Annotated in this window: 53 protein-coding genes (1 of these 53 cut by a window edge); 17 read left to right on the top strand and 36 right to left on the bottom strand. The window is 36.8% G+C overall.

The window, feature by feature from the left end; translation table 11 throughout:
• Positions 1-29, bottom strand: partial view of an ABC transporter ATP-binding protein gene (locus ACOH2D_RS03935; RefSeq protein ID WP_449534417.1) — the 5' portion only. The gene continues 868 nt to the left of window position 1, outside the view; only the first 29 of its 897 coding nucleotides appear in the window; its start codon is at positions 27-29; the stop codon falls past the left edge of the window.
• A gap of 100 nt (positions 30-129) precedes the next feature.
• On the opposite strand from ACOH2D_RS03935, the gene ACOH2D_RS03930 reads away from it, so the two are divergent.
• Positions 130-1,191: a hypothetical protein gene (locus ACOH2D_RS03930; RefSeq protein WP_449534416.1), complete on the top strand. Its 1,062-nt coding sequence runs from the start codon at positions 130-132 to the stop codon at positions 1,189-1,191.
• A 171-nt stretch (positions 1,192-1,362) separates the two neighbouring features.
• On the opposite strand, the gene ACOH2D_RS03925 is transcribed toward ACOH2D_RS03930, so the two are convergent.
• The 6 genes from ACOH2D_RS03925 to ACOH2D_RS03900 all read right to left on the bottom strand — a co-directional run bounded on the left by ACOH2D_RS03925 (position 1,363) and on the right by ACOH2D_RS03900 (position 6,865).
• Positions 1,363-1,881 carry an IS1096 element passenger TnpR family protein gene (locus ACOH2D_RS03925; RefSeq protein WP_449534415.1) on the bottom strand — a complete coding sequence of 173 codons (519 nt, stop codon included), beginning with the start codon at positions 1,879-1,881 and terminating at the stop codon, positions 1,363-1,365.
• A 36-nt stretch (positions 1,882-1,917) separates the two neighbouring features.
• Positions 1,918-2,937, bottom strand: coding sequence for a COX15/CtaA family protein (locus tag ACOH2D_RS03920; RefSeq protein ID WP_449534414.1), 1,020 nt, complete (start codon positions 2,935-2,937; stop codon positions 1,918-1,920).
• Between the two features lie 113 nt (positions 2,938-3,050).
• Entirely contained in the window at positions 3,051-4,460 is a 1,410-nt protein-coding gene (locus ACOH2D_RS03915; protein ID WP_449534413.1) for a CCA tRNA nucleotidyltransferase, read from the bottom strand.
• A 71-nt stretch (positions 4,461-4,531) separates the two neighbouring features.
• The gene (locus tag ACOH2D_RS03910; protein WP_449534412.1) at positions 4,532-5,089 is read right to left on the bottom strand and encodes an L-threonylcarbamoyladenylate synthase; all 558 of its coding nucleotides are present in this window, start codon (positions 5,087-5,089) and stop codon (positions 4,532-4,534) included.
• A gap of 168 nt (positions 5,090-5,257) precedes the next feature.
• Positions 5,258-6,028, bottom strand: coding sequence for a glycosyltransferase family 2 protein (locus ACOH2D_RS03905; RefSeq protein ID WP_348035235.1), 771 nt, complete (start codon positions 6,026-6,028; stop codon positions 5,258-5,260).
• 90 nt (positions 6,029-6,118) lie between these two features.
• Entirely contained in the window at positions 6,119-6,865 is a 747-nt protein-coding gene (locus ACOH2D_RS03900) for a glycosyltransferase family 2 protein (protein WP_348035236.1), read from the bottom strand.
• A 296-nt stretch (positions 6,866-7,161) separates the two neighbouring features.
• Here ACOH2D_RS03900 and ACOH2D_RS03895 point away from each other — a divergent pair, with 296 nt between their 5' ends.
• The gene (locus ACOH2D_RS03895; RefSeq protein WP_348035237.1) at positions 7,162-7,920 is read left to right on the top strand and encodes a glycosyltransferase family 2 protein; all 759 of its coding nucleotides are present in this window, start codon (positions 7,162-7,164) and stop codon (positions 7,918-7,920) included.
• On the opposite strand, the gene ACOH2D_RS03890 is transcribed toward ACOH2D_RS03895, so the two are convergent.
• The gene (locus ACOH2D_RS03890) at positions 7,909-9,777 is read right to left on the bottom strand and encodes an LTA synthase family protein (protein ID WP_348035238.1); all 1,869 of its coding nucleotides are present in this window, start codon (positions 9,775-9,777) and stop codon (positions 7,909-7,911) included. The genes ACOH2D_RS03895 and ACOH2D_RS03890 overlap by 12 nt on opposite strands.
• A gap of 10 nt (positions 9,778-9,787) precedes the next feature.
• Positions 9,788-10,603 (bottom strand): 2,3,4,5-tetrahydropyridine-2,6-dicarboxylate N-succinyltransferase, encoded by an 816-nt coding sequence (locus ACOH2D_RS03885; RefSeq protein ID WP_348035239.1) that lies wholly within the window; start codon positions 10,601-10,603, stop codon positions 9,788-9,790.
• Positions 10,604-10,911: 308 nt separating this feature from the next.
• On the opposite strand from ACOH2D_RS03885, the gene ruvX reads away from it, so the two are divergent.
• From ruvX to mazG, 4 genes are all read left to right on the top strand, one after another.
• Positions 10,912-11,322, top strand: coding sequence for a Holliday junction resolvase RuvX (gene ruvX / locus ACOH2D_RS03880; RefSeq protein WP_348035276.1), 411 nt, complete (start codon positions 10,912-10,914; stop codon positions 11,320-11,322).
• Positions 11,323-11,402: 80 nt separating this feature from the next.
• Positions 11,403-11,993: a peptide deformylase gene (def, locus tag ACOH2D_RS03875; protein WP_449534411.1), complete on the top strand. Its 591-nt coding sequence runs from the start codon at positions 11,403-11,405 to the stop codon at positions 11,991-11,993.
• Between the two features lie 66 nt (positions 11,994-12,059).
• Positions 12,060-12,605 carry a DUF5606 family protein gene (locus ACOH2D_RS03870; RefSeq protein WP_449534410.1) on the top strand — a complete coding sequence of 182 codons (546 nt, stop codon included), beginning with the start codon at positions 12,060-12,062 and terminating at the stop codon, positions 12,603-12,605.
• 246 nt (positions 12,606-12,851) lie between these two features.
• Complete coding sequence (gene mazG, locus ACOH2D_RS03865) at positions 12,852-13,628, top strand: nucleoside triphosphate pyrophosphohydrolase (protein ID WP_348035241.1); 777 nt, start codon at positions 12,852-12,854, stop codon at positions 13,626-13,628.
• Between the two features lie 292 nt (positions 13,629-13,920).
• Here the strand turns inward: mazG and ACOH2D_RS03860 are convergent, their stop codons facing one another.
• From ACOH2D_RS03860 to ACOH2D_RS03815, 10 genes are all read right to left on the bottom strand, one after another.
• Positions 13,921-16,008: a DUF349 domain-containing protein gene (locus ACOH2D_RS03860; RefSeq protein ID WP_449534409.1), complete on the bottom strand. Its 2,088-nt coding sequence runs from the start codon at positions 16,006-16,008 to the stop codon at positions 13,921-13,923.
• Between the two features lie 91 nt (positions 16,009-16,099).
• Positions 16,100-16,858: a shikimate dehydrogenase family protein gene (locus tag ACOH2D_RS03855; protein WP_348035243.1), complete on the bottom strand. Its 759-nt coding sequence runs from the start codon at positions 16,856-16,858 to the stop codon at positions 16,100-16,102.
• On the bottom strand, positions 16,827-17,846 hold the full coding sequence (locus tag ACOH2D_RS03850; protein ID WP_348035244.1) for a DUF368 domain-containing protein: 1,020 nt from the start codon (positions 17,844-17,846) through the stop codon (positions 16,827-16,829). The genes ACOH2D_RS03855 and ACOH2D_RS03850 overlap by 32 nt, the downstream gene beginning before the upstream one ends.
• Complete coding sequence (locus ACOH2D_RS03845) at positions 17,847-18,857, bottom strand: DUF368 domain-containing protein (protein WP_449534408.1); 1,011 nt, start codon at positions 18,855-18,857, stop codon at positions 17,847-17,849.
• 39 nt (positions 18,858-18,896) lie between these two features.
• Positions 18,897-20,252, bottom strand: a complete 1,356-nt coding sequence (locus ACOH2D_RS03840; RefSeq protein ID WP_449534407.1) for a tetratricopeptide repeat protein — start codon at positions 20,250-20,252, stop codon at positions 18,897-18,899.
• Positions 20,253-20,465: 213 nt separating this feature from the next.
• A complete protein-coding gene (locus ACOH2D_RS03835) occupies positions 20,466-21,647 on the bottom strand; it encodes an aspartate aminotransferase family protein (RefSeq protein WP_449534406.1) in 1,182 nt (393 codons plus the stop codon).
• A gap of 1 nt (position 21,648) precedes the next feature.
• Positions 21,649-23,436 (bottom strand): OstA-like protein, encoded by a 1,788-nt coding sequence (locus ACOH2D_RS03830; protein ID WP_348035248.1) that lies wholly within the window; start codon positions 23,434-23,436, stop codon positions 21,649-21,651.
• 223 nt (positions 23,437-23,659) lie between these two features.
• Positions 23,660-24,931 (bottom strand): adenylosuccinate synthase, encoded by a 1,272-nt coding sequence (locus ACOH2D_RS03825; protein ID WP_348035249.1) that lies wholly within the window; start codon positions 24,929-24,931, stop codon positions 23,660-23,662.
• Between the two features lies 1 nt (position 24,932).
• Complete coding sequence (locus tag ACOH2D_RS03820) at positions 24,933-25,394, bottom strand: Fur family transcriptional regulator (RefSeq protein ID WP_449534405.1); 462 nt, start codon at positions 25,392-25,394, stop codon at positions 24,933-24,935.
• A gap of 36 nt (positions 25,395-25,430) precedes the next feature.
• Positions 25,431-27,635 (bottom strand): RelA/SpoT family protein, encoded by a 2,205-nt coding sequence (locus tag ACOH2D_RS03815; RefSeq protein WP_348035251.1) that lies wholly within the window; start codon positions 27,633-27,635, stop codon positions 25,431-25,433.
• A gap of 623 nt (positions 27,636-28,258) precedes the next feature.
• Here ACOH2D_RS03815 and ACOH2D_RS03810 point away from each other — a divergent pair.
• Positions 28,259-29,233 carry a hypothetical protein gene (locus ACOH2D_RS03810; protein WP_449534404.1) on the top strand — a complete coding sequence of 325 codons (975 nt, stop codon included), beginning with the start codon at positions 28,259-28,261 and terminating at the stop codon, positions 29,231-29,233.
• Between the two features lie 203 nt (positions 29,234-29,436).
• On the opposite strand, the gene ACOH2D_RS03805 is transcribed toward ACOH2D_RS03810, so the two are convergent.
• The 3 genes from ACOH2D_RS03805 to ACOH2D_RS03795 form a co-directional block, all read right to left on the bottom strand.
• On the bottom strand, positions 29,437-29,895 hold the full coding sequence (locus tag ACOH2D_RS03805) for a hypothetical protein (RefSeq protein ID WP_449534403.1): 459 nt from the start codon (positions 29,893-29,895) through the stop codon (positions 29,437-29,439).
• 154 nt (positions 29,896-30,049) lie between these two features.
• Complete coding sequence (locus tag ACOH2D_RS03800) at positions 30,050-31,282, bottom strand: M48 family metallopeptidase (RefSeq protein WP_449534402.1); 1,233 nt, start codon at positions 31,280-31,282, stop codon at positions 30,050-30,052.
• An 89-nt stretch (positions 31,283-31,371) separates the two neighbouring features.
• Positions 31,372-32,169, bottom strand: coding sequence for a TrmH family RNA methyltransferase (locus tag ACOH2D_RS03795; protein ID WP_348035255.1), 798 nt, complete (start codon positions 32,167-32,169; stop codon positions 31,372-31,374).
• A gap of 612 nt (positions 32,170-32,781) precedes the next feature.
• Between ACOH2D_RS03795 and ACOH2D_RS03790 the strand changes: the two genes are divergently transcribed.
• On the top strand, positions 32,782-33,585 hold the full coding sequence (locus ACOH2D_RS03790) for a DUF6503 family protein (RefSeq protein WP_449534401.1): 804 nt from the start codon (positions 32,782-32,784) through the stop codon (positions 33,583-33,585).
• A 234-nt stretch (positions 33,586-33,819) separates the two neighbouring features.
• Here ACOH2D_RS03790 and ACOH2D_RS03785 read toward each other — a convergent pair whose 3' ends face one another.
• From ACOH2D_RS03785 to ACOH2D_RS03775, 3 genes are all read right to left on the bottom strand, one after another.
• The gene (locus ACOH2D_RS03785; RefSeq protein ID WP_449534400.1) at positions 33,820-35,118 is read right to left on the bottom strand and encodes an amidohydrolase family protein; all 1,299 of its coding nucleotides are present in this window, start codon (positions 35,116-35,118) and stop codon (positions 33,820-33,822) included.
• A 115-nt stretch (positions 35,119-35,233) separates the two neighbouring features.
• Positions 35,234-38,206 (bottom strand): amidohydrolase family protein, encoded by a 2,973-nt coding sequence (locus ACOH2D_RS03780; protein WP_449534399.1) that lies wholly within the window; start codon positions 38,204-38,206, stop codon positions 35,234-35,236.
• An 83-nt stretch (positions 38,207-38,289) separates the two neighbouring features.
• Positions 38,290-39,357, bottom strand: coding sequence for a DUF3810 domain-containing protein (locus tag ACOH2D_RS03775; protein ID WP_449534398.1), 1,068 nt, complete (start codon positions 39,355-39,357; stop codon positions 38,290-38,292).
• Between the two features lie 165 nt (positions 39,358-39,522).
• Here ACOH2D_RS03775 and ACOH2D_RS03770 point away from each other — a divergent pair, with 165 nt between their 5' ends.
• Entirely contained in the window at positions 39,523-40,983 is a 1,461-nt protein-coding gene (locus tag ACOH2D_RS03770; protein ID WP_449534397.1) for an aminoacyl-histidine dipeptidase, read from the top strand.
• Positions 40,984-41,202: 219 nt separating this feature from the next.
• Here the strand turns inward: ACOH2D_RS03770 and ACOH2D_RS03765 are convergent, their stop codons facing one another.
• Genes ACOH2D_RS03765 through ACOH2D_RS03755 form a run of 3 tightly spaced genes read right to left on the bottom strand, consistent with a single transcriptional unit; the run spans position 41,203 to position 43,931 of the window.
• Positions 41,203-42,360, bottom strand: a complete 1,158-nt coding sequence (locus ACOH2D_RS03765; RefSeq protein WP_449534396.1) for a peptidylprolyl isomerase — start codon at positions 42,358-42,360, stop codon at positions 41,203-41,205.
• 9 nt (positions 42,361-42,369) lie between these two features.
• Positions 42,370-42,918, bottom strand: coding sequence for a gliding motility-associated peptidyl-prolyl isomerase GldI (gene gldI, locus ACOH2D_RS03760; protein ID WP_348035262.1), 549 nt, complete (start codon positions 42,916-42,918; stop codon positions 42,370-42,372).
• Positions 42,915-43,931, bottom strand: coding sequence for a DHH family phosphoesterase (locus ACOH2D_RS03755; RefSeq protein ID WP_449534395.1), 1,017 nt, complete (start codon positions 43,929-43,931; stop codon positions 42,915-42,917). The genes gldI and ACOH2D_RS03755 overlap by 4 nt, the downstream gene beginning before the upstream one ends.
• Before the next feature lie 173 nt (positions 43,932-44,104).
• Between ACOH2D_RS03755 and ACOH2D_RS03750 the strand changes: the two genes are divergently transcribed.
• A complete protein-coding gene (locus ACOH2D_RS03750) occupies positions 44,105-44,524 on the top strand; it encodes a nucleoside-diphosphate kinase (RefSeq protein ID WP_348035264.1) in 420 nt (139 codons plus the stop codon).
• A 238-nt stretch (positions 44,525-44,762) separates the two neighbouring features.
• Here ACOH2D_RS03750 and ACOH2D_RS03745 read toward each other — a convergent pair whose 3' ends face one another.
• The 4 genes from ACOH2D_RS03745 to recF all read right to left on the bottom strand — a co-directional run bounded on the left by ACOH2D_RS03745 (position 44,763) and on the right by recF (position 47,360).
• A complete protein-coding gene (locus ACOH2D_RS03745) occupies positions 44,763-44,954 on the bottom strand; it encodes a cold-shock protein (protein ID WP_348035265.1) in 192 nt (63 codons plus the stop codon).
• Positions 44,955-45,410: 456 nt separating this feature from the next.
• Positions 45,411-45,707 carry a DciA family protein gene (locus ACOH2D_RS03740; protein ID WP_348035266.1) on the bottom strand — a complete coding sequence of 99 codons (297 nt, stop codon included), beginning with the start codon at positions 45,705-45,707 and terminating at the stop codon, positions 45,411-45,413.
• Positions 45,708-45,759: 52 nt separating this feature from the next.
• On the bottom strand, positions 45,760-46,179 hold the full coding sequence (locus tag ACOH2D_RS03735; RefSeq protein ID WP_348035267.1) for a lipocalin family protein: 420 nt from the start codon (positions 46,177-46,179) through the stop codon (positions 45,760-45,762).
• Between the two features lie 98 nt (positions 46,180-46,277).
• Entirely contained in the window at positions 46,278-47,360 is a 1,083-nt protein-coding gene (gene recF / locus ACOH2D_RS03730; protein ID WP_348035268.1) for a DNA replication/repair protein RecF, read from the bottom strand.
• Between the two features lie 132 nt (positions 47,361-47,492).
• Here recF and ACOH2D_RS03725 point away from each other — a divergent pair, with 132 nt between their 5' ends.
• The 7 genes from ACOH2D_RS03725 to ACOH2D_RS03695 all read left to right on the top strand — a co-directional run bounded on the left by ACOH2D_RS03725 (position 47,493) and on the right by ACOH2D_RS03695 (position 54,042).
• Positions 47,493-48,260, top strand: a complete 768-nt coding sequence (locus tag ACOH2D_RS03725) for a tetratricopeptide repeat protein (RefSeq protein WP_348035269.1) — start codon at positions 47,493-47,495, stop codon at positions 48,258-48,260.
• 4 nt (positions 48,261-48,264) lie between these two features.
• A complete protein-coding gene (gene ribH, locus ACOH2D_RS03720) occupies positions 48,265-48,750 on the top strand; it encodes a 6,7-dimethyl-8-ribityllumazine synthase (protein ID WP_348035270.1) in 486 nt (161 codons plus the stop codon).
• A 486-nt stretch (positions 48,751-49,236) separates the two neighbouring features.
• Complete coding sequence (locus ACOH2D_RS03715; RefSeq protein WP_348035271.1) at positions 49,237-49,518, top strand: riboflavin synthase subunit beta; 282 nt, start codon at positions 49,237-49,239, stop codon at positions 49,516-49,518.
• Between the two features lie 2 nt (positions 49,519-49,520).
• On the top strand, positions 49,521-51,371 hold the full coding sequence (mutL, locus tag ACOH2D_RS03710) for a DNA mismatch repair endonuclease MutL (RefSeq protein WP_449534394.1): 1,851 nt from the start codon (positions 49,521-49,523) through the stop codon (positions 51,369-51,371).
• A gap of 27 nt (positions 51,372-51,398) precedes the next feature.
• Entirely contained in the window at positions 51,399-52,148 is a 750-nt protein-coding gene (locus tag ACOH2D_RS03705) for a rhomboid family intramembrane serine protease (RefSeq protein ID WP_348035273.1), read from the top strand.
• Entirely contained in the window at positions 52,145-53,017 is an 873-nt protein-coding gene (locus tag ACOH2D_RS03700) for a rhomboid family intramembrane serine protease (RefSeq protein WP_449534393.1), read from the top strand. The genes ACOH2D_RS03705 and ACOH2D_RS03700 overlap by 4 nt, the downstream gene beginning before the upstream one ends.
• A 5-nt stretch (positions 53,018-53,022) precedes the next feature.
• Complete coding sequence (locus tag ACOH2D_RS03695) at positions 53,023-54,042, top strand: endonuclease/exonuclease/phosphatase family protein (RefSeq protein ID WP_449534392.1); 1,020 nt, start codon at positions 53,023-53,025, stop codon at positions 54,040-54,042.
• Positions 54,043-54,343: 301 nt separating this feature from the next.
• Here the strand turns inward: ACOH2D_RS03695 and ACOH2D_RS03690 are convergent, their stop codons facing one another.
• The 4 genes from ACOH2D_RS03690 to dapB form a co-directional block, all read right to left on the bottom strand.
• Positions 54,344-54,652, bottom strand: coding sequence for a DUF6122 family protein (locus ACOH2D_RS03690; RefSeq protein ID WP_449534391.1), 309 nt, complete (start codon positions 54,650-54,652; stop codon positions 54,344-54,346).
• A complete protein-coding gene (locus ACOH2D_RS03685; RefSeq protein WP_449534390.1) occupies positions 54,652-55,272 on the bottom strand; it encodes a WbqC family protein in 621 nt (206 codons plus the stop codon). The genes ACOH2D_RS03690 and ACOH2D_RS03685 overlap by 1 nt, the downstream gene beginning before the upstream one ends.
• A 24-nt stretch (positions 55,273-55,296) precedes the next feature.
• Positions 55,297-56,838 (bottom strand): signal peptidase I, encoded by a 1,542-nt coding sequence (gene lepB, locus ACOH2D_RS03680; RefSeq protein WP_449534389.1) that lies wholly within the window; start codon positions 56,836-56,838, stop codon positions 55,297-55,299.
• Between the two features lie 106 nt (positions 56,839-56,944).
• Positions 56,945-57,646, bottom strand: a complete 702-nt coding sequence (dapB, locus tag ACOH2D_RS03675) for a 4-hydroxy-tetrahydrodipicolinate reductase (protein WP_449534388.1) — start codon at positions 57,644-57,646, stop codon at positions 56,945-56,947.
• Positions 57,647-57,671 lie beyond the last annotated feature (25 nt).

Below are 57,671 nucleotides of genomic sequence, written 5' to 3'. Positions count from 1 at the left end.
AGGTTGCTGATGGTGAGGATCGTTTCCAAGATGTTTTTCTGATTGATTAGTTATACGTATGACGAGTGATGCTTAAATTTGTTACATAGGTAAATATAAAAACTTTACCTTTGAGTTAACTTTGACATCATGGAAGATCTTAAAATATCCCTGAGAAAACCTTCTTATCCGATAACGGAAAAGTTGCATGACTATCTTTCTGAATATAACAGAAACATAAAATTACCTATTTTTTATGATGATTTGTTGCGCTTTCAAGGTTCGATTGTTTTGTATGATAAGGATGATAATGACACACTTTGGGTACGGGTATATTTTAATGAATTTGAAAGACAGGAAATAGATTTAAGTCTGAAAAAAGTTTACACGCTCTTACATTCTGACGGAAATGAACGCACCATTCCGTTTTTAAATGTGGATGCCATCGACTATTGCACCTTTGGAAATTCAAAGCCGTTTCGGGTCAAGATTCGAAATATTCTTAATGATAATTACAGCTATTTATATGTAAAAAAAGCAGATGCTTCGCGTATTTACGGATTAGAATTGGAGCATATGCTTTCGCCCTATAACTTGAATTTCTTGGTCTATCAAGACACCTTGATTGAAGAACATATTGCAGGAATTCCCGGAGATGAATTTATAAAAAACATGTTGCCCAACTGTTCGACATCTGAAAAATCGCAGATTGCCAAAGAGTTTGTAAAGTTCAATGAACGCTGTATGATTCGACTTTTAGGAGATATGCGCTCCTATAATTATGTCATTGTCCCCACGCATGATTTTGACCATGTGGTCTATAAAATTAGAGCTATCGATTTTGACCAACAAAGTTTTGAGGGCAAATTCAATGTGTATCGTCCGCAGTTTTTTAAGGAAAATTTAGCGATGGTACAATTGGTACAAGGATTATTTCAGAAGGAATCCATTGACCAATATAAATTGGAAGAACGCTCCATTGTTGCCAAACGATTGATCAGCTATCATGAACGTATTAAGGAATTATTGGATTGTATGATTGCTGATACGATATCTAAACCAGAACATATCGAGCTTTTAAAAATGAAGATATTTGAATATACTCAGGATCTAGAATTCAAACGCAGTAAAAATATGGGGGAAATCGTAAAAAATGCCCTGGATTTTGTGCAGCGGAATTATGAGAATGTGAATATGCGGTCTTTGAAATAGAGGAAAATAGAAAATAGAATAAAGAAGCTAGAATATAGATAATAGACTTGCTTGGATAAAATTGAAAAACAAATAGATTTGAAAATCCTTGCCCTGATGTTCTAATAAAACATGTTAAGTTCTAATCAGACAAAAACAATAAATAATACCAACAAAAATAAGGAATGTCTTTTAATTCCAGTTTTCATCAAAATCTAGATTGTCGTAATCATCCACATCAAAATCGTCGTCAAACTCATCGTAGTCATCATATTCATTTTCAGCTTCAAATGACTTTTGAGGCGCTTCTGTAGGGATTTGACCATGTACGAACATAAGATTTGGGTAATCAGTACCTTGGGTTTCTTCAACGATTTCTGCTAATTCCACGTAAAAAGTCCACATGTTTAAGAAATCATACACATAAATCAATTTGGTTTTATTTTCATCAGACACATCGTTGATTGGTGTTTCTGACATCAACCTCATTTTGTCATAACCTTCGCTCGTATCAAACATGGAAATTTCCTCGCCTTGATTCCATTCGTCATCACTTAAATAAAAAGAGGCCATCTCAATACCATCAAAGCCAAAAGCTTGGGTGATACTATTATGAAGGTCTTCAAGTGAGTCTGTTTCGCGAATTTCAATATCCCTAAAAACATCATCCTCGGTGTCGTTATCAAGAACTATTCTGAATCTATAAACCATGTTTAAAATTTAATTTGCAAAGTTAAACCTTTTCTTTTATCTACTAAAGCGATGTAATGTAAATGTCATTGCTGACAGGAGGAAAAACGCCCCAATTTGATGTGCAACACCCAGCCAGAGTGGCACACCGTAAATAATGGTAAGTACACCTAATAAAAACTGAACGCCAACAAGAATGAGCAAGCTGTTAAGGCTTTGGTCTTGTAATTTCGTTATTGTCATTTGTTTGCCACGATACCAAATGATCGCGATCATAATGACAACCACATAAGCAAAGGTGCGGTGAAAAAATTGAATGCCACTTGGGTTTTCAAGAAAGTTTAAATAGAGCGGGTCAATGGCATACGCCGATTCATGCATGAATTTTCCTTCGTTCATAAATGGCCAATGGTTATGCAATAATCCAGCTTTTAATCCGGCCACAAAACCACCGTAAATAATTTGAATCAATAGAACAACGTATCCCACAATGATGAGGTTTCTAAAGTTTTTATCGACAGCTTTTTTATGAGGAAATTTTAAATCCAAAGCCACCCAAAGCGTTGCCGCAAAAGTCAAAAATGCCGTTGTTAAATGTGCCGCCAATCTGTAATGGCTCACGTTTGGCATATCCACTAAACCACTTTTGACCATATACCAGCCCAGAAAACCTTGAAAAGCACCTAGCGAAAGTAAAACCAGCGATTTTTTAATGGTTTTTGAAGTCAGTTGCTTGGTCGCCAAAAAGTAAATAAAAGGAAAAATAAAGACTAAACCGATGAGGCGTCCCATCACACGATGCAACCATTCCCAAAAGTAAATCCCCTTAAAATCGGATAAAGTAAAATGCGAATGCAACTTCTGGAATTCTGGATACTGTTGGTACAGATCAAAAGCTTTCTGCCATTCTACTTCATTGAGTGGTGGAATGGTACCTGTGATCAATTTGTAATCGGAGATGGACAAACCAGAATCCGTTAACCTCGTAATCGCACCAATAATTACCATGATAAAGAGTAGTGCACAACCCGTAAGAAGCCAATAAATGACTTTCTTATTATCTTTTTGTTTTGTCATTAAAAAATGAATTTAATACTTCGACTACGCTCAATAGCCAAGTTTAAAATAAAGTTGAAATTCAATTTCAATTTCAACTTCGATTTCAATTTGTTAAACTAATCCCTAATTCCTCAAACCTCGGTCAGCCCCAAACGTTTCCCTTCCGTCAACATCAATTCATAAGCTGCTGCATGTTCATTGGGAATATGACCTTCCAGAATCGCTTCCTTAATCGTTTCCTTGATCAGTCCGATTTCTCGTGAGGGTTTTATTCCAAAAGCTTCCATGATTTCTTCGCCCGAAATTGGGGGTTGGAAATTTCGAACTTGATCGCGCTCTTCAACTTCAACAATCTTATCTCTGACGAGTTTGAAATTATTATGATATTTTTTGAATTTCTTTGGATTTTTGGTCGTGATATCTGCTTCACACAGCATCATTAAATCATCTACATAATCACCAGCGTCAAAAACCAAGCGTCTCACGGCAGAATCAGTAACTTCTTGTGCCAACACAATTGGTCTGGAACTCATAAACACCATTTTTTGAACAAATTTCATTTTATCATTCAATGGCATTTTCAATCGTTTGAAAAGTCTATAGACCATTTTTGAGCCTTCAAATTCGTGGCCATGAAACGTCCAGCCAACTTTTTTACTGAATTTTTTTGTGGGTGCTTTACCGATATCATGCAGAAGTGCTGCCCATCGTAACCACACATCATTGGTGTGTAGAGCAATATTATCAACAACTTCTAAGGTGTGATAAAAATTATCCTTGTGTGTTTGTCCTTCTTTCTCATCAATACCTTTTAAGGCGCTCAATTCTGGAAGGATATAATTTAGTAAGCCAGTTTGTTCCAATAATAAAAAACCGATGGAGGGAATGTCACTTTCAATAATTTTATTGAGCTCAACCACAATCCGCTCGTTGGTAATTATTTTAATGCGTTCCTTGTTTTTTGAAATGGCGTCAAGCGATTTTTTTTCAATGGTAAAATTGAGCTGTGTCGCAAATCGGATGGCACGCATCATGCGCAACGGATCGTCGCTATAGGTAATGTCAGGATCTAATGGCGTTCTGATGATTTTCGCTTCCAAATCAGCAATGCCACCAAACGGATCGAGTAAATTACCGAAATGAGCTGAACTCAAATCAAGAGCCATCGCATTTATCGTAAAATCACGACGATTTTGGTCGTCTTCCAAAGTGCCATTTTCCACAATCGGATTTCTGCTTTCTTCCGTATAAGATTCTTTGCGGGCGCCTACAAATTCGATTTCAATGTCCTCATAACGTAACATAGCAGTGCCATAGGTTTTGAACACTTGAACTTTAGGACGGTTTGGAATGTTTTTGGCCACTTGCTTTGCCAAGGCAATACCACTGCCAATAGCGACAATATCAATGTCTTTATGTTGGCCGCGTTTTAGGATATAATCACGAACAAAGCCACCAATGACGTATGCATCAATTCCTAATTCTTCAGCAGATTGGGAGATGATTTTAAAAATTGGATGAGTTAAGGCTTGATATTTCATAATATTCAAATTTCAAGTACCAAATACCAAACAGATTATTGGAATTTGGAATTTGAATTTTGGAGTTTTTTTTATCTTATAATTTTCACCTTTCCATTCGCACTCAACTTAATGATTGACGAAGGTTTGGCGCAAACTTTTTCGCGATGCAAATTTACAACATAGTCCACACCTTTTAAAATGTGGGGTGCTATTTCTTTGAATGATTTTGGTGTGGGTTTGCCGCTGACATTAGCCGATGTTGAAACGATGGGTTTTCCAAAGCGCCTGAGCAACTGAAAACAAAAATCGTCATTCGGAATTCTGATGGCAATGGATTTGTCTTCTGCAATTAAATTTTCGGCCAAATTTTGAGCGTCATCATAAATAATTGTAATTGGCTCTTCAGCAACGTCAAAAATATCATACGCTACTTTTGGAATCTCTTTTACGTATTTACTCAACATGCGATCATCGGCTGCCAAACAAATCAGTGCTTTGTTGTCTGCGCGCTCTTTCAGTTGAAACACTTTTTCAACCGCCTCCGCATTGGTAGCATCACAGCCAATTCCCCAAACGGTATCGGTAGGATAGAGTATGAGTCCGCCAGCTTTTAAAACTTGAACTGCATTTGAAATTTCTTTGTGCATATATAAAAATGATTGTATTTATCTTTTTTTTCACTCATAGGACTGTTTTTCGGCTCGCTATGAAATCGGTTTTCCCAATGACTAAAGTTCTCATAAATTATTGGCGATTTGGATGGTTGAAGCCGAAGTTTTCAGTGATATTTTATAGGACAAAACCAAAGAAAAAAATTAATTTCCGGAATCAGTCACTAATTTTTCAAGTTCCTTATATCTATAATAAACGCCATAAGCATTTAAATAGCATATTTGAAGACCTGGTTTTCCATCTAAAAAACCCAGTCTAAAAAAATAGTTATTAATGAATTTATAAACGGGTCTAAAAATAAAATGGAAAGGTGTTGGTTTTTTTCCTTTTTTATATAGTTCTAAGGCTTTGAGGCTTGCATAATGTTCCATCTTCGCTTTATAATGAGGTGCATTGTCAATGCAATAGTGCAGCATATTGTTTTTTAAAATTTCACTTTTGCCATCTATCTGAGGCATTTCGTGTACTATTTTATCTTCAATATAGTTTGCGCGATCTTTTTTAAATAACCGATAGGTAGTATCGGTTTGAAAACCACTGAAAAAGATTCTTTTTTTATTAAAAAAATACAGACGTTTAACCATAAACGCAACAGCATCAGTTGGGGAATTAACTGTTGTGATAATTTCTGATTTTAACGCGTCAGTTATGCGTTCATCAGCGTCAATAAATAAAACCCAATCGTGAGTGGCTTGTTGCATGGCAAAGTTTCTTTGGTCTGCAAAATTATCAAATTTGCGTTGTATTGTTTTTACGTGCTTAAATTGAGCTAATTCCGAAACTGTACCATCGGTGCTAAAAGAATCGACAACAATAATTTCATCAGAAAAACTGATGTTAGTTATAACCTCTTGAATATGATTGACTTCATTATAAACAATTAATAACGCCGATATTTTTGTGGGGCTTTTCAATTTAAAAAGATATTTTTAGTTCTTACTAGTTGCGTTTTGGAGATGTTTATCTAAACCATTTTTACATCGCGTGAGGTTTTCATCTATGGTTTAAGAGAAAATTTCATGATTCTCGTTTAATTCGGAACGCGAACTAAAACTTTGATGTTGATGATTGTTAAGGGCTCCAAATTTGTTATTTTTTTTTCTTTTTTTGGCATGCGTTAATCTTGCCGATATCTCAGAATCTTCTCTTCCCCAGCCAATCATATCCTCATTATAACCGGTTATTTCTATCAAATCTCGCCACATTCCTGTATTACAACCTCTAATTTTCATGAGGTTATCATTATAGTACGAAAATAGTTTCATCAGGAAGGGATTGTAAAGTGCGTTGAGTCGGTTGTTGTTTCCTTTGGAAAAGAAACGGTAGGAAATGTTTTTGGTTTCCTGTGCTTTTTTTGAAGCCTCATCACTTAAAGAAACTCTTGAACCACAGGTGTAAACTCCTTTTTCACACATTTGTAGATGGTTTTTCACAAAATGACGGTGTAAAATAATGTCGCCATCAATTTTAATGATATATTCTGATGTGGCTCGTGCAATCACTTTATTTAAAATTTCAGTTTTTCGAAAGCCATCATCTTCATGCCAAACATGTATAATCGGAACTGAATAGTTGTTTTGATACTTTGTAATGACGGCCTTAGTTTCAGGCCCTGATCCATCATCGCCAATAATAATTTCATCAGGTAAAACACTTTGTTTGACGATGCTCAGTAAAACAAGCTCAAGCGCCTCTGGCCAATTATAGGTGGTTAAAATCAAAGAGGTTGTAGGAGTGTTTTTTATCGTCATGATTTAAATGAATTCATAATAGATTTGGGGCAATTGATAGATTTATAGAATTTAATTCGATGAAATGAGTTCGTATTTATATTTCCGAACAAATTTATAACCTTTTTTTTAAATATAATTCCTATTTCGGAATTGCTTACTACCTATGGGTTTTAGTTATTGTTTCGTTGCCGAGTTAATCTCTGTTAAATGAATTTTACTTTCAGCATCGATAGAACGGCATCAAGAAGGTTTAAATTTTATGTTGAGCATTACTTAAAGGAAAACTGTATTTTTGTCCTGTAAACATGTTATTTATGGACATTAGCGGATTGGTCATTACTTTTAATGAAGAGAAAAATATAGGAAAATGCATTGACGCCTTGTTTAAAGTTTGTAATGAGGTCATTATAGTTGACTCCATGAGTAGCGACAATACAGTGGCTATTGCGGAAAGCAAGGGCGCCAAAGTTATTTCTCAATCTTTTTTAGGTGATGGTCCACAGCGTGCGTACGGTTTGCCGTTCTGTAAAAATGATTGGATTTTAAATCTTGATGCCGACGAGATTTTAGATGCGGACGCAGAACAATTTATATTAGATAAAAAGTATGTGGAAGGTGGTTATGATGCCTTTTCTTTTAGGGTTAAAAACTTTCTAGATGATGAGTTAATTGATTTTTCTGGATGGTATCCCGATCACAAAGTGCGATTTTTCAATAAAAAGACAGCGGCGCCATCCTTTTCTAAAGTGCATCAAAAAATAGTGGCCACGAATGAGATGAAAGTAAATGTTCATATTTTACATTATGGCTGGGATACTTTTGAGCAAATTATCGCCAAAAAAAATCAATATTCTACTTGGCACGCCAGTCAACTTTTCAATCAAGGAAACCGTATAAATAGTTTTAAGCCCGTACTAAATGGAGCAGTTGCTTTTTTTCGATGCTATTTCTTTAAAAAAGGAATTTTTAATGGATTAGATGGGATTACAATTGCCTTAATACAAGCTTTTTTCTCCTATATGAAATATGCGAAACTTATAAAACTACAGCGCTTAGAAAAACTAAAGCGTTAAGTTATTCTCAATCATGCGTTCGTTAAACGATTGAATATAAGCCTTGATAAATTTTTCTAAGTTTTTCGCTTTTTCGGTTTCTGTCGAAAGTAAATTCTTTTTCAATAATGGATCTTCTTTAAAGTTGTAAAGTGCTAGAGCTTTCGTGCCATCAAATGCTAAATAATAATCGCCATCAATAAGATGATAGATATTATCTAAATAATAAACAACGAAGTCTTTATTAGATGTGTATGATTTCCCATAGCTGATGCTCGTTGTTGAAATCCCCAGATAGTCTAAAACAGAAGGCAAAATATCAATCTGTTGGAAGTTTTTCATATGTTTTCCTACGAAATTCTCGTTTGAAGGATCAAAAAATAGAATCGGAATTCTAAACTTTCCTACGTTTGTTTTATAGATTTCACTAGTAGGCTCCGACGAAGTATGGTCGGCCGTAATCACAAAAACGGTATTCTTGTACCAAGCTTCCTTTTTAGCGGCTTCAAAAAACTGTTTTAAAGCATAATCAGAATAAGCAACGCTTTCATAGATTTTCGTCTTTCCTTTTGGAAATTTGTCTTTATATCTTTCTGGAATGATATACGGGTTATGAGACGAAACCGTAAAAATGGTACTAAAAAAAGGCTGTTGGAATGTGGTTAATTTTTTATTAAAAAACTGAAGGAATTCTTCATCGAAAATTCCCCAGCGACCATCAAAAGCTTCAGGGCCTTCATACTGGTCCTTTCCGTAGTAATTTTCAAAACCGGCAACTATAGAATATTGATCAAAGTTTTGACTACCATTAAACGCACCATGAAAAAATGAAGTTTCATACCCATGATCCTTCAAAATCTTTGGCAAGCCATTCACTTTATTGACGGAGTAGCTAGAGGTTATTATGGATTGTTTTAATAAACTAGGAATGCTGGTTAAGGTAGAAGGTACGGCATCTATGGATAATTTTCCGTTAGCAAAACCGTTTTCAAAATAATAGGATTTTGTGATGAGCGAATCTAAAAATGGGGTAGCACCAATACCTAAATTTTCTCTTCCAAAACTTTCCAGTATTATGAGAACGACATTTTGTTTTGTCGGTTCTTTATCAGAGGTAATGCTGATAACCGGACTAAATATTTGGTCTAATTCCTCTTTTGAGAAGTACTCAGGACTGCGTAAAGTTTCTTTTTGATTCAAAGTTTTTAAGATGCAAAATGGCGTATTAAGCACCAATGCCGAATGGTTTAAGGCGCCATAACCACTCGAATCTATAATGCGAAGTGGCTTTTCCTGAAAACCACCTCTTCCGAAGATTATGGTCGTAATCATTATACCGATAAACAATACCGTTTGTTTGGCATAATCCATCTTGGAGGTTCTGACCGCTGGAATTGGACGTTTTAAAATAGGAATGGCTTTATAGAAAACTATCGCCAATACTATCGCAATGAGTAATAAATACCAAAACTCCATTAAAAAAGAGCCAATAAGACCACCGATTTCATGCTCCATGCCTTGGGCAGTTAACAATCCAAAAGTGCTACGTCTTCCTGTGAATTTATAATATTCAAAATCCACAAAATTGGTAAGTATAAATACAATGTTTACACAGTAAAAGCCAATCTTAAGCGCTTTTTGGTAAAGGGCGTTGTATTTGAATTTCCCAGGTACAGCATGTAAAAAGGCGAATAGCAAATTAATATAAGCAATAGCAGAAAGATCGAATCTCAGACCTCCAAAAAACGCACTCAAAAAGGGTTTATTAAATGCCCCAAAATTGAAAGCTAAAAATAAAATTCTACATAAGGTGTAAACAAGTAGAACCAGTAAAATGCGTTTTGCAAAAAGTGCTAAACTTTTATAGTAATTTGCCATTCTTTTCTAATTATACGGCCACATTATATTCCCGTAAAGCATCATTCAATGATGTTTTCTTGTCGGTGCTTTCTTTACGTTTTCCAATAATCAAGGCACAAGGGACGTTGTAGGTTCCTGATGGAAACTCTTTGGCGTAACTTCCTGGAATCACGACAGAACGTGCCGGCACAATGCCTTTCATTTCAACAGGTTCGTCGCCCGTCACATCAATAATTTTAGTAGAGGCGGTTAAGCAGACATTGGCGCCTAATACGGCTTCTTTTTCAACTCTTACACCTTCTACTACAATACATCTACTGCCAATAAAAGCGTTGTCTTCGATAATCACAGGAGCTGCTTGTAACGGCTCTAAAACACCACCGATACCAACACCGCCAGACAAGTGTACGTTTTTGCCAATCTGTGCGCAACTGCCTACTGTTGCCCATGTATCGACCATCGTACCTTCATCCACATAAGCGCCAATATTGACATAACTTGGCATCAAAATAGTGCCTTTTGCAATGAAAGCGCCATGTCTTGCCACTGCATTAGGAACCACACGTATGCCTTTTTCTGCATAGCCGCGTTTTAAAGGAATTTTATCATGATATTCGAAAATGCCGGCTTCAAGAGTTTCCATTTTTTGGATAGGGAAATAAAGAACGACTGCCTTTTTTACCCATTCGTTTACCTGCCAACCGTCGGCAGTTGGTTCGGCTACTCTTAAAGTGCCTTCATCTAATAAATCGATGACACTTCTGATGCTGTCAATGGTCACTTTATCTGAGAGTAATTCACGGTTTTCCCAGGCGTTTTCAATGTTTTGCTGTAGTTGTTTCATGGCTAAATTTAAATTCACGCAAAGATAAACCTAAAATTCAGTTGGGAAAAGAATGTGTCATATTTGATTTATTCTGAGACGAGTTTTTATGCAACGCTGATTTGATGGATTTGCATTAAATTTCTAATACAAGTATTTGAAAGATATTCGATAATTCTCCGTGTAACTCTGTGCTTCCTCTGCATTTCTCTGTGGAACAACCTCTTATGTTAATTTGCAAACAATCACTTCTGTCCCTAATTTAATTCCCGTAAATTTGCAGGTATTAACATTTTAAAATGAGATTCCCACTTTCGTGGGAACTAACGATGGCAAGAATTTTAGCAATTGATTATGGCACAAAACGCACTGGTATTGCGGTAACCGATGAACTTCAAATCATCGCTTCCGGATTGACTACTGTGGAGACGAAAGAATTATTGCCGTTTTTAAAGGATTATATTTCCAAAGAAAAAGTAGAATTGTTTCTAGTAGGCGAACCTAAGCAAATGAACAATGACGTATCTGAAAGTGAAGCATCTATTCAGTCCTTTTTAAAAAAACTTTCTACCGCCATTCCTGAAATGCCTGTTAAACGTGTGGATGAACGCTTTACTTCAAAAATGGCCGTTCAGACCATGATTGACAGTGGACTAAAAAAAGGGCAACGTAAAAATAAAGCCTTGGTAGACGAAATAAGCGCCACGATTATTCTTCAGAGTTATTTGTATAATCAATAAAGACTCCCTAACAATTTTATCCTATGTTTATTAATTCCTAAATAAGAATTGTACTTTTGCAGTCGTAAATTTAAAGAATAATGATTTTACCTATTATTGCTTATGGCGACCCCGTTTTAAGAAAGGAAGGCGAAGATATTTCTGCCGATTATCCTAATCTGAAAGCGCTTATTGCCAATATGTATGAGACGATGTATGATGCCTTTGGCGTTGGTTTGGCGGCACCGCAAGTTGGACTTGCAATCCGTTTGTTTGTTGTCGATACCACACCTTTTTCTGAAGATGAGGATTTGACTAAGGAAGAACAAGCGCAGTTACAGGGTTTTAAACGGACGTTTATAAATGCGAAAATCATTGAGGAAACTGGCGACGAATGGGCGTTTAATGAAGGCTGTTTAAGTATTCCAGACGTAAGGGAAGATGTGTTCAGAAAACCAAAAATCAAGATAGAATATCAGGATGAGGATTTTAATACACATGTTGAGGAATTTGACGGACTTGTGGCCAGAGTCATTCAACATGAATATGATCATATTGATGGTATTTTGTTTACAGATAAACTATCGACCTTAAAAAAACGTTTGATCAAAGGTAGGTTGACTAATATTTCTAAAGGAAATATTAGTGTCGATTATAAGATGCGTTTTCCTGCCCTGAAAAAGAAACGTTAATTTTTTAGAAATTAAAGGCAAAGGTATATATTTGTCAACTTCAAAAATAAAAAGCATTTAGAAAGTATGAGTTTAGATAAGATTTTATCCATTGCAGGTAAACCAGGGCTTTACAAAATTGTAACCCAAACAAGAAGCGGTTTTTTGGCAGAGTCCTTACTCGACAAAAAGCGCATCACTGTTAATGTTCACAGTAATGTGAGCGTTTTGAGCGAAATTGCCATGTACACACTTACTGAAGAAGTTCCACTACGTGAGGTTTTGAAAAAGGTGCGTGAAAAAGAAGATGGTAAACAAACGTCTATCAGTCATAAAGATTCTAAAGATGCCTTAGAAGAATATTTCTTTGCTGTGTTGCCAGATTATGATGAAGATCGTGTCTATCCAAGCGATATCAAAAAAGTTATCCAGTGGTACAATATTTTACAAGGGAATGATTTGTTAGCTTCATTAGATGAAGTAGTAGAAGATAAGCCTGCGACTGACAAAGTAGAAGTAGCACAGACTAAAACTACTGCTAACCCTTCTGCCATTAAAAGTGCAGCACCAAAAGCATCGGCTTCTAAAAAAGGAGGCTCAATTAAAAACACAAGTGCTAGAAAAGCCCAGTAAGAATTAAGTACAAAGTATTAAGAACAAAGTATCAAGAAGAAAGATTTGATACTTTATATATAAAACCCATGTTTTCATTTGAAAATCGTGGGTTTTTCTTTTGAATACTTTTAAGAAATTCCTTGAACGGGTTTTATGAACGAACTTTCTTAATTCTTAGTACTTAATACTAATTAAGATTCTACACATTAACCGCCATTACCTTTCCCAATTTCGTAATTTTGAATTTGATAAAAAACAACGTTTATGACACGAAGACAACAACAATTACAAGCCTTTGAACGACTATTGACCATTATGGATGAATTGCGTGAGCAATGTCCGTGGGATAAGAAACAGACGATGGAAACCCTCAGGCATTTGACGATTGAAGAAGTTTATGAACTGGGCGATGCGATTTTGGAGAAGGATTTGGACGAGGTGAAAAAGGAATTGGGCGATGTGTTATTGCATATTGTTTTCTATGCGCGCATTGGAAGTGAAACTAATGACTTTGATATTGCCGATGTTTGTAACAGTATCTGTGATAAGCTCATTGAACGTCATCCACATATTTATGGCGATGTCAAAGTGGAGAATGAAGAGGACGTGAAGCGCAATTGGGAACAGATTAAGTTAAAAGAGAAGGGCAAAACGAGCGTGCTGCAAGGTGTGCCAACAAGTTTGCCTGCCATGGTAAAAGCCAATAGGATACAAGATAAAGTGGCTGGTGTTGGATTTGATTGGGAACATCCTGAACAAGTTTATGAAAAGGTAGAGGAGGAGCTCAACGAGCTAAAAGTAGAGGTTACGAATGGCGATGCCGATAAAATGGAAAGTGAGCTTGGCGACGTTTTGTTTTCCATTATCAATTATGCGCGCTTTTTAAAAATAAATCCTGAAAATGCTCTAGAACGAACCAATAAAAAATTCATCAAAAGATTTCAATATTTGGAGGCTAAGTCTAAGGAAATAAATAAGCCATTGTCGGAAATGAGCTTGTCGGAAATGGATGTTTATTGGGAAGAAGCAAAAAAAATGTAATTTATTTTCACTCTCGTAATCCAAATACATTAGTTGTGACGTATATCTAATAGATTGGAACTTAATTTTAGTTTCATAATCATAAGTAGGTAATCTTAATTATATTTTAAGCGGTATTAATTAAGATTAAAAATTTAGTTTAGTTAGGGGTCAAAATCCTACCTGTTTTCACAGGTAGGATTTGATTTTTATAGCTATTTGGTTTCCTTAATATTTTTTAAACTGAGCAATAAAAAAAAAGTCTAATATTTCAAATTGAAACATTAGACTTTTATATTTTTAAAGTGAACTACTAATACAATTCTTTCAACTTTTTAAACTTCTCTTCCCAAACGGCTAGGTTTTCTTTATGATTTTCAATGTTTTTCAACACGTCTTTTACCAAAGGATTACTTTCATCTATATTAGAGAAAAATTGTAGGTTATTTTCAAGCTGATTGAGTTCGCCTCTAACTTCGTCGATTTTTTTACGGATAAAGTGATGCTCATTATCCAAAAGTCGCGTATCATCCGGTTGTGCAAGATGCTCGAGTTTGTTTTCAAACTTGATCATTTCAACCTCTGATTTGTCCAGTTTTAAGCTATTGAATAAGCCATCAAGAGTTTTATTGAATTTTCCCTCTATAAAGCGTTTGCTTTGTGGAACTTGTCCTAAAGCACCCCACTCTTCAGTTTTTTGCTTGATGGTCTCTAAATCCTGTTCTGGATTACCGCTTAATTGCAGATCTTTTAAGGAATCCAGCAGCTTTGTTTTATTTTCGAATGCCTCAACCTGTTCTTTGTCGGCGGCATTACGTTCAGCATTAACTTTGTCAAAATAGTGATTACAGGCCGCTTTAAAACGTTTCCAAATTTTATCACTGTCTTTTCTAGGAACGTGGCCAATATGTTTCCAATCATTTTGGATTTTCTTCATCAATGGACTGACTGTGGCAAGATCGTCATTGTCCTTATTGTCCTCTGCTATTTTAATCAGATCCAATTTCTTTTGTAAATTGGTGTATTGGTCTTTTTTTAAGTTTTTATAAAAAGAATTTTTCTTCTTGTTAAAAACTCTTACGGCCGCCTTAAACTTTGCCCACGTCGCTTCATTGACCTTGATAGGCACCTTTCCTGCGTTGAAAAAGTCGACGCGTAAACCTTCAATGACTTTTATTTTATTTTGCCAGGCTTGATGAGAACTCGAATCATCTTGAGCAACTTCTTCTATTTTAGTGATGATAGCTTGTTTTTTATCAAGATTGGCTTCGTGAGCTTTGTCAACATCGAGATAATAGGCTTGACGCTTTTCATGAATAGTTTTGGTGGCGTTACTAAAACGTTCCCAAATGGCTTCACGATGTTCTTTATCAACCGGTCCTAAATCTTCCTTCCACATTTTATGGAGGACCTGTAATTCTCTAAACGCTCGGTTTGAATTTTCGTCTTTTGCCAATTCTTCAGCACGGGCTATAATTTTTAGTTTCTGATCAAGATTATGCTTAAAGTCCATGTCGCGTAAATCGCGATTAAGATGCAAAAAGTCATAGAAAATTTCCACATGATGGTGGTAAGTATTCCATGCATTATTGTATTTGTCTCTTGGAATTGGACCAGCAGTACGCCATTCTTCCTGTAAATCCTTAAAGTGCTTATAGGTCGTGTTGATATTTTCTTCAACATTAATAAGGCCTTTGATATCCTCAATAATGCGTAACCTGTTATCTAAATTGGTTTTGAGATTGGTCTCTAAAGTCTTGTAATACGCATTCAGATTGGTTTTATAATCTTTATAAAGCGAATTGAAATGTTTTTTTAACGGACTGGAGTAAAAGAAATCAATTTCATTGCCACCTTCGCTTAAAAACTCCTCTTTCATTTCATCAAGAATTTCTGAGAATTTAGAGTTAAACTCCGTTTTGATCTCTTCCGCATGGGTTTTTATGGTTTGTACCTTTTTGGTTTTCAGCAAGTTTTCGAACTCATCCGACAATTGCTCCATACTCATGACAGAATAATCTTTTTCTTCTAGATTATGACGTTCCACATTACTTTCATCCTCAGCATCCTCAGCATTGGACTCCTCAATTTCATTCACAAAAGCATCTTTCTTTGGTGTAGTTGCTGCTTCTATACTTGGAGGGGCTGTTTCGTCTTCAGTGCCAGACGATTCTTCAGAAGTTGTATGTGCTACTTCTTTGTCTTCTGAAATTTCAGGAGTAGCATCTTCTGGATTATCATCTTTATTATCCGAGGAAATAGAGGTTTCAGTTGTTTCGTTTGAAGTGTTCTCTTCCGAATTTGAGTCTTGGGTTTCAGCTACTGTTTTTTCAGAAGTGATAGCCTCATCTTTTATATTCTCGTTTCCATCTGCTATATGCAGGTTATCTTTCTCTGACATTGTCATAAAATTAAAGTTCTTGCTTTTGTAAAGAAGTAAATATACTAACAACCCCTTAGATAACAAAGAGAAAGGTGGTTTTAGGTGATTTTTATTTGGTCCAGATGTCCCAGGCTTTTTCTGCTTGGTATTCCAACATTTTCGAACCATTGCATGTGGTGGCGCCTAATAGTTCGCCACACATTAAGAATTTGGTCTGAATAGGGTTATAGATCAAGTCGTATAGCAAATGTTCTTTGGTGATACCGTCGTACGGAATATCGGGGCATTCATTTACCTTGGGATGTGTGCCGATCGGTGTACAATTGATAATAATTTGATGTTTATTAATGATGTCCTCTGTCAAATCAGTATACAAATATTTTGCATCTGGATGGGCATTTCGAGATACATAATCAAAGCGAATTTTTAGCTTTTTCAGCGCATAGGCAATTGCTTTTGAAGCGCCACCTGTTCCCAAAATCAACGCCTTTTTATGATTTGACTTGAGGTACGGTTCAATGGATTTTTTAAATCCATAATAATCGGTGTTAAATCCTTCGGTTTTTCCTGATGGATGAAATTTTATGGTATTTACAGCACCTATTTTTGAGGCGGTTTTGTTGAGTTCATCTAAATAAGGAATGATTTGTTCTTTATAGGGAATGGTAACATTGAGACCTACTATAGTATCGTTCTGTTTTAAGATTTCAGGAAATTGATCAATCGTGTCGATATCAAAATTCTCGTAAGAATAGGGCAGATGTTCATTTTCAAACTTGGCCGTAAAATGAGCCTTTGAAAATGAATAGGCGATATTTTTTCCGATAAGGCCGAATTTAGACTTTGACTTTTCTGGTTCTTTGTGCATACCATTCTAGAGCTAAAACAATTGCTATTCCTATAACAATATACATAATTGCTATATAAGTTTCACTACCAAGATCAGGAATAAATCGTTCGTAATTCTCAACGACTTGCTTACCTGTTGAATCATAGATATGTAAGCCTTCTTCATTTAGTCTGTAAATTGTTTTTTTCCATGGCCAAACAACACCTAACGAACCGACAATAAAGCCAATTATAGAGGCGATGGTAATACTTTTGTAATGTTTGAGAATGTAACTTAAGATATGTGAAAAGGTAACAAGACCTACGACTGAGCCTACCGTGAATACCACCAATACTTGAAGCATCCGAATCCTTTCGGAATTATGGAAAACGCTAAAATCGCCTCTAAAAACCTCATAAAACGTATCAGAAAGTGCATTGACCGAATCCACTAATAACAAGACATAATTACCCAATAAGATCAGAATAAAAGATCCTGAAAAACCAGGTAAGGTCATCCCTGAAACGCTGATGATTCCGCAGAAAAACACAAAAAACAAATTGTCGTTTTCTTTTGCGGGGTCCAAGAAACTGATACCAATACCCAATATAATTCCTATGGAAAGCGAAAGTATGGTTTTAAAGTTCCAATCGTTAAAACCTTTGTTGATATAGTAAATTGAACCGATGATCATACCATAAAACAGGCACCATATATAGAGTTCATAATGAATGAGAAAGTAATCTAAGATTTTGGAAACACTGAAATAACTGACAATCATTCCAAAAAAAAGCATACTCAAAAAGCGTCCGTTGATATAACGGAAAAAACTCTTGAATCTTCCGTTTAATAGTAGCTTGAAGGCAGTTTTATTCACTTTTTGAAGCGAATAAATAAACTCTTCATAAAACCCAGCCACAAAAGCAACGACCCCACCAGAAACCCCAGGTACTTTATTTGCAGCACCCATCCCCAGGCCTTTTATGACGAGGAAAATTTTGTCAGTTAAGGTTCTGGTACTTTGCATTTATTCGATTTTGGATCCTATCTTTTCAAGGATAAATATAGTTAAAAATCCAATAATCATAAGGCCTATCGCAAATGCAATTTGTGGGTCGGTGGCGTTATTGATGTGAGAATAATGAAAGGGCATCACGCTTTTTTCCGAAACCATTTTTATAGTCTCGAAATCATTAATTTGTCTTTGATACACTTCAATTGTGCCTAGCTCGGTAAATTGAGAGACAGGATGCGTTTGTCCTGTTGATTTTTCCAAAACGGTCAGTGTTTCCTTCCAAGGCCATATTTTGTTGAGAGATCCAAAAATGAATCCTGTTAATACAGCTAAAGTGGTATTTTTATAATTTTTGAACAGCCATTTTAAAACATGGCTAAAACTCAAGAGTCCAATAAGAGCTCCTGCTGCAAAAATGAATACTCTTTTAAAGTCGAAAGCATGTAAGGCATCGCTTAGTGTCTTATAGGCGCCCAGAATTACTAATATGAAGGATCCTGAAATACCAGGTAAAATCATGGCGCAAATGGCTATGGCTCCTGCAAAAAACAAAAACACAGGGCTGTCATTATTGGCCAATGAAGGTAAGGTCGTGATGTAATAGGCGACAAGAGTTCCGAAAATCAGAGATATAATGGTTCCTAAATTCCATGTTTTGATTTGTTTGCCCACAAAGACAATACTGGCAATGATAAGCCCAAAAAAGAAAGACCAAATTAAGACCGGATGTTGCTCAATCAAATACTTGGCAAGTCTCATAAAAGACACAAAACTGATAATGATCCCAGTTAGAAGAGCTAATAAAAAGCTGCCATTGAGTTGTTTCCAAAAAGCGGCAAAACCATTCTTTCTGAGTGTGGTCAATAAACTTAAATTTACACCGCTAATGGTTGTAATTAATTCTTCGTAAATACCGGATATAAAAGCGATGGTACCGCCGGAAACTCCAGGGACAGCGTCGGCTGCTCCCATAGCAATCCCTTTAAGTGAAATGAATAGGTAATCTGATAAGCGTCTTTGCATTTTTTATTTTTCGTATAAGAAACGTAAAGATATAGAAATTTACTTGGAGGTTTTTTTTGGATTTGAAATAATATTAACCACCATTTGGTGTTCAGCAATTAATGGAAACAGTTCTTCGATGATAAAAGAAAATTCCGAATTGAGGAGCAGTCCGTTTTTAAGATGGTATTGTCCTTTTTCATTTTCCAATAATGTGAAATAGATGCCTGCCAAACGGTATTCAATTTCTGCAGTTTCGGGATAGAATTCTGAAGCTTGAATAAGATTAAGCGCTGAGGCTTCGTACTCGCCCAATTTAATGAGCACGTCCGATCGTTCCAGCCAAGTGTCCAATTCGTAGTTTCCTAAATCAAGAGCTTTTTTATAACCGCGTTCTGCTTCTTCAATAAAATTCAGACGATGGTTGATTTGCGCGTATAATTTCCAATACTTCACATTATCGCCATCAATATTAATGGCTTTATTGATATAGTAAAGTGCCTTTTGGTAGTCTTTCTTTCTGTTATAAAATCTGGTAATGGAAATCCAACCCTTGTCTAACAAAGGATCTTCATGGACCGTTTTAAAATAATATTGTGCAGCCAAATCGTCAGAACCTAATTTTTCATAACAGTTGCCAATTCTTAATAAGGCAAAAGAGGTCGGTTCATCAAGCGCTAAAGTCACGTTGTAATTTTCAATAGCATCTTCATACTTTTTCAATTTCTCCAAAACCTTTCCTTTTTCAAGATAAGCACCTACAAAAGTGTCATCAGAAATAATGGCAAATTCAAATGCTGCAAGGGCTTTTGTGTATTCTTCTAAAGTAAAATACTGTATTCCCAATTGATGCCAGGCTACTTCACAATAAGGGTTTTTGTCCAAATAGCGATTCAGGAAATCAATGGCTTCTTCATGTAAATCTAAAAACTCAAAGCAGTAAATAATGTTGTACAATGCTGAGTAATCTTCTATGTCCAAGTCCAAACACTTGATAAAATAGTTTTTGGCATTCTCAAACTGATCCATAAAGAGATATTCCATGCCAATTAAGGCAAATAAATCGGCATCGTCTTCATCTGAATCTGTCAGTGTTAAAGCGATCTTTAGCGTGTCAATAGCTTTTTCGTGTTCGTCGCGTTTCGATAAAATATTCGCTTTTTGAATATAGATTTCCTCATTTGAAGGCTCTAAAACATACAAGGTGTCCAGAAGTTTCTCGGCTTGTGACAATTTATCTTCTAAGACGTAGATTTCAACTTGAAAAAGTTTTAAAACTATAGATGAAGGGTGCTGCTCCAATCCTAATTTGATAGCTTTTTTTGCACGAGCAATTCTGCCATTTTCAAAATAGAACTGAATGATATTTTCAAACTCATTGGAATCAAAAAACAACACATCGTTTGTTTTTAACATTGATTCAAACTTTGTTAGCGAATAATTATTGTCGTCGTCATGTTGACTAAACTCCATAAGCACATTTTAGTGTTCGTTAAATTAAATGTAACGTTAACATTAGAGAAAAGAGATTTTAAACACGAATGTTTTCAACAAAATAGTTAACAGCGTCCGTAGGTCGTTATTACTTCCTGATATATAGTGGTTTAATGTGCGCGCGAAATTACGGAATTATGAGGAGATTTCGTCTAAAATATCGATAATCAACTTACAGCCCTTAATAATTTCATCATTCGTGATCGTTAAAGGTGGTGTTATACGAATCGCTTTCGGCTCAAAAAGTAACCAAAAAAGAATTAAACCTCTGTTTTGTGCCTTTAAAATGACTTCGTTTGCAATTTCTGCAGAAGGCGTTAGAGCGGCCAACATTAATCCACGTCCTCTGATTTCTGAAATTAATGGATGTACCAAATGTTTTCTAAATAGCTGTTCTTTTTCAAGAGCTTGAGGCATTAAATCACTCTCTACAATTTCTTTGACGGTTGCTAAAGCAGCGGCAGCAATAACCGGATGGCCACCAAAGGTCGTTATATGTCCTAATTTGGGACGGTTCTGTAAGGTATGCATCATTGCCTTTGATGCTGAAAAGGCACCAATGGGCATACCGCCGCCGAGTCCTTTTCCTGTAACCAAAATATCAGGAATGCAATTGTAATGCTCAAAGCCAAATAATTTTCCGGTACGCCCTATACCTGGTTGGATTTCGTCTAATATTAATAAGGCGCCAACTTCATCGCAACGTGTTCTGACTTTGGTCAAATAATTGTCGTAAGGTTCCACAAATCCAGCACCACCTTGAATAGTTTCAAGAATGACTGCGGCTGTTTTTGGTGTGATTTTATTTAATTCATCTTTATTATTAAAGGTAATAAAATCGACATCTGGAATGAGAGGTCTGAAGGCCTGTTTGCGCTCTTCATAACCCATCACGCTCATGGATCCCATCGTGTTACCATGGTACGCATGATGCGCAGAGATAATTTGGCTTCTGCCAGTTGCGCGACGGGCCAGTTTTAAAGCGCCTTCAATAGCTTCGGTTCCTGAGTTGACGAGGTACGTACATTCTAAAGATTCTGGTAAGTGTTGCGCTAGTAGTTTGGCCAGTTGAACTGCAGGTTCTTGAATATACTCGCCGTAAACCATAACGTGCAAGTATTTATCTAACTGATCCTTTATAGCGTTGACCACTTTTGGATGACGGTGTCCCAAACTACAAGCCGAAACACCAGCAACAAAATCAAGATAGGCTTTGTTATTAGTGTCATAAACATAACAGCCTTCAGCATGGGAAATTTCCATAGCTAGAGGATGTGGTGTAGTTTGTGCTTGGTACTTTAAAAAATCACTAGTCATTTTAATTATCCTTTTTTTTCGGTTTTTGCAAGGTGTTTACTTTAGAGGAATCTGCTTTTTTAAGCGCTTCCTTCGGAATAGTACGCGATGCCTTTTGTTCCTCGTCTTTTTTCGTGTCCTTTGAACTGGCATCTTCCACGCGTTTCATTAAAGCGGCATCGAAGAAGTCTTCTTGAGGTACATAATCGTCTAGACCTTTGATTTTGGGTAAAACTAAAGGTGGGTCATCTTTAAATAAATCATCAACACTTTTGGGGCGTTCCTCTTCACGCCAATCGAAGCCTCTTAATTTTCTGGCGTTTTCGGGGAATTTGGATTCAGGCCATATATCGCCATCTACTTGGTCAATTAAGGTGATAATTTTATAATCGTCCTCAATTTTAAGATTGATTTTTCCGGATTTTGATTTGTTGATCCCAATTAATTCCTGATTATCATCTCTGGAATAATTGATAACTTCGGCATTTTTGATAATATCGACATTATAAAGATCATTGTCCTTGAAAAGGCCAACAAGTCGTAGACCCTTAATTTGATTAAAGCCTTTACCGATGGTGTCCTGACTAATCAAAAAGGCATTGTCATAAACCACAAGGGAGTCTAATTGTTCTGTTTTAGGGTTTGATATAAGGTGAATGGTGTCGCCTGTCATCTGATTGCCCAAATTCCAAAGAATGGGTCGGCGTCTTACGGTAAACGCATCGGTAGTGGAGAAGCGTGCCAAATTAATGAGTTGTGTCAATCCTGATTTGTGATCGGCATGGATAGAATCTGCTTTTCCGCTCAAATCACTTTTAAATATTTTTGCATTGTAATAAGCTCTTGTGATACGATGTTCAGGTTTTCCTGTCACCATTAAGGTGTCACTGTGCATGTAAATGGAATCTTTTTCCTGAACGGTAATGGCCAGCGCACGTTTGGTTATGAATACGGAATCCTTGGCGCGCCAAATTTCTGCATAATGGCCGCGGGCGATACTGTTGTTAATGGTGTCGGTAACGATGATATTGTTGGTCGCCGAAGCGAAACTTTTTTTTCTATCAAAATACATGCTATCGCCTTCAAAAACGCGATTCTCATAATTGATCTTTGAGTTTTTGACGAAGTATCCCGTGTCGTTATTGGTGTTGTAAAAACCACGTTCGGCATAAATAGTATTGTTTTCGCCAACAATGGTGGAAGGTCCGAAAAGATACGCATGACCTGTTTGCGTGTAGAAATCGAGGTGTTCTGTGTTTAAGGTGTATTCTGGATTGACCAAAACCACATTTTTAACAAATTGGTACTTTTTACTGTTCATATAGTAGCGACCAATTTGGCTCGTGATGGTTCCTGAGGAATCTCTCACCACCTTTCCTTTGCTTTGGTAAAATGCTTGCTGTTTTATACGATCAAAATAGAGAGTGTCCGTGGTTAAAACCGATTTTGGTTCGGTCAATACCACATCGCCACTTGCAAATGCCAATTGGGTCTTACCACTATATTCCACATATTTTGCATTCATATTAATGGTGTCGCCCTGCTTCATGATCACATTACTATAGGCCTCAATAAAGTCTTCCTTTTCGTAATATACAGCTTGGTCACACCATAAATTGATGCCTTCGTGAGTAAAATGAACTTGTTGGGTATTGTCTCTTGTGAATACAGAAACGCCAGGTCCTCTTAGGCTGTCAGAATCGACAAAACCTGAATATTCTACACGGATTTTCTTGAGTTTTTGAGTCTGAGAGACAGCAGAAAAACTTAAGCTTATAAATAATACCGTGAAAATATATAATGCTTTCAATGTGCGAGAAATGATTTTTAAGGTAACTCTTTAAATTAAGCGTTATTTTGTGTTAACATCAATTTAGGTGTCTCGGTAATATGTTATAATGATGAGCTTTTGGGCACGAGTGCCACTAATTACATTAATGACGGTAATACTTATGCACTATCATAAATTACATTATTGATACTACTTAAAAGATGAACCTGCCTTTCGATAGGCAGGTTCGTGTTTCAACTATTTATCTTATAATCGTCTGCTTTCTATCTGGGCCGACAGACACAATCGTAATTGGAATTTCGAGTTCCTTTTCCAAAAACTCTATATAATCTACCAAAGCCTTCGGCATGTTGGCAGCATCAGTCATTTCAGTTAAATCTTCGTTCCATCCTTCAAACTCAGTATAGATAGGCGTAACGTTTTCTGGTTCGATATTGTATGGGAAGTGGTGTATTTCTTTGCCTTTATAATTGTAAGACGTGCATACTTTTAAGGTTTCGAATCCTGAAAGGACGTCACCTTTCATCATGATTAATTTGGTCACCCCATTCACTTGACAAGCATAACGTAAGGCTACCAAATCTAACCATCCACAACGACGTGAACGTCCAGTTGTAGCGCCAAACTCATTACCTACACGGCCCATGGTTTCTCCCGCTTCATCAAACAATTCGGTAGGGAAAGGGCCAGAACCAACTCTTGTGGTATAGGCTTTGAAAATCCCAAAAACCTCGCCAATTTCGTTAGGTGGAATACCCAATCCAGTACAAGCACCAGCAGCAGTTGTATTTGAAGAAGTTACAAAAGGGTAAGTTCCAAAATCAATGTCCAATAAAGAACCTTGAGCACCTTCAGCTAAAATAGACTTTCCTTCTTTTTGAGCTTGGTGTAAATATTCTTCAGAATCAATGAAAGTCAATGTTTTTAACACTTCAATTGATTTGAAAAACTCAGTTTCAAGTTCTTTTAAATTATACTGTACATCTACATTGTAAAAAGCAATCATGGCTTCATGTTTATCGGCCAATGCACGGTATTTGTCTTTAAAATCGTCCATCTCAAGATCGCCGACTCTAATTCCGTTTCTACCAGTTTTGTCCATATAAGTTGGGCCAATACCTTTAAGCGTAGAACCGATTTTCGCTTTTCCTTTAGAAGCTTCGCTGGCCGCATCAAGTAAACGGTGTGTTGGTAAAATGATGTGTGCCTTACGAGAAATCAACAAAGACTTTTTATAGTCCACATGTTGCTCTTCTAGTTTGTCCAACTCTTTGTTGAAAATAACAGGGTCAATTACAACACCGTTACCAACTAAATTAACAGTGTCTTCATGAAAAATTCCTGAAGGAATAGTATGTAATACGTGTTTTTTGCCGTTGAAAACCAAAGTGTGTCCAGCATTGGGCCCACCTTGAAAGCGTGCAATAATATTGTAATTGGAGGTCAGCACATCGACAATTTTTCCTTTGCCTTCGTCGCCCCATTGTAATCCTAGTAGTAAATCTACTGCCATTTTAAGATTCTTTAGGTTGTTCGTTTTTTGTTCCGTAAAAGTATAATGAGTGGTTGGAGATGGTAATGTTAAAGACTTCTTCAATCGTTTTTTTGATTGTTTGGATCCTTGGATCGCAAAATTCGAAGACCTCTCCAGTATCTGTTAAAATAACGTGATCATGTTGTTTGTCAAAATATGACTTTTCATAATGTGCCTGATTTTGACCAAACTGATGTTTGCGTACCAAAGAGCATTCCAATAACAATTCAATGGTATTGTAAAGCGTAGCACGACTGACGCGATAGTTTTTGTTTTTCATTTTAATGTAGAGTGATTCTATATCAAAGTGTTCTTCACTATCATAAATTTCTTGCAGTATGGCATAGCGCTCGGGTGTTTTTCTGTGCCCTTTGCTTTCCAAAAATGTGGTAAACACATTTTTTACGATTTCCTGATTAGTATGTTCTGTTTTTATACTCATAATTGATCCCGAAAGTTCGGGGCAAATTTACACTTTTTAAACTCGGGTAACCTTATCAATTCCATTAATTTTTTTTAGATTTTCCATGAGCTTTTTAAGCATGGTACTATTGTTAACAATAACATTGATTTTACCCGAAAACACACCATCATCAGTTTGAAAGCTAATACTTTTCATGTTGACATGCATGTTCCTGGAAATAACTTTGGTAATATTATTTACCAATCCCATATTGTCAATGCCACTCAAGGTGATCTGTGCGGCAAATTCTTGCTGGGAAGAATCAATCCATTTGGCCTGTAAAATTCTGTAGGCATAGTTAGATTGAAGGCTCAGTGCGTTTGGACAATTTTTCTTATGAATTTTTATACCTTCATTGATGGTCAAAAATCCAAAAACTTCATCGCCAGGAATTGGATTACAGCAGGCAGATAGTTTATAATCCAACTTTTCTTCCTCCTTGCCAAATACCAACATGTCGTATTTGGCGGTAATTTCGTCGTTATCAATGTTTTGGACTACCGTTGGTTTACGGATCTTACTTTTAATGAACGTCATAAAAGCATTGCTCCTCGATGACGCGTAATCTTTGAGCATGGTATTGTCAATCGAGCCAATCCCCACTCTATAAAACAGATCCAAACTCGTTTTTAGTTTGAAAAACACCACCATTTCATTGATGGATTTTTCGTCTAAATTGATCTTAAGTTGCTTTAATTTGCGTCTTAAAAGTTCTTTGCCATCCACCGCAACTTCTTTCTTTTCATCTTTTAAAGAAGATTTGATTTTGCTTCTTGCTCTTGCCGTAGTCGCATAGTCCAACCAGTTGCTGTTAGGTTTTATGTTTTCAGAGGTTAATATTTCCACTTGATCGCCACTTTGGAGCTCATGGCTGAGAGGCACCAGTTTACCATTCACTTTTGCGCCTCTGGTCTTCATGCCGATTTCGGTATGGATACTAAAGGCAAAATCGAGTGGGGTAGCACCTTTTGGCAATGATTTTAAATCGCCTTTAGGTGAAAACACGTAAATTTCTTTAGAATACAAATTCAATTTGAATTGCTCCACAAAATCGACGGCATTGGTTTCGTTGCTTTCAAGGGCTTCTTGGAGTTTGTCAATCCAAGTGTCCAAGGCATCTTCCGCATTGCCTTCTTTATATTTGTAGTGCGCAGCGTATCCTTTTTCGGCAATCTCATTCATGCGTTCACTGCGGATCTGCACTTCTACCCAGCGTCCTTTTGGTCCCATAACCGTTATGTGTAAAGCTTCATAGCCGGTTGATTTAGGCGAGGAAATCCAGTCACGTAAGCGAATAGGATTGGGAATAAAGTGATCGGTTACAATGGAATAGATTTTCCAGGCCAAGAACTTTTCATTCGCAAAATCAGATTTATAAATGATTCTTACCGCAAACTTATCATAAACCTCGTCAAAGGAAACGCCTTGTTTGAGCATTTTTCTTCGGATGGAATAGATGGATTTCGGTCGTCCTTTAATCGTATAACTTAAACCTTCTTTGTCCAAAGAGTCAACGATGACTTTTGAAAACGCTTTAATATAGGCATCTTGTTCCTCCTTGCTTTCCTTTATCTTATTGTGAATTTCATTATAGACTTCAGGTTCTGTATATTTTAAGCCTAAATCTTCAAGGTCGCTTTTAATATTATAAAGTCCAATCCTATGTGCCAAAGGCGCGTAAATGTACAAGGTCTCTGAAGCTATTTTCTCCTGCTTGTCCGTACGCATGGAATCCATGGTTTGCATATTGTGGAGACGGTCTGCAATTTTGATGATAATCACACGTACATCATCATTAAGCGTCAACAGCATCTTTCTAAAGTTTTCTGCTTGGGATGATACGTCGGTTTCTTTGCTCAGCGATGCAATCTTGGTCAATCCGTCCACAATTCGCGTTACGGTTTTTCCAAATTTCTGTTCGATGATTTCAAGTGTGTAATCAGGATTGTCTTCTACAACGTCATGCAATAATGCTGCAGCAATACATGTTGCGTCGAGCCCAATTTCTTGAGCAACAATTTTAGCCACCGCAATAGGGTGAAATATATAAGCTTCTCCTGATTTTCGGCGTTGATTTTTATGCGCATCAACGGCCACATCAAAGGCTTGTCTTATGAGTTTTTTATCAGCAACAGTAAGGGTCTGGTAACTTACTTTAAGCAGTTCTTTATAGGCTTTTGCAATGGCAGCATTTTCCTTTTCTATATCAACTTCGGTCATAAACTAAATGTAATACAAAGAAAGGAAATGAGCAACGATTTTTTCGGGGAAATTGTTTGAATGCTGCTCAAATAGGTTGAAATTGATGATTGGGGATTTTTTAATATTGTTGGTTTTGCGACGCGTTAGTTTGAGCATTTGTATCCGTTTTAAAATTATAAATGATTTGCGACCAATAACATTCATGTTGGTAATTACTTGCTTGTGCTGTCTGGTGGAAATGATTGCAATGTTTCAATGGTTATGAGATTTATTAAAAGTCTATAATGCAGGTGACTAAAGTGTGTTGTTAAATTTTTTATCTACTTTTTTAAGATGATGTTCATGTTCGTTTTGTCACAGTCAGGATAATTCGCTATTAGAAACATTGCTACTGCTAATATTAATAGGCTTAAGAAATAAACTAGTTTTTGCGTTTTTATAGAATTATAGGTGTTGTTGATTCAATTTACTAAAATTTGATGTTATATCTTTTTTTTGAGCTGGATTTTATATATCAGCTTTGGTTTGTCATGCCACAAGCCGAGATAAATAAGGATTGATTTTTAAAGTGAGCACAGGACAAGCTATAGTTTATGATTATATTTGCAAACCATTAAATAACCTCATTTTTCAGAATAATTATGTCCCAAGCGCTTTTTAATCCTTTTCAAGATTTAATTTTTGACGAACACTTTTGCTTCCTTTCAGGAGATTTGACCGATGATAAGATGACAGTTTTTCCTGAGTGGCTGATGGATCATTTTAAATTTGGTGATGAACGCGTGGAGATGATGGATAAAGGCAAGTCTTATCATTATGAAGATCTGAAATTGCCGTGTTCTTCCCATGTAAAAAAGGCTTTTGATGAATTGGACCTAAAAGTTCAAGAGGCCTATAAAAAGGGTTTTGAAGGTATGGCCTCTCTTGATCAAGAGTTGCTTTTTCAATGGACTGGCAGAATGGTTTATGGTTTGTTGTACTATGAAATGGTTTATGAAAGAGACCGATTGCTCAAGCAAGGTGAAGAATTTGCACTTTCATTCACCCTTAAGCAGCGCTTTAGTCACTTCCATTTAATGTTGCAATCCATAATAGAACCGATTTCTTTTATTGGAAAAAAACCATGGAGTATTGTGGTGTTTCCTCTTAAATATTCTGCGGATATTTTTAGCTATCGTGACGATGCGATTAATTTAATGTTCTCATTTGGAGTCAATGGCTTTGGATTTGTTGCGTGCTTACAAAATGATGGGGTCATTGCCGAGAAACACAAGGAACTCCTTGATAAAATTGAAGGTCATGTGTTGCATCCCGTACAGTTCGAAGAATTATATGCGAGGTTTCATTATTCAGATTATATTCTGCAATACACACCGCAATACAAAATTGAAAACCTAGACCATGGAATTACTATAGAAGTTGACACCAATGGAAAACCACCAGTTTTTGGTTTATGGGATCAGGATGTATTTGCCCAATTGCTCTCCAACTATTGGCAGGTTTATGGGATTGAAAGGGATGATATTTTAATGCCTCAAAAGCCACCACTGAGCTTTCTCGAAAATCCTTATACCAAGGAATTTGTAAATCCGGGATCCATTGCCTTGCCGTTTTAAGGTTTAGATAGTGAAAAACTTAGGAGGAATTTGATTGCTTTTTTAATTAAGCAAGCAATTGAATGAACTAACATTTGGTAACTGTTGGTGTAAAACACCAACAGTGGCAAAGATAGAATGCAAAACTATTTGTAAACGGTCGGCAGAAAACACCAATAAAGGCAAAGCGAACCAATCTTCCACAGAAGACAATTCAAAAAAACTTATTGTAGTTTTCTTGGAGGATGATGTCTTGGAATTGGAACCCGAGTCCATTTCTCAGATTTTTTTGGTTTTTCAACTTCCTTAACCTTTGTTGCAGGCGCGTTTAGTTTCTTTCGGTTCTGTCTTTTTTGGTAGGCAATAAAAGGTTTGGATGTGACCTTATTGTCATATTTTAAATGGTGAATAAATATAGCAAAAGGAGTGGTCGGTTTCCACTCGTTCTCCGCCAACGCAACTCGCAAAAGAGTTAAGTCAGGATTTTTGTCTTCTGGCTGAGGTTTTAATCGATTGAGATTATCGATGTATTTCCGGTAATATTTTGAGAATAAAACAAATTTAAGATCGAAGTTGTTGAGTTTGTTGTAAAATGCTGCAATTTCAACATGAGTTATCTTTTCTTGATCTCGGCTACTTTCAAGCTTATCTCTAAATTCTGAAATTATAGTATGAAATCTCATGTCATTTTTATAAAAAAGTAGTGTTCCAAAAGAAAGCGTATTTCATGTGAAAAAATCTGTCACATTGGTCGCATGTCGTTGAATGTAAAAATAGTTAATCCTTTAAAATATTCCGTTTTTCAACTTGAAAATAGTTTGGAAGTCCAACTTAATGCTACTTCCTTAAATTCCTAACCCGCTCCAAAAGCGTTGGATGTGAGTAATGCACCCAAACATAAGCAGGATGTGGTGTTAAATTGCTCAAACTGTTTTTTGAAAGTTTTTTTAACGAACTGACTAAAGGTTCAGCTTTATAAGTGTTTTTCGCATAATCATCGGCTTGATATTCAAATTTGCGTGAGAAATGATTCATGACAAATCCAGTCAGTTCTGAAATAGGCGAGTAGAGCAATCCAAAAGCGATTAAGCCCACATGAAAACTAGGGCTATCCACACTAAGTGCATTGGATAAAAGCGGATTTGAAATAAATATAGACAAGATAAAAAGCGTTAATCCTGTCAGTAATAAGGAGGCAATCAGATTAAAAATAATATGCTTCTTTTTGTAGTGTCCGACCTCATGAGCCAATACAGCGACAATTTCCTCGTTATCCAAATCACTGACCAAAGTATCATAAAGGGTTACGCGTTTCTCTCTTCCAAATCCTGAGAAATAAGCATTAGCTTTGGTGCTACGTTTGGAACCATCGATCACAAATATTTTATCAAGATTAAATCCAACGGAATTGGCGTAATCTGAAATTTGATCCCTTAATTGGCCAGCTTCCAATGGTGTTTGTTTATTGAATAAAGGAACAATGAGTCGCGCATAAAACATATTGGTGAAAATGCTAAACACGGCAACCAATGCCCAAGCATACAACCAAAAGTAAGTTCCTGTTACCTGATAAAACCACACTATCAATGCTAAAAGTCCACCGCCAACAACTGCCATCATGAGTAAACCTTTGAGTTTGTCCAAAATAAAGGTGGTTCTGGTGGTTTTATTAAATCCGAAACGCTCCTCGATCACAAAGGTTTGGTAATAGGAAAAAGGGGTGCTGAGAATATCACTTCCCAACATGATGATTCCAAAAAAGATGAGCGCGATGATGATGGGATTGTCGCTATAACTTCGTGCGATGTTATCGACAAATTCAAAACCATTCAATCCTAAAAACACTAAGGTCAATACCAAAGAAAATGTTGTGGTGATCAAGCCAAATTTGTAGTTGGTAGTTTTATAACGTTGTGATTTCTGATATTCCTCTTGATCATAAACATCCTTTAGTTCCTCAGGAATAGGATCATTATAACGTTTAGCATTTAGAGCATCCAGTATTTTATCAACCAGAAAATCGATGATAATGATGGCAATTATGATGTAGAAAAGAGTAGTGGAATTCATGTTTTTTAGTCTTCAGTATGCAGTGTTCAATCGGCAGTCAAGATATTGATAGTTTATCTTTTGCGTCTTAGCGCTTCTGCGAGTGAATATTATTTAAAGTTTCTCTGTCTTTTTGCTTCAAAAATAAGGATTCCCGCAGCCACAGATACATTCATACTATCAATTTCGCCTTGCATCGGAATGACGATATTTTGAGTGGATTGCTCCAGCCATTCAGCACTCAATCCCGTGGCTTCAGTACCCATTACGATCGCAGTAGCTTTGGTGAAATCTTGAGTAGTATAAAGTTCAGAAGTTTGTAAAGCAGCGCAATAGATAGCAATATTTTCTCCCTTCAAAAATGAAATAATTTCAGAAGTTGATCCTGTGGCAATCTGATTTGTAAAAATACAGCCCACACTACTTCGGATGATATTAGGATTGTATAAATCTGTTTTGGGGTTGGCAATGATTACCGCATCTACATTAGCGGCATCTGCTGTTCTCAAAATGGCACCAATGTTTCCGGGTTTTTCTGGAGCTTCGGCTACCAAAATCAAAGGATTTTCAGACTTAAACTTGATATTGTTTAAATCGTGAGATTTTGTTTTGGCTACAGCAATGATGCCTTCAGTAGTATCTCGGTGCGCCAATTTTTGATAGACGTCTTTGGAGATTTGGATGATTTTTGTTTGCGCAGATTTTAGGCTATTTACCTGTGCTTCTGAAAATATTTCAGGATAATACAAAATGGTTTCCAACTGATAGTTCCCTTTTAACGCTAATTCGATTTCGCGTGCCCCTTCAATTAAAAACAATCCTGATTTTTTGCGATCCCTTGATTTTTCCTTGAGCAGATAAAGCTCTTTAATGTAAGGGTTTTGAACGCTTGTTATTTCTTTATTCACAGATGAGTAGTATTTTGCTTCCGCAAATTTACTCAATATGAACTAAGAATTGTTGCATTATAGAGAAATTGACAAACGAGATCCATTAAAAACAATATTCCTTTTGAGAAGTTAATTTCACTCATTGGCACGAATAATTTAGCACAAATATTTTATATCACTATTGTCCGGAAAAGAATTAAGACCGCTCCGCTGATAGAACCAAGAACAAAGACTAAACACGTAATTAATTGAAAATATGGGCGGTGAAATTCATAAATAGAATGGATTATGATGTTTTACCAATAGTTTTCAAAAACCGAGAAATGAAGGATGTTCAGGATCAAAAACGTTGAAAGACCTTTGTTGATTACGATTCTTAGAAGATCAATGCAACTTTAATCGGACAACAACGATTTTATTTAATGAATAATCGACGAACTCGACCTTGTGACTGCCTAGCGCGGTGCGATAGGACGGACAAATTTATGCTTAAAACTTATTACCTTGGGATGAAGAAATTGATCATAGCCTTCGTAATTTGTTTTTATGTAATTTTAGAAAGAATTTGTCGTTGAACTTTAAACTTATCAAAACTGATTTCCGTTTTGAGGAAATCTAAACCAATCACTTATGAGAAAAATTATTTATTTATCACTAGCACTTGTCATTATGGCTTCTTGTAAAGACAAAAACGCTGAAACTCAAACAGAGACCGAACCTTATATTGAAGAAGAACTCGATGTCATTACAAGGGTCTATCCTGAAAATTTAACTGAAGTTTTTGATGCCCATGGTGGAATTGATGCTTGGAATGAAATGGAAACTTTAGAGTTTTCGGTTGAAAAACCTGGAGGTTATGAAATTACCACTACCGATTTAAAAGACCGCTACGCACTTATAGAAATGCCCAAAAACACCATTGGATTTGATGGGGAAGTTCTGTGGACGAAAAATAAGGATAACACTGTTTTTAAAGGTAACCCAGAATCTTACTATAATTTGATGTTCTATTTTTATGCGATGCCTTTTGTTTTAGCTGATGATGGAACGATGTACGCCGAAGCTGATTCTTTAACTTTTGATGGTAAAACTTATCCTGGGATTCAAATATCCTACGAAAATGGCGTTGGCGTTTCTTCCAATGATGAATATATTTTATATTATGATGCCGATTCCCATCAGATGACTTGGTTGGCCTATAAAGGTGCGAATGCTGAAAATGAAAAAAGCAACGAATGGCATTTTATCAAATACAGCAATTGGCAAGAGGTTGAAGGCATGTTGTTGCCAGAAACTATGGTTTGGTACAATGTTGAAAACAATAGACCAACGACTCCAAATCATGAGGTTAAATTTGTTAGCCCCATGTTGACCACGGTTAAGATGGATATTAGAGTTTATGGCAGACCTGAAGGTGGTGAGTTAATTCAGTAGTTATATAACGGGGAGTACAAAGTATTAAGTATAAAGATTCAATTTGTGAGAAATGGAAAGTAATCTTTTAATTCCTTTAGGTGAAAATCCAAACAAAAAAATCTGTCGCTCCCTAAATTAGGATTGACAGATTTTTTTAATTAGAAAAGTTTTATTTAGAGTTTTAACTTCAATTTCAACTTCGATTTGAATTTCTTCCTTCAGGCTTCGAGCATCCAGCTTCCAGCCCTCTAATTATTTTTGCGCTTTATACTTCTCATCATAACGATTCCAAAGCTCTGTTTGATTTGTTTCTAAACTCACTAAACGTCCGTCAATGAATGCGTGGGTAAGTTGATTGGTACGCATGTCTAAAGCATCGCCTTCACTGATAAATAATGTTGCGCTTTTACCTTCTTCCAAGGTGCCATAATCTTTGTCGATGCCTAAGATTTTTGCAGTATTGGACGTGATCAATTTTAGGGCTTCTTCTTTATCCAATCCATATACAACAGTTGTTCCTGCGTAAAATGGAAGATTTCTAGAGCTCATACGCTCCATGTCTCCGTTTGCGTTTAAAGCTACCAAAACACCTTTTTTAACTAATAATGACGCTAGTTTATAAGGCATATCATAGTCGTCATCTTCTTGATTTGGAAGCGAGTGAACACGCTGAACGATCACAGGAATGTTATGTTCTTTAAATAAATCGGCTACTTTATAAGATTCACTACCGCCAACAATGACCAAATGTTGAACCTTATTGTTTTTTGCAAAATAAATGGCATCAGTAATACCTTTTTCATCATTAACATTGATGTATAGTTTTTTAGAACCATCAAAAAGCCCTTGAGTAGCGCCATACGGTAAGTTAACCGTCGCTTTGTCTCCTGCAGCATACGCTTTGGTCTCATTGAAGAATGATGTCACTTCGGCCACTTGCTCGCTGTATTTATCGTTAATCTTTAATCCTGCATCTTCACCCAGCCACCATCTGCCACGACTAAAGCTACTTGGCCAGTTCATGTAAATGCCGTCATTCACTTTAACGGTAGCATCTTCCCAGTTCCATGCGTCAAATTGAACAACCGATGAGGTTCCTGAAATACGACCACCTTTTGGAACAATCTGTCCCAACAGAACACCATTTGGGCGCATAGATTCCACAAGTTTCGATTCCGCATTATATGCAATAATACTTCTGATGTGCGGATTCATTTCTCCCATCTCGCTGTCATCTACGGAAGCTTTTATGGCATCTATTTCTGCCAGACCTAAAGTAGATGAAGGCACGATAAAACCTGGATAGACGTGTTTGCCTTTGGCATTGATAACTTCCATTCCAGAAAGATCCGTCTGAGATCCACTGGACACAGTAGTCAATTTACCATCCTTAAAAATGATCAGACTATTTTCGACAACCTTGCCATTACCTAAATGGGCGGTTGCACCAGTAATCGCAATCGGTTTGGATTGTTTTGACGCTGGTGTTTGTTGTGCAAACCCAAAGGTGGTACACAAAGCGATGATGAATATATATAGGTTGTTTTTCATATAAACTTATTTTCATTCCCTCGAAGGAGGGAATCTTATTATGATTTAGTTAAAGATTTGTTTTTTCTACCGTCTACCGACTGCCAATTGAAGACTGAAGACTGAAGACTGGAAACTACTCCGAGTCACAATGCATCAGTTCCTTTTCTGTCTTTTTGATAGGCTGTGTTTTCAAACCTTTATTTTTGGCCTGTAACATTTCATTGATCAATTGGCTTTTTTCCAGTTTGACTTTCTCTCTGATCATTTCATCACGTTTTAAATCAAAAAAGGTAACACCTTCAATAATGGTTTTTTCGGCTTTAGCATAAATAGAAAGCGGATGGTCTGTCCACAACACCACATCGGCATCCTTGCCAACTTTAATACTGCCCACACGATCATCAATATGTAATAATTTTGCAGGATTCAACGTCACAAATTTCCAAGCTTCCTCTTCACTAACACCACCATATTTAACCGTTTTACCAGCTTCCTGATTTAATCGGCGGCTCATTTCAGCATCATCACTATTAATGGCAACTGTGATGCCTACATTGTGCATTATGGCAGCATTATAAGGGATGGCATCGTTAACTTCAAATTTGTAACCCCACCAATCGGCGAAAGTTGAACCTCCGATGCCCCGTTCATGCATTTTATCAGCTACTTTATAGCCTTCCAAAATGTGGGTAAACGTATTGATTTTAAAGTTAAACTGATCAGCCACCTTCATTAGCATATTAATTTCACTTTGTACATAAGAATGACAGCTGATATAGCGTTTACCTTCTAGAATTTCGACAAGGGTCTCCATTTCGATATCCTTGCGGTATGGCTTGCCACTTTTTTTATCAAGTTGATACGCTTTCGCTCTCGTGAAATAATCAATATAAACCTGCTCGACGCCCATTCTCGTTTGTGGGAATCTGCCACCAGACCAGTTGGATTGTTTTACGTTTTCACCTAAGGCAAATTTGATGGTCTTTGGGCTGTGCTCAAAAATCAAATCTTTTGCAGCATATCCCCATTTTGGTTTAATTATGGCCGAGCGACCTCCAATTGGGTTTGCAGATCCGTGTAAAATTTGAATCGTCGTGACACCACCTGCTAAATTTCTGTAGAGATTAATATCGGTATCGTCCAATACATCTTCAAGGGTCACCTCTGCGGAAGAATTATGTCCGCCTTCGTTGACTGAAGCTGCTGCAATATGCGAATGCTCATCGATAATACCTGCAGTTAAGTGCTTGTCAGTAGCATCAATGACTTGAGCGCCACTTTCCGATAGATTTTTACCGATTTTTGCGATTTTTCCGTTTTTGATAAGTACATCTGTGTTTTGCAAGATGCCATCTTTTTCACTCGTCCAAACGGTTGCGTTTTTAAATAGTAAAGTTTCAGCTTTTGGCAAGGTTTCAAAACCATAACCATTGTTAGGAAAGGTGATTGGCGAAACTAAAGCATTGGCATCTGTTTTGTCCGCATCAGCATCGTCTTTCTTCTCAGCTGTGCCATCTTTTTTGGCATCGGTTTGTTTCGCAAAAAAGCTCATCTCTGTTCCATTGGGCATAAATGCTTTTCCGGTCAGATTTTTATTGGCATCGACGTTGGCGATAATTCTGATAAATTCTTGTTTTGTACTATCTTGAGTTGTAAAAGCAATATTTGCCCAATCGTCTGCATAAGATATTTTTGTGCCTCGTTTTTTGTTGTTGGAAGTGATATCTGATTTCAGTTTGTTTAATTCTCCCGAAAGGGTCATTTCATAAGCTTCACCAGCAAGAGAAAACTCATATTTCCCAGTAATGTCAACAATGTTTCTGTTTTCAATGGTGTTTTTTTGACCTTGAACCCAGTTTTCAAAAAGGGTGGTTTTCTTGTCAAAAATATCTCCAGAAGTAATTAAGAAGTTCGCGTAATTACCATTTTTTAAAGTTCCAATTTTATCAGATTTTCCTAAAAGCTGCGCTGGAATAGTTGTTAAAGCTTCCAATGCTTTTTCTTTGGAAAGTCCTGCGTCAATCGCTTTCATTAAGTTAGCTTTAAAATCCTTTGGCGATTTTAAACTGTAAGTAGTTAATGCAAAGGTCACATTATTATCGGCCAATAATTTTGGATTGGTCGGTTTTTGGTTCCATGCTCTCATATCGTGCACTGAAAGTGTAGAGGCTAAAAATGCATTTTCTACATCATAGGCATCAGGGAAGTTGATTGGGATAATCATCGGGGCATTCATGGCTTTAATTTCCGCCATACGCTCATATTCATCGCCACCACCTAAAATAACATATTGGATATTGAAAAGATCGCCCACTTTATCAGCGCGCAAACTATTAGCTCTACTGCCTGCTTCGAAAATTTGAACCAAAGATTTGTTGTTGTTCAAGGCTTCGATAGAAAGGTCCTTTGTTTTTGAGTTGCCCTTGGCATACCAATCAGCATCATAATAGAATTGACGCAATAAAGCCATACTTCCCATGATTGAGGATGGATAAGCTTGATTGGAAGTAACACTTTTAGTAAATGAAAGGTATTGTGCAGATTTGGTGTCCAAAACTCGCATGCCATTGTCGTCAAAAGAATTCAGGGCCACTAAAGTCCCCGTTCCGCGTACAATTCCATCTTGGATATGTGTGTTGACAACTCCAAAACCAGCTTTGATCAAATCTTCCGCTTTTTTGGGATCGTACTTGAATTGGTCAATGGCGTTGTTTTCTGGCATGACGTGATCATTCCAGTAAAATCCTGAACGCGAGGCGTCATATTGGGAACTTCTTCCGGCGCCCGCTTGACGTTTTGGTTTTTCAATTCCAAAGTCTGAATACATGTCAATAAAAGACGGGTAGATGCTTTTTCCTGAAGCATCAATTTGCGTCGCATTTTTCGGAATGGTTACCGAGGTTCCTGTTGCGACTACTTTGCCATCCTTAATAAGCAAAGTTCCTTTCTCAATGATTTGAGTGGGCGTGACATAAATTTTGGCATTTGTAATTGCGGTGTAATTGGTGTTTTTAGCTGTAACACCATCGTTTTTAGGGAAATAGTCTTGTGCAAGCATCGAAAAACTGCACATAAACGTCATGAGGGTCAAAAATGATTTAATCATACGGTTGTAGTTAGTTAGAAAAATGAGTTCTAAAGATAAAAAATATGGACTATGGAGTAGTGTATTAAGAAATTTTTAACGTTTCATAAGGGATGCGTTTCAAAATAGTTGACTAAAAGAGCCACCACATAACTGTAGCTCTCAATACCTCCTTTTTGGTTATTTGCTTTTAAGAAACCGCTATAGGTATTTTTGAAGAAGACCTCAGAAATGTTTTCGTAGGATTTCCAGAACAATCGTGATTCTTCATAGTTTTTTAGAATTCCAATATTCACTTTCATTAAGAGTTCTTCATATTTCACAGGATCTCTGAGATAGATGTCATTTAGACAATGACGCAAAGCGAATGAATATCCAGAGTAATTAAAATAAATATTCTCATGTTTCATGGCGGCCAAAGCACCAATAAAATTGGCCTCATTCTCGGCCGCATAGCCCAATTGATGCGCAATTTCATGACTTGCGGTGGTCGGATATTTGTAGGTTGGAATAAGTCCGTCAATTTGTGCCTCATTAGTAAATGGGTTCAGATAGCCACTAAACCCCATATAGGTTAAGGGCAAACTATAAATGGAGCGCTTTAAGCTACTTGGCCAATAGGCAAGGTGTGGATATTCCTTGGCGAGTTGGTCATAGCCTTTGGGTGTGAGTTTAAGAAGTTCTTTTTTGGTATAAGGCATCACAACTTTAGTCGTGTCGTTTTTTTCGATGATGCCATGAATGACGTTAGTTTGAAGAATCAAATCTTCAGTAAATTTCACCAATTGCGCGGTGGAATAATCGTTTTCTATTTTTAATGATGCATGTAATGGCAATCGGTAATAATTGAAAGCCCAAAGGATGTGAAATGCAAAATAAGCTATGGAAACTGCCGATAGGATATCTAAAATATAGTTTTTTGTGTCTTTTCTCAGGCGTTTCCTGTTCATGAAAATCCATCTGATGATATAAATTCCTGCTATGGTGTATAGAATATCTCCCACCGAGAAGGGAATCCATCCAAAGACAAAATGCATCACTTTGGAAATCCATTTGTAAATGCCGTTGCTATAATAGGTCTCAACTAATCCAGGAAAATTTGCCAATACTTTTATGAGCAATATTTGAAGTATCAGAGAAAGGGCAATAATAAGTTTTGTGTGTTTGCGCATGCCTCAAAAATAGAAAATTGTTTTATAAAACATCCATGAATCCCTACCTTTGTAGAACAACATAATTCAGACTTATGAAATGAGCATGACCAAAATTCGTCCACATACATGAATGGAAAATTGCGAAATACATATGACCATTAAAAAAATAATAAACATCTACATATGAATACAGAAATAAGACAACTAGAGCCAAAAGTGCTTTGGAATAAATTTGCCGATTTAAATGCCATACCGCGACCTTCAAAAAAAGAAGAACGTGTAATTGCTTTTATAAAGGATTTCGGTCAGAAATTAGGATTGGAAACTTTTGAAGATAAAGTAGGCAATGTCATCATCAAAAAGCCTGCGACCTCAGGGATGGAAGACCGTCAAATTGTGGTCATGCAATCGCATTTGGATATGGTCCACCAAAAAAATAACGATACGCAATTTGATTTTGATACTCAAGGGATTGAAATGTATGTGGACGGCGACTGGGTAAAGGCAAAGGGTACAACGTTGGGTGCTGACAATGGTATCGGTGTTGCCACCATTATGGCCATTTTGGAAAGTACGGACATTCCGCATCCTGCTATTGAAGCGCTATTTACGATTGATGAAGAAACTGGAATGACGGGCGCCAAAGGATTGGAAGGCGGTTTGTTGCAAGGCGATATTCTTTTGAACTTGGATACCGAAGAAGATGACGAAATTGGTGTTGGATGCGCTGGAGGTGTTGATGTGACTGCCACAAGAACGTATCAGGAAGAAGAAACACCTGAGTTTAAAACAGGTTATAAAATCACGGTAAAAGGCTTGCAAGGTGGTCACTCCGGAATGGATATCCATAAAGGATTTGGGAATGCCAACAAGTTGATGAACCGTTTGCTTTTTGATGGTTTTGAAAACTTCGGATTGCGTATTTCTGAAATTGATGGCGGCAGTTTGCGTAATGCCATTCCAAGGGAAAGCAACGCGATTGTAGCGATTGACACGATGAATGAAGCCGCTTTTCATACGGAAATGGAAGAGGTCATCGACGATATCAAAACCGAATATAAAACTTTGGAACCTAATTTGACGATTGAGATCAGCAAAATAGAGACTCCAGAAAAGATGATGGATTTAGGAGTTCAAGAAGGTTTGACCAGAGCAATCTATGCAGCTTGTAATGGTGTTTACAGAATGAGTCCATACATTGAAGGTTTGGTGGAAACCTCAAATAATATTGCAAGAGTTATTGTTAAGGATGGCAATATCACGATTGCTTGTTTGACGCGTTCATCTGTTGAAACTTCAAAATGGGACTTGGCGAATATGTTACGGGCTACGTTTGAACTAACGGGTTGTGATGTGGAATTTGATGGTGATTACCCAGGGTGGAAACCTAATATGGATTCGAAAATCTTAAAGGTATTATCGGAGTTATATACCAAAATGAATGGTAAGGACGCTCATGTGGCCGCTTGTCATGCCGGTTTGGAATGTGGTATTTTAGGACAGAATTATCCAGAGATGGACATGATTAGTTTTGGCCCTAATATCAAAGGAGCGCATTCTCCGGATGAACGTGCGCAAATTTCATCTGCACAAAAATACTGGAAATTTGTATTGGAGATTTTGAAGAACATTCCAAAAAAGTAAGGGGATTGAAATTCCAATTTCTAAATTCCAAAATCCAAAATGGCATTGATAATCTAGTAATATATTTTTTGGAAAAATAGATTCGGAATGAAAATTTGAGTTCTTATTATTAATAGAAATAGTTATAAAAAAAGCAGCTTTAAGATTTCTCAAAGCTGCTTTTTTGTTTTCTTATTCCGCTATAATTATTGGAATTTATATTTTTGGAATTTCAAAGATTTACTTTTGTATTTCCACCATATCAATAATAAAAATCAAATCTGTATTTGGTGCAATCATGCGATTACCACGTTCTCCATACGCCAAATGTGATGGTAAATAGAAGTATGATTTGTCGCCAACCTGCATTTGGTTGACTGCTTCTTTAAAACCTGGAATCATTTGTGCATCGGGGCTGATTGGCATTGGCATTGGGTTATACATTTGCGCCTCATCTTTTTGTGGATTGTACATGCCGTAATGCTCTTCAACAGTTTTTACGTTACTGTCAAAAAGACGTCCGTCCGTAAAATAGCCTTCGTAATTAAGCATTACTGTTTCGCCATTTTTTGGTTTTGCACCAGATCCTTTTGTGATGTTGTACATTTTTAAACCAGAAGCCAAGGTTTTTGATTTGCCTTCATAAGTATCTAATGCTGGCTTCATATCTGCAGCAGCTGCTGCGATTTTTTCTGCTTTCTCCTTTTCAGCTTCTTCTTGTTTGGCAAGACGTTCTTTTTCAACTTTTTCAGCATCTGCAAAATGGTTTTTGAAAATACTTGGAGCATCAAAGTTTTTAGCGTCTTTTCCTTTTCTGATGACATTGACTTCTTCCATAATAACTGGCTCTACTGGTTTGTCGCCTGGTTTTGTGGTTTCAAGGCCAGCTATCGTATGGAGTACATCTTCACCTAAGACGATGTATCCAAATACATTATAGGCACCATCTAAAAATGGCGTCGGAACTTCGGTAATATAAAACTGGCTGCCGTTAGTGTTTGGACCTGAATTGGCCATCGCTAAAGTTCCTACTTTGTCGTGTAATAAATCTTCAGAAATTTCATTGTTAAATTTGTATCCTGGGCTTCCGCTTCCAGTGCCTGTTGGATCTCCACCCTGAATCATGAATTCATCAATAATTCTGTGAAAAGTTAAGCCATTGTAATATTTTTTACCAATGTGCATACTATCCACAAGCGTGTTTGTGCCTTCGGCTAGCGACACGAAATTCGCAACGGTAATAGGTGCTTTTTCATATTCCAGACGAAGTACCATCGTGCCTTTGTTGGTAATAATTTCAGCATACAATCCATCTTCTAAATCTGGATATTTGTCTTTGCAAGCCGTTGCAGTAACAAGGACCATTAGTAATACGAGGCCAAGAGCCTTTTTAATCATTCGCATAGTTTATTCGTTTTTGGTTTGAATTATTGAATTTACGGTCACTTCGCAAATTACTGGAGTGTTGGTGCCAATTTTGTTTTTGTCACCATAGTAACCATAAGCTTTTTGGGAAGGAAATAAAAAAGTAACGGTTTCACCCGGCTTCATTAGTTTTAAACCTTCTCTAAGTCCTGTAAAGATTTCTTGCTGATCCATGGCATAATCCCGTGGACGGATCTCTTCATCTGAATAGATATCATTGCCATTAAAATCTTTGACATCATAATCAAAGTTGACAATGTCGCCAAAGGAAGGCGTTATGGTGTCTTTTTCAACTTTCGTGTTATAATAGTACCAAAAGCCACTTTCTGAAGCAATATATTTTTTTGAGGTATCTTGTTTGATGATATTCTGAATCTGCGTAAACTCTTTTGCATTCAGCTTTTTGTTGCGTTCTGCTGATATTTTTATAAAGGATCCCGACTTTTGAGAAATTGGTTTTCTGGCTTCAGGAGACTTGCAACTGCTGAGGCCAACGGCTAATATTAAGATGAAAAGAAAGGCTCTTGTCATGGATTTAGGGTGTGTTTATAGCGTGGCAATATACTAATAAATTTTTCAACTGTATCATTTAAACTGAGGTCACTTTTACCACCAGCAGCGTTAGTATGGCCACCGCCTTCAAAGTTTTCACGGGAGAATTCGTTCACTGAAAAATCGCCTTCGCTTCGCAAAGATATTTTAATGATGCCTTCCTGTTTGTGTTCAATAAAAATAGCTGCAAAAATGACACCTTTGATAGAAAGTCCATAGTTTACAAAGCCTTCAGTATCTCCTTTTCTAAAGTTACCAGCATTCAGTTCTTCTTGCGATAGGGTAATATATGCTGTTTTATATTCCGGAAGTACTTTCAAATTATTAAGGGCAACTCCTAAAAGTTGTAAACGTTCATAACTATTGGTATCGTATATGGCGTTATAAATTTCAGAATGGTTAGCGCCTTTATCGATCAAATAGGCGGCTACCAAGTGCGTGGTGCTTGTTGACGACGGAAATCTAAAAGATCCAGTATCGGTTAAAATACCAGCGTAAAGGCATGTCGCCATGGCTCCATCGATAGCGTCAACATCGCCAAGCTTGCTTATAAAATGGTAGACCATTTCACAAGTAGAACTCATGCCGACATCACTATACATATATTTAGCATAGTGATCTGGTTGTTGATGATGGTCAATCATGATTTTGATCGCTTTTGAATTGGCCAAAGGCAATTCCATGTCGCCAGCGCGATGAAATGCGTTAAAATCTAAGGTAAAGATGATATCCGCTTTTTCGATCAGATTTTCTGCATTGGATTTATCAGATTCGTAAATGATGACATCTTCATGGCCTGGTAGCCACTTCAGGAAATCAGGATAATCATTTGGGACAACAACGGTCGCTTGATGATAATTCTTTATAAGATAGTGGCAAAGACCAAGGGTAGAGCCCATCGCGTCTCCATCAGGATTTTTGTGTGGGACAATGACGATGTGTTTTGTCGTCGCTAATAAGGCCTTAATTTCTTTAATATCTTGTTCTGTCATAGCCTGCGAAGATACAATTTTTTAATATCCATAATATGGTTTTTACTTATAAATGCCTTACTTTTGCACGAAATTTAAAAGCGCTTTGTAAAAGGCGAATCGCTGAAAGGGGATCAGTTTGGAGGGACCAAATAATGAAAATAATAGTAATCAGAATTAATTAAATTACAAATATGGCAACTAATAGAACGTTTACAATGCTTAAGCCAGATGCAGTCGAAAAAGGACATATTGGCGCAATATTAGAAAAAATCAATGCTTCAGGTTTTAGAATCGTAGCATTAAAATTAACACAAATGACTACTGCTGACGCACAGGCGTTTTATGCTGTTCATAGCGAAAGACCTTTTTACGGCGAGTTGGTGGAATTTATGACACGCGGACCAATTGTTGCTGCAATTTTAGAAAAAGAAAATGCGGTTGAAGATTTCAGAACTTTGATCGGTGCAACAAACCCTGCTGATGCAGCTGAAGGAACCATTCGTAAACTGTTCGCAGCTTCTGTTGGTGAAAACGCAGTTCACGGAAGTGACAGTGATGAAAATGCTGCTATTGAAAGCGCTTTTCATTTTGCTGGAAGAGATATGTTCTAATTAAGAGATTAGACAGCTTTGGCTTTAGACGTTAGAGACTAGACTAAAAGATAATAGAATACAGGCTTTTGTGTTTTATTTTGATCTAGGATTTAAATCTCAACATGATAAATCAATGCAATACCTATAAAAAAGCCTGGAATGATATAATTCCAGGCTTTTTTTGCTGGAGATCTCATTGAAACAAAAAGCCCTGCAACTAGTGTTGCAGGGCTTTATCATTAAAAAAGCTTATATATTAGATAACTTTTACGTTAACTGCGTTTAATCCTTTTTTCCCTTCTGTAAGATCGAATTCAACGTCATCGCCTTCACGAATCTCGTCAATTAAACCTGAAATGTGAACAAAATGTTCTTTGTTGTTTCCTTCTTCTACGATAAAACCGAAGCCTTTAGCATCGTTGAAAAATTTTACTGTTCCTTTACTCATTGTAATAAATATTAAATTAATTGTATATAATAAGTCAAAGATAGTTCCAAAAAGAATACAAATTACATTTTGGACAAAATTCTTTTGAATATTTTTTTCGCGTAAATTTTCTTTCATCATTTCAAATCAGCAGGTTGCACAGTTATATGGCTATTATAGCCATACCAATTCAATTCCTAATTCCGATTATTAACAATATAATTCAGTATTATTTCGTTTGAGAAAAAATCGGTCAAAAAAAAAGAGCGGTTATAACAGCTGCTCTCTATTAACCAGTAAGCTACATTGTTTTCCTAATAGAGCTGAGACTCCTGCCGCAATGCCGCCAATAAGACCTGTAATTAAAAGCAATATAAATGAACTCCCGTCCAAAGGCAACAACACCGCTATTTTTTGATAAAAAAATCGCTAAAAATGGAATCAAAAACACAGCAGTTCGGTCCAGGCTGCTCTCATTTAACGAAGTACCAGCTTTTTAATGACTTCTTTGCCAAGCGACTCGTTCAGCATGGCAATGATTTTCTCGGTGCCATAACTGAGTTCTTCCCGAAGAACGCTCGAGCTGAGCTGTACATAAAGTGTATCGCGTTCCAATTGGATGGCCGTTGTGTAATTGTTGACGCCGTTCCCCATCATTTGTGCCCATGCGTCTTGAACGTTTACTTTGTCCAAACCTGTTTGGAGCTTGTTGGAGTCCACAAATTCTTTAAGGAGATCACTGATGGAGAGGTTGTCTTTAGTACGTTTTGCCATTTTAGAAGTTGTTAATTGTTCTTTGGAACCAAGTTTTTTACAATTTTGGAGATTATTCGTTCACATTTATAGGCTCAAAGCGCTTGTAAAGATACTTTATGTGTTGATCATTGATGATTAAAAGTTGATCTTCCGTGGCGTTTAAAACCGTTTCTTTCCATTCAGAAAAAGGTGTGGAATAATAAATATGCAGACTGTCATTCTCTATTTTTAACTTTAGACTTTCAGCATCGTCAGAAGTTGTGTAAGTCCCATCGAAACCTGGTTTTAGTTTTTTTCGAAAGCCTGTTAAACTGTCGGAAATATTAAAATAATCGACCGTATCGTTATAGTTGTAATCGCGTTTGGAACCATCGGCTAAGGTCACTTCATCAATTTCCCAATAACCGTTCAAATGTTTGACAAATGAATTTGGATCATTCGAACAGTTCAGGAAAATTAAGCTAAAAACTAAAATTATATATTTTTTCATAAGATGTCAATCATTTAATTTTCAAAAATCAAGTACCAAACTTCAAAAGTACTTTCATTTTAAAGAGTCTCTGGGATTTGGAATTTTAAATTTGTAAGTTATTTCAATTTAAATATTTTATAAGATTGATGCACTTGTTTGATAATGTTTTCGGTGCGATCGGCGTGTGTATCACTAATAAAAAGCTGTCCAAAATTTTTGTTGTCGACCAGTTCTAAAATTTGCGCCACGCGATTTTCATCTAATTTATCAAAAATATCATCCAAAAGCAAAATCGGGGAGAAGCCACTTTTTTGTTTTATAAAATCAAATTGTGCCAATTTCAAGGCGATCAAAAACGATTTTTGTTGTCCTTGGCTACCAAATCTTTTAATCGGAAAACCATCAATCTCAAAATTCAAATCGTCTTTGTGAATGCCGACCGAGGTGTATTGTAGGGCCTTATCTTTATTGATGTTTTTTCTTAAAAGAACGTTTAAATCCTCTTCAAATAAATCGCTTTTATAACTCAAATGTACAGGCTCGTTGTTATTGCTTATCGCATTGTAGCGTGCTTTGAAAATCGGAATAAATGTTTCCAAAAACGCTTTTCTGATGGTAAATATTTCAGAGGCATAGCCATGCAATTGCTCGTTGTAAATTTCCAGGGTTTGCGCATTAAAGGTGTTGTTCAGTGCGAAATATTTTAATAAGGCATTGCGCTGTTGCAACACTTTATTGTAGTTGATAAGCTGGTTGAGGTAGTTTTTATCGCTTTGCGAAATGACACTATCAATAAATTTCCGTCTGGTCTCGCTGCCTTCAATAATTAAATCTCTATCGGCAGGAGAAATAATGACCGCTGGAATAAACCCAATATGGTCGCTCAATTTCTCATAAACTTTAGAATTTCGCTTAATTACTTTTTTTTGACCCTTTTTTAGTGAGACGACGATTTTTTCTTCACGATCGTCTTTTTCAAAAACACCTTCAATCACAAAAAAATCCTCGCCATGTCTGATGTTCTGAGAAGCTAATGGATTAAAATAACTTTTTCCGAAAGACAAGTGATAAATCGCATCCAAAACGTTGGTTTTTCCAATGCCATTGGCGCCTACAAAGCAATTGATCTTTTGATCAAAAGTGAAGTTTTGACTATCAAAATTCTTGTAATTTAGTAAAGAAAGTGAGTTTAAAATCATGTAAAATATTCGCTTTATAATCAGATTGTTTTCCAACAATGCGAAAGGATGCGCAAATTATTGAAAAATAACAAAATTACCTTTCAAATATCAATAAATATTATAATTTTGCGGCGCATTAATAATGACGATATGGCAACTTATAAGAAAAGAGGTTTCAAACCGAAAACGCAGGAAGAAAAGACTGAAGCTTTAGAAGCAAACTCAACAACGGCTGAGGTATTTAATACTTTAGACGAGACCGCTTCTAAAACGGAAGAATGGGCAGTAAAAAACCAAAATTATATTATTGGTGCTATTGCAGTTGTTGCTGTGGTTGTTTTAGGGTTTTTGGGATACAACAAGTTTGTTGCAGAGCCTAAGGCTAGTGAAGCAATGAACGATATGTTTAAAGCACAACAGTATTTTGAGCAAGCCGTTAATGGAAATACAGCTAAAGATTCCTTATATACCTTGTCTCTAAACGGAGGTGAAGGAAAATATGGTATGTTGGATATTATTAAAGAACACAGTGGTACACCAGCAGCTAACCTAGCTAACTATTATGCTGGAATGGCTTATTATAGCTTGAATGACTACCAAAATACTGTGAAATATTTGGGTAATTTTTCAACTAAAGATAAAATGTTAGGCCCTATTGCAAAAGGAAGAATTGGAGACGCTTTTGTACAGTTGAACCAACCTGAAGATGCGTTGAGCTATTACGAAAACGCTGCAAAAATGAATACAAACGACTACACGACTCCAATGTTTTTGTTTAAAGCAGGTAATGTAGCATTGAATTTAGGTAAAACAAAAAAGGCTCTTGAGCATTTTAATACCATTAAAGATACGTATCCAACGTCAAGTGAAGCAGCTAATATTGATGTGTTTATAGGAAAAGCACAAGCAAGTTTGTAAAAAAATGGCAACAAAAAATCAGAATTTATCAGATTACGATAAAAACACAATCCCAAACGCGAAGGACTTTCGGTTTGGGATTGTTGTTTCAGAATGGAATAATAATATCACAGACAATCTTTTTAAAGGTGCTGTTGATACATTGATTGAACACGGAGCATTGTCTGAAAATATTATCAGCTGGCATGTTCCAGGTAGTTATGAGCTCATTTATGGTAGCAAAAAAATGCAGGAACATAAAGTGGATGCCGTGATTGCCATAGGTTGCGTGATCCAAGGAGAGACCAAACATTTTGATTTTGTTTGTGAAGCCGTTTCTTCTGGGATTAAAGACCTTAATGTTCTATACGACACACCTGTTATCTTTTGTGTGTTGACTGACAATGACATGCAACAATCTATCGACCGCTCAGGTGGTAAGCATGGAAACAAAGGTGTAGAAGCTGCAGTAGCTGCTATTAAGATGGCGGTTTTACGTCAGAAAGCGTAGTTCAGTCGGCAGTTGGCATTTTTCAGTTTGCAGTCACAGTCGCAGATGGCTGATAGGTAGATCGGTCATCGGCCATCGGCCATCTGTCATCGGTCATCGGTCATCTGTCATCGGTCATCGGTCATCGGTCATCGGTCATCGGTCATCGGTCATCGGTCATCGGTCAGTACTTCCAAATTCGTGCTTTTCGTTAACAATTTTTAGCAGTTAAAGTATCGGTTTTCCTCGTATTTTGAGTACATTTGAAATTCACAAAGGCAAACATTCAACAGTGAATTTATTTAATCAGCGTCAACCTAAACGTTTCAGTTACACACCAAGACATCTCAAAGTACACCATAAGGACAAATCAAATGACTTTGATCCTCAATGGCGTCAAACGACACAGCGTAAGAAGAAAACGCCATCATTACCTATTCTCCTTATTATTCTAGGTATGGTAATTGTTATCTGGTATGTTTTAAGTAACTACGAAATTTAGAAATTATGAGCATCTTTAAAACACGTCAAAACAAAAAATACAATTACGTACCGCGTCACTATCAAGGGGAAGGCAATCCTTTTGAAATCAAGCATAAATTTGACGACCAAAGAAAAACCATCACAAAGGTGGGTTTAAAAGGTAAATTCATAAATGCTTGGGACGATTATAAAAACACACCTGATGCGGCAGCAAACAGACGAACGCTCATTATTATTGGCATTTTAGTTTTTATATTTCTGTTAATAATAGGTTTTGATTTGTCCATATTCTTTCCAAAAGGCTAATAATGTCAGATATTATTCAACTTTTACCAGATCATGTTGCTAATCAAATTGCGGCAGGAGAGGTCGTGCAACGTCCTGCTTCTGTGGTCAAGGAATTACTTGAGAATGCCATTGATGCTGATGCAACTACTATTAAATTAATTATTAAAGATTCGGGCAAAACACTGGTCCAAGTCATTGATAATGGTAAAGGTATGAGTGCGACGGATGCACGCTTGAGTTTTGAACGTCATGCCACTTCTAAAATTCGATCAGCCGATGATTTGTTCAGTTTGAATACCAAAGGTTTTAGAGGGGAAGCATTGGCGAGTATCGCCGCTATTGCACATGTCGAATTGAAATCAAAACAAGATGCGGACGAACTTGGAACGCTGATTGCCATTGAAGGCAGTGAAATTAAAACCCAAGAAGTTACGGTTACGCCAACAGGTACTTCGATTGCTGTAAAGCATTTATTTTTTAATATTCCCGCGCGTCGTAACTTTTTAAAATCGAATACGGTCGAATTTCGCCATATTGTTGACGAATTTCATCGTGTGGCTCTGGCTCATCCAAAAATCGCCTTTGCGATGTACCATAATGGAAGCGAAGTTTTCAATCTTCAGGAGAGCAACTATCGCCAGCGTGTGGTTCATATTTTTGGTACAAAAACCAATGAAAAATTGGTTCCCGTTGAGGAAACCACGGAGGTGTTGACCATTTCAGGATTTGTGGGCAAACCGGAATTTGCTAAAAAAACCAAAACAGAACAGTTCTTTTTTGTCAACAATCGCTTTATTAAAAGCCCATATCTTAATCATGCGATCAACGCCGCTTTTGAAGGCTTGATCAAAGATGGCAATCATCCCATATATTTTTTAAATTTAACGGTCGATCCAAAATCGATTGATATCAATATCCATCCCACAAAAACGGAGATAAAGTTTGATGATGAGCATACGCTTTATGCTATTTTAAGATCGTCGGTGAAGCACAGTTTGGGGCAGTTTAATATTGCGCCAGTATTGGATTTTGAATACGACACCAATCTGGATACGCCTTATGATTACAAAGATAAAGGCGCTTCAACCCCAACGGTGGAAGTCGATAGAGATTATAATCCGTTTCGGGAAGAACGCATCTCTGGCAAGCAAATCACAGCATTTCGAAAACAAACGCCCAACAACTGGGATAGTTTATATGTGGGATTAGAATCCAAAGGCACGCGTGATAAGCAAGAGTTTAGTCAAGTGGAATTTGAGAGTGAACCCGAAAAAACGTCTTTGTTTGACGGCGGATTATACACAGATACCACACAAAGTACCTATCAGTTTCAAAATAAATACATCATCAGCACCATAAAATCCGGAATGTTGATGATTGATCAACATAGAGCACACCAACGGGTTTTATATGAAGGCTTATTGAAAAGCATGACAGTTAAGGAGGCGGTAAGTCAACAGTTGTTATTTCCTTTACAATTGCATTTTACAGGTTCTGAGCTGTCGATTTTGAACCAATTAAAAGAAGATTTAGAAGCTACAGGCTTTGTTTTTTCAACCATTGACGACGAACTTGTAGAAATTATAGGACTTCCTATAAATGTGCCGGACAGCGAAGTTTCCATTATTTTGGAACAACTTATAAGCGATGTGGAGCAGGAAGTGCCTGATAGCCATTTTAGCGCCACTGATTTGCTGGCAAAATCCATGGCGAAGACTTTGGCCATCAAAACAGGACAGTCTTTATCAAATTTAGAGCAGGAACATTTAGTGAATAGTCTATTTGCATGCAAGGAACCATCGGTTTCGCCAACTAATAGAGCCACATTTATTACCATGTCGATTGATGAAGTTGATAGAAAATTTATGTAATTTTATTTAAAGTTAAGATTAAAAAGAATGAGAGGAATTACAGATACCGTTAAGCATTTGCTCATTATCAATGTATTATTTTTTATTGCTAAAATGACCATGCACAATGGTGTATTAGATGAATTATTCGCATTGCATTTCCCTAAGAACGATGCCTTCCAGTTTTGGCAAATTATCACGCACATGTTTATGCATGGCGATTTTATGCACATTTTATTTAATATGTTCGCTTTATGGATGTTTGGTACTGCTGTTGAACAAGTATTTGGCGCTAAGAAGTTTATTTTCTTTTATATTTCATCAGGTTTAGGAGCAGCTTTAATTATGCTAGGGGTCTATTACATTCAATATTTACCTTTAGAATCTAATATTCTATCAGCGGGATTTACATCGTCCCAAATCCATGAGACATTGAGTACCGGGAAAATTATGAACGGGGTCAATGCCGTACAAAGAGAGGAGCTGCAAAGTATGTTTTACATTTTTAACTCGACCATGCTCGGTGCTTCAGGGGCTATTATGGGGGTTTTAGTGGCCTTCGGTATGTTGTTTCCTGAATCAAAATTGATGCTTATCTTTTTGCCGGTGCCTATAAAAGCCAAATATTTTATCCCGGGAATTATCGCTTTGGACTTTATTTCGGCAGTAACAGGGCAATCCTTTTTTAGCCCGAGTAATACCGCATATGCTGCCCATCTTGGTGGCGCGTTGACTGGATTCTTGATGATGTGGTATTGGAAAAAGACGCAATTCAATAAAAACCGTTGGGATAGATGACCTCAATAAATCAAGATCTTCAGGATAAATTGAGACAACTCAATGTGCTTGAAAAAATTATCGGCATTAACGTGGCTATTTTTGTAATAGGGCTACTGCTTTCTCTGATTGTCAAAACTGCTAGTCCTTTGTATTGGTTGGAATTACCAAAAGAGGTTGGCGATTTTATCTTTAAGCCATGGAGTATCATTTCATATGGTTTTATCCATTATGGCCTTTTTCATTTGCTTTTCAACATGCTGGTGCTTTATTATGTATCGCGAATGATGCTTAATTTATTTAGCCAAAAATTGACCTTAAATATTTATTTCCTCGGAATTATTATGGGCGGACTTTTTTTCCTCTTTGCCTATAATGTGTTGCCGCAAAATTTATTAAAACCTGTTGGTGCTTTGGTTGGGGCTTCGGCTGGAGTCCGAGCATTGTTGATTTTTTTATGCGCTTATATGCCTAATACCGAAGTGCGTGTGGTTTTCTTCAATATCAAGCTTTGGCATTTGGGCGTTGCGTTGGTAGTTTTTGATGTTATAGGCCTTTTTGGAATGAATCAAGGTGGCAATATTGCGCATTTGGGTGGTGTGGGATTAGGTTATTTTTATGCCAAACAGTTGATCAAGGGCCACGATATTGGCAAAGGTTTTGAAAAATTCATGGATGGGATTGTCAGTTTTTTTAAGTCTTCTAAAAAATCGCCCTTAAAAACGGTTCACAAGCGGAAATCAAATACCGTTGCAGGTCATACTAAATCGGAGTTTAATGAGTTTAATAAGCAAAAGCAAATCGACATCATCCTGGATAAGATTGGTAAAAGTGGCTATGAGAGCCTGACGGAAGAAGAAAAAGCTTTTTTATTCAAAGCTAAAGACTAAGACCAATGAAAAAACTTAATCTGTTTGATAAGTTTGTGTTTTTCTTAAATTCCCTAGCGGCAGTCACACTTCTGTTAGCTTATATATTACCATATGTGGAGCCTAAACGCTTTGCTTTTGTATCTGTTTTAAGCTTGACGATGCCTTTTCTTATTATCGTTAATCTTCTTTTTGTAATCTATTGGCTTTTAAAAGTTCGAAAACAATTATTGTTGTCTTTGATTGTTCTGCTGATCGGTTTTAAACACTTAGGATCGTTATATAAATTTACCAGTTCAAACCAAGATGTCGATACTGATAATATTGTCGTCATGAATTATAATGTCCGGTTGTTTAATGTTTTTGAGTGGATTCCTGATATCAACGCTGGCAAAGAAATAAGTGAGTTTATTAATGAAAAGAACCCTGATATCATCAGTATGCAGGATTACCGACCTGATAAAGCATTGGCGTTAAAGGGCTATTACAAATTTGAATCGCTTTCTGGTGGTAAAATTATAAATGGACAAGCTATATTTTCTAAGTTTCCTATCATAAATAAAGGTATCATTGAATTCCCAAACACCTTCAACAATGCTATTTTTGCGGATGTCGTAAAGGGGAAAGATACCATAAGAGTCTATAATGTACATTTGCAATCCTTTAAAATTGATGTGAGTTCGGATCCATTAAAAAAGGAAACTTCAGAAAACCTATTTAAACGCGTAGAGAAAACTTTTAGTTTACAGCAAGCGCAAACGGAATTATTTTTAGAACATAAGTCGAAGTCTCCTTACAAAGTAATTGTTTGTGGCGATTTTAATAATACGGCGTATTCCTATGTTTACAAGGAAATTAGAGCCGGTATGAAAGATGCTTTTGTGGAGGCTGGCAACGGGTTTGGACGTTCCTTCGATTTTAAATTCTTCCCGGTTCGGATAGATTATATTATGGTAGATGATCATTTTGCTGTTAATACCTTCAAGACCTTCGATCTTAAATTATCAGACCATTTTCCGATTATGAGTCGGGTGAAGATTAAATGAGTCTTCAGTCCTCAGTTGGCAGTCATCAGTTGCAGTTAGCAATCAACATCATTTTTTCCCATTTCCGAAGTGTCGGAACCTCAATGTTTTATTTTTTTCTCTGTGTAACTTTTTTTTTCTCTGTGTAACTCTGTGTCATAGTTTAGCGTCTTATTTGGATTTAAGTTTTTCCTGTAGACCGCGCAGATTGTTGTTAGGATGATTCACAAAATCTTTAGAAATTAAAATTGTCGTGGAGTTTTTTTAGGCTCTTAAAAATCAAAAATCAAAAATCGTCAATCAACAATCGTCAATTCTGCTTCTACATCATCCAGCAATCGATCGCATCAGCAATCATATGAATGATCAATCCAATTCCTAGAATTCTAGTTTTCTTAAAGAACACAAATCCAACGTAAACCGCCATGGCATAATAGGTGTGGAGTGGATGAAAGTTAATACTACAACGTCCGGGATCAAAAAGAGGTGTTGCCAGCAAATGATCTAAATCAATCAGCATCGTGGCAATCATGATCAAATAGGCTTTTTTCCAGTTTGACCGAAAAAAGAAGTAAGCCACAAACAATGGCAAGCCAAAATGAATCCCGTAATGTATAAGTGGTTGTAACATCAAATGGGCAGTTGTTGTCTTTCAAGGTAGAGGAGTGCGTTAGGGCCTTCATTGAAAATTAAGTCCAAAATACTCAGATTGGAAATAAAACCATGCTTCTCATCAAATACCTGAACATAGGGTTTAAAAGGTTGTTCAGTTTCTTTTCTATGGTCGGCCAAATAACGGTAATCGGTTTTGTTTAGAGGTTTTAATTCATACTCAGAAGTAAGATCAAATTTTAAGTCGTGTTGTAAACATTCTAAAACAGCGTCCAAACATCTAAAATTAAAATCCATCAAACGAGATGCTTCTTCATTGAAAAGAGAGATCAAATCATGTTCGTAAAACTCGAAAAACGGCGAACTGCTATATGCCGATTGAATGGATTTCCAATGTAAATCCTGCCATTTTTCATCGTTCGAGATGAGAATATCCTTATAAAGCTGTCTGTTTTTTTGCGAATAGACCACGGGAACCGTCAAGGGCATTTTTCCTTGGGTACCATAAATGTTCATTCGGTTTCTATAGGTTTGCTTTTGGTAATTATCGCAGACTTCAAAAGTCACTTTATTTGCCTGAATCATTGCCACGCATTGCGCAATACTCGGAAAATAGGTGGGATGAAGTATAAAGTCCATGGTTAAAAAGTGCTACAAAAACAACTATTTCGAAGCTTTCTTTTTACGCCAGGCATTAAAGCCAAACCAAACGCCTAATAAAACAAGGAATGGAATCAGGTAGGACACGAGTTTGCCATTACCACCAACCGTCGTGAAGAAACGTTCCCAACGCGGGCTTTTACCATCCCAACTCATCCAAACAAATACAGGTTTACCAACCACATGATCAAAGGGCACAAAGCCCCAAACTCTTGAATCTTGTGAGTTGTGACGGTTGTCTCCCATCATCCAATAATAATCCTGTCCAAATGTATATTGGTTGGTCACTTGGCCATCAATACTGATTTGATTTCCATTTACAGAAAGCTCACGACCTTCATAGGCTTTTATGAGGTGTTTGTATAACGGCAGATTTTCGGGTGTTAGCGTGATGGTTTTTCCTTTTTGAGGAATATATAAAGGACCGAAAAAATCGTTGTTCCAATTGTAGGCCGCATTCATCGGGAATATCCCTGCATCGCGATGGCCCATTACATCTTTTCTGATTTCAATGGACGCAATATTAGGATGATTTCTTGCTCTTGCCACTGCTTCTTCAGTAGCTGCCGGAATGATCCATTTTTCGGTTTCTTGGTCATAGCCTAAACCGTCGGTCATGTCAAAACGCTTCAAAATATCATAAACCTGTGCATTTGACGCTATCTGACCTTTAAACGTCACGTCGTATGAAAATTGGATTCTTGCACGATCGTTCAATACGTTTTGTTTCCCGTTGATATAAACATAACCGTCTTTTATGGATAAGGTATCTCCAGGTATACCAACGGCACGCTTTACGTAATTTGTTTTCTTGTCGATGGGTTTATAGTAAAACTTATCGGTATGGCGCATATCTAACATCGTATCCACGGGCCAGTTGAAAACGACAATATCATTGCGTTTGATCTTTTGAAAACCTGGAAGTCTCATATATGGCAATTCAGGGTTAATCAGATAGGACTTGATGTTCAATATCGGAATAGTATCATGAACCATCGGGGCTGCCACCGTAGTCATTGGAATTCGGGCGCCATAATGGAATTTGCTCACAAATAGAAAGTCGCCCACCAATAATGTTTTCTCCAAAGATGACGTTGGAATGGTAAACGGCTGAATAAAATAGGTATGGACAATAGTTGCAGCAACAATGGCAAATAGGATCGAGCTTACCCAATCTCCTGCTGCCGATTTAGGATGTAAACTGCGGTCCTTAACGTGTTCAACGTTGACAAAATAATTGAGATAATAGTTGTAGAATCCTAAAGAAACTAGGGCTAAAACCGTATCCGTAGTTGTGTTTTTTCCAAAACTTCTAGCGGTTTCCACCCAAATGACTGGAAACATAATGAGATTGACAACAGGGACGAACAGCAAAATGGTCCACCACCAAGGTCTGTTGATGATTTTCATCAAAATAACTGCGTTGTAAACGGGCACAAAAGCTTCCCAAGCTTGTCGGCCCGCTTTTACGTATAATTTCCATGTACCAAATCCGTGTACTACTTGTACTGCGAGAAAGAATATAAACCACTGCGTAAATGTCATCTGATGTTTGTTTATTTTTTCGGTCTAAAATTCAGGATAAAAAACCTGAATTAGCAACCTGTTTAACAAAAATATTATAAATCGTAAATCTTATACCGTCAATAAGTTAGCCAATGTTTAACACATCTTTCATTGAAAATACACCCTTTTTTCCTGCAATCCACTCCGCTGCAATCACGGCGCCAAAGGCAAATCCTTCACGGTTATGGGCGGTATGCTTGATTTCAATGGTGTCCACTGCAGAGGTGTAAGTCACCTCATGGGTCCCAGGAACACTGTCAATGCGTTTGGAACTAATATGCAACGCCTTTGGTTTTGCCGCATCAAGCGTCCAAGTTCCATATTTTGAGTTTTTAATAATGTCTTCTGCGAGAGTAATGGCAGTGCCACTTGGCGCATCCAACTTCTGTGTATGATGGATTTCTTCCATGCTGATGTTGTATTCAGGGAGATTTGCCATCAATTTTGATAAGGTTCGGTTCAATTCAAAAAAGATATTGACGCCTAAACTAAAGTTGGAAGCATAAAGAAAGGTGCCGTCTTTTTCTTTGCACAAAGCAAGGACTTCATCATAATGTTCTAACCAACCTGTCGTTCCTGAAATCACAGGAATGTTATGGTTAAAGCAATTGGTAATATTTGCTACGGCAGCATCAGGTGTACTAAAGTCAATAGCGACATCAATGTTGTCAAGCCTATAACTTTCAGTGTCTTTATCAACCTTTAAGGTTATTTGATGGCCTCGGTTGAGAGCAATCTGTTCAATGGTTTTTCCCATTTTCCCATAACCTAAAAGACCTATTTTCATGTGTTTATTTTTTTTTAATGGACAT

This window comes from Gelidibacter sp., from assembly GCF_053579655.1.
The sequence above is the reverse complement of the archived record's forward strand: the minus strand, read 5'-3'. Positions and strand labels throughout refer to the sequence as shown.

What these genes read in the sequence shown, in the direction of transcription:
- ACOH2D_RS03735 (WP_348035267.1), bottom strand. Translation starts at nt 46,179, where the DNA reads ATGAAAAAATATATAATTTTAGTTTTTAGCTTAATTTTCCTGAACTGT.
- lepB (WP_449534389.1), bottom strand. Translation starts at nt 56,838, where the DNA reads ATGACATTTACGCAGTGGTTTATATTCTTTCTCGCAGTACAAGTAGTA.
- ACOH2D_RS03845 (WP_449534408.1), bottom strand. Translation starts at nt 18,857, where the DNA reads ATGCAAAGACGCTTATCAGATTACCTATTCATTTCACTTAAAGGGATT.
- ACOH2D_RS03715 (WP_348035271.1), top strand. Translation starts at nt 49,237, where the DNA reads ATGAGCATCTTTAAAACACGTCAAAACAAAAAATACAATTACGTACCG.
- ACOH2D_RS03695 (WP_449534392.1), top strand. Translation starts at nt 53,023, where the DNA reads ATGAAAAAACTTAATCTGTTTGATAAGTTTGTGTTTTTCTTAAATTCC.
- ACOH2D_RS03815 (WP_348035251.1), bottom strand. Translation starts at nt 27,635, where the DNA reads ATGACCGAAGTTGATATAGAAAAGGAAAATGCTGCCATTGCAAAAGCC.
- ACOH2D_RS03900 (WP_348035236.1), bottom strand. Translation starts at nt 6,865, where the DNA reads ATGACGATAAAAAACACTCCTACAACCTCTTTGATTTTAACCACCTAT.
- dapB (WP_449534388.1), bottom strand. Translation starts at nt 57,646, where the DNA reads ATGAAAATAGGTCTTTTAGGTTATGGGAAAATGGGAAAAACCATTGAA.
- ruvX (WP_348035276.1), top strand. Translation starts at nt 10,912, where the DNA reads ATGGCAAGAATTTTAGCAATTGATTATGGCACAAAACGCACTGGTATT.
- ACOH2D_RS03750 (WP_348035264.1), top strand. Translation starts at nt 44,105, where the DNA reads ATGGCAACTAATAGAACGTTTACAATGCTTAAGCCAGATGCAGTCGAA.
- ACOH2D_RS03820 (WP_449534405.1), bottom strand. Translation starts at nt 25,394, where the DNA reads ATGAGTATAAAAACAGAACATACTAATCAGGAAATCGTAAAAAATGTG.
- recF (WP_348035268.1), bottom strand. Translation starts at nt 47,360, where the DNA reads ATGATTTTAAACTCACTTTCTTTACTAAATTACAAGAATTTTGATAGT.
- ACOH2D_RS03745 (WP_348035265.1), bottom strand. Translation starts at nt 44,954, where the DNA reads ATGAGTAAAGGAACAGTAAAATTTTTCAACGATGCTAAAGGCTTCGGT.
- mazG (WP_348035241.1), top strand. Translation starts at nt 12,852, where the DNA reads ATGACACGAAGACAACAACAATTACAAGCCTTTGAACGACTATTGACC.
- ACOH2D_RS03850 (WP_348035244.1), bottom strand. Translation starts at nt 17,846, where the DNA reads ATGCAAAGTACCAGAACCTTAACTGACAAAATTTTCCTCGTCATAAAA.
- ACOH2D_RS03860 (WP_449534409.1), bottom strand. Translation starts at nt 16,008, where the DNA reads ATGTCAGAGAAAGATAACCTGCATATAGCAGATGGAAACGAGAATATA.
- ACOH2D_RS03885 (WP_348035239.1), bottom strand. Translation starts at nt 10,603, where the DNA reads ATGAAACAACTACAGCAAAACATTGAAAACGCCTGGGAAAACCGTGAA.
- ACOH2D_RS03705 (WP_348035273.1), top strand. Translation starts at nt 51,399, where the DNA reads ATGAGAGGAATTACAGATACCGTTAAGCATTTGCTCATTATCAATGTA.
- ACOH2D_RS03805 (WP_449534403.1), bottom strand. Translation starts at nt 29,895, where the DNA reads ATGAGATTTCATACTATAATTTCAGAATTTAGAGATAAGCTTGAAAGT.
- ribH (WP_348035270.1), top strand. Translation starts at nt 48,265, where the DNA reads ATGGCAACAAAAAATCAGAATTTATCAGATTACGATAAAAACACAATC.
- ACOH2D_RS03800 (WP_449534402.1), bottom strand. Translation starts at nt 31,282, where the DNA reads ATGAATTCCACTACTCTTTTCTACATCATAATTGCCATCATTATCATC.
- ACOH2D_RS03835 (WP_449534406.1), bottom strand. Translation starts at nt 21,647, where the DNA reads ATGACTAGTGATTTTTTAAAGTACCAAGCACAAACTACACCACATCCT.
- ACOH2D_RS03765 (WP_449534396.1), bottom strand. Translation starts at nt 42,360, where the DNA reads ATGATTAAAAAGGCTCTTGGCCTCGTATTACTAATGGTCCTTGTTACT.
- ACOH2D_RS03810 (WP_449534404.1), top strand. Translation starts at nt 28,259, where the DNA reads ATGTCCCAAGCGCTTTTTAATCCTTTTCAAGATTTAATTTTTGACGAA.
- ACOH2D_RS03915 (WP_449534413.1), bottom strand. Translation starts at nt 4,460, where the DNA reads ATGAAATATCAAGCCTTAACTCATCCAATTTTTAAAATCATCTCCCAA.
- ACOH2D_RS03775 (WP_449534398.1), bottom strand. Translation starts at nt 39,357, where the DNA reads ATGCGCAAACACACAAAACTTATTATTGCCCTTTCTCTGATACTTCAA.
- ACOH2D_RS03870 (WP_449534410.1), top strand. Translation starts at nt 12,060, where the DNA reads ATGAGTTTAGATAAGATTTTATCCATTGCAGGTAAACCAGGGCTTTAC.
- ACOH2D_RS03685 (WP_449534390.1), bottom strand. Translation starts at nt 55,272, where the DNA reads ATGGACTTTATACTTCATCCCACCTATTTTCCGAGTATTGCGCAATGC.
- ACOH2D_RS03930 (WP_449534416.1), top strand. Translation starts at nt 130, where the DNA reads ATGGAAGATCTTAAAATATCCCTGAGAAAACCTTCTTATCCGATAACG.
- ACOH2D_RS03840 (WP_449534407.1), bottom strand. Translation starts at nt 20,252, where the DNA reads ATGTTAAAAACAAACGATGTGTTGTTTTTTGATTCCAATGAGTTTGAA.
- ACOH2D_RS03790 (WP_449534401.1), top strand. Translation starts at nt 32,782, where the DNA reads ATGAGAAAAATTATTTATTTATCACTAGCACTTGTCATTATGGCTTCT.
- ACOH2D_RS03920 (WP_449534414.1), bottom strand. Translation starts at nt 2,937, where the DNA reads ATGACAAAACAAAAAGATAATAAGAAAGTCATTTATTGGCTTCTTACG.
- ACOH2D_RS03690 (WP_449534391.1), bottom strand. Translation starts at nt 54,652, where the DNA reads ATGTTACAACCACTTATACATTACGGGATTCATTTTGGCTTGCCATTG.
- def (WP_449534411.1), top strand. Translation starts at nt 11,403, where the DNA reads ATGATTTTACCTATTATTGCTTATGGCGACCCCGTTTTAAGAAAGGAA.
- ACOH2D_RS03725 (WP_348035269.1), top strand. Translation starts at nt 47,493, where the DNA reads ATGGCAACTTATAAGAAAAGAGGTTTCAAACCGAAAACGCAGGAAGAA.
- gldI (WP_348035262.1), bottom strand. Translation starts at nt 42,918, where the DNA reads ATGACAAGAGCCTTTCTTTTCATCTTAATATTAGCCGTTGGCCTCAGC.
- ACOH2D_RS03910 (WP_449534412.1), bottom strand. Translation starts at nt 5,089, where the DNA reads ATGCACAAAGAAATTTCAAATGCAGTTCAAGTTTTAAAAGCTGGCGGA.
- ACOH2D_RS03700 (WP_449534393.1), top strand. Translation starts at nt 52,145, where the DNA reads ATGACCTCAATAAATCAAGATCTTCAGGATAAATTGAGACAACTCAAT.
- ACOH2D_RS03890 (WP_348035238.1), bottom strand. Translation starts at nt 9,777, where the DNA reads ATGGCAAATTACTATAAAAGTTTAGCACTTTTTGCAAAACGCATTTTA.
- mutL (WP_449534394.1), top strand. Translation starts at nt 49,521, where the DNA reads ATGTCAGATATTATTCAACTTTTACCAGATCATGTTGCTAATCAAATT.
- ACOH2D_RS03785 (WP_449534400.1), bottom strand. Translation starts at nt 35,118, where the DNA reads ATGAAAAACAACCTATATATATTCATCATCGCTTTGTGTACCACCTTT.
- ACOH2D_RS03895 (WP_348035237.1), top strand. Translation starts at nt 7,162, where the DNA reads ATGGACATTAGCGGATTGGTCATTACTTTTAATGAAGAGAAAAATATA.
- ACOH2D_RS03780 (WP_449534399.1), bottom strand. Translation starts at nt 38,206, where the DNA reads ATGATTAAATCATTTTTGACCCTCATGACGTTTATGTGCAGTTTTTCG.
- ACOH2D_RS03925 (WP_449534415.1), bottom strand. Translation starts at nt 1,881, where the DNA reads ATGGTTTATAGATTCAGAATAGTTCTTGATAACGACACCGAGGATGAT.
- ACOH2D_RS03855 (WP_348035243.1), bottom strand. Translation starts at nt 16,858, where the DNA reads ATGCACAAAGAACCAGAAAAGTCAAAGTCTAAATTCGGCCTTATCGGA.
- ACOH2D_RS03770 (WP_449534397.1), top strand. Translation starts at nt 39,523, where the DNA reads ATGAATACAGAAATAAGACAACTAGAGCCAAAAGTGCTTTGGAATAAA.
- ACOH2D_RS03755 (WP_449534395.1), bottom strand. Translation starts at nt 43,931, where the DNA reads ATGACAGAACAAGATATTAAAGAAATTAAGGCCTTATTAGCGACGACA.
- ACOH2D_RS03825 (WP_348035249.1), bottom strand. Translation starts at nt 24,931, where the DNA reads ATGGCAGTAGATTTACTACTAGGATTACAATGGGGCGACGAAGGCAAA.
- ACOH2D_RS03740 (WP_348035266.1), bottom strand. Translation starts at nt 45,707, where the DNA reads ATGGCAAAACGTACTAAAGACAACCTCTCCATCAGTGATCTCCTTAAA.